The sequence below is a fragment of the Saccharomonospora sp. NB11 genome (assembly GCF_015910535.1).
Lineage (GTDB): Bacteria > Actinomycetota > Actinomycetes > Mycobacteriales > Pseudonocardiaceae > Saccharomonospora.
Window position 1 is genome coordinate 115,343 of record NZ_JACBJG010000010.1, and the last position, 57,671, is coordinate 173,013.

Genomic DNA, 57,671 nt, shown 5'->3' on the forward strand with positions numbered 1-57,671 from the left:
GTCGACCCTGGAAATCTGGGGGCCGCTGCTGAACGGGGCGCGCCTCGTCGTCGCCCCGCCCGGCGAGCTGTCGCCGCGCGACCTCGCCGACCTCGTCCGCGACACGGGTGTCACCGTGCTGTGGTTGACCGCGGGACTCTTCCACACCGTCGTCGAGGCGGGAGCCGAGTCGCTGCGCGGCCTGCGCTGCCTGCTCGCCGGTGGCGACGTGCTCTCGGCCGCACACGTCGACCGAGCACTGTCCGCGCTGCCGGACACCCGACTCGTCAACGGCTACGGTCCCACCGAGAACACCACGTTCACGGCCTGCCACGTGATCACCGAACCCGTGGGCGACACGTCGGTGCCGATCGGGCTGCCCGTCAACGGCACGACCGTCCACCTACTGGACGACGACCTGCGACCGGTCCCGGACGGGGAGATCGGAGAGCTCTACGCCGGCGGCCTCGGGGTGGCCACCAGCTACCGCAACGATCCCGCGCTGACCGCGCGACGGTTCCTGCCCGACCCGTTCTCCGCCACGCCCGGTGCCCGGCTCTACCGCACGGGCGACCTCGCTCGCCGCCGTCCCGACGGGGTGTTGGAGTTCCATGGCCGGATCGACGACCAGGTGAAAATCCGCGGTTTCCGCGTCGAGATCGGGGAGATCGAGGCCGCGCTGCGTCGCCACCCCGACGTGCAGGACGTCGCCGTGGTGGTCCAGCAACCGAACGGTGAGCGCGTCCTGGCCGCCTTCTACGTCAGCGAGCTGACCATGACGAGCGCCGAACTACGCGAACACCTGACGTCGATCGTGCCGCGTTACATGGTGCCGTCGGTGTTCTGCCACGTCGACGCCCTGCCGCTGAACCACAACGGGAAGGTCGATCGCGAGCGGCTGTCGCACACGAGCCTTCCGGAACGCCCCGAACTGAGTACCGACTACCGTGCCCCGGCCACGGAGGACGAGAGGTGGCTCGCGCAACTGTGGGCCGACCTGATGCAGGTGAGTGAGGTCGGAGTCGACGACGACTTCTTCGAACTCGGTGGCCACTCGTTGATGGCGACCCGCATCACCGTCGAGATCGCCGAACACTACGGCAGGACCATCCCCGCTGTCGCCTTCTACGAGAACCCGACCATCGCCGAACTCGCGCGGCTGCTCGCCGAAGGGGGCGACGACGTATGAGGATCACGGTTCCCGACCCGGAGGCCACGGTCGATCTCGGCACGATCGACCTGTTCGACCCCACGCTGTACGCCGAGGGTGATCCACACACGGTGTGGACACACCTGCGACGGCGTGCCCCGGTGCACCGCACCACTCTGCCCGACGGCCGCTCGTTCTGGTCGGTCACCCGCTACGCCGACGTCAACGACGTCCTGCGCGACCACACCCGGTTCACCTCCAGCCGCGGCACGCTGCTGTCCATTCTCGGCAGCACCGACCCGGCCGGGGGCAAGATGATGGCGGCGAGCGACCCGCCGGTGCACACGGCACTGCGGGAGCCGATGACCAAGGTGCTCTCCCACCGCGCACTGCAACCGCACAACCCGAGGATCCGCCGGGTGGTGCACCGCATGCTCGCCCCGCTGCTCGACGGCGGCACGTGGAACATCGCCCACGCGGGAGCCCGGTTCCCCATGGCCTTCACCGGAACGCTGATGGGGCTGCCCGAGGAGGACTGGCCCCACCTCGCGCAGCTCACGACGATGGCCATCGCCCCGCAGGACGAGGACTACCGCCAGTCCGACGGTGACGGCACGCTGGCGGCCGCCCACCACGAACTGTTCGCGTACTTCTCCGGCCAGGTGAGACGCCGCAAGCGCACCCCGTCCGACGACCTGGTCGGATTCCTCGTCGAGATGGAGGCGGGCGGACGCAAGCTGCGCCACGACGAGATCGTCTACAACTGCTACAGCCTCCTGCTCGGAGCCAACGTCACCACCCCGCACGCCATCGCGGCGACCGTCCTCGCGCTCATCGAGCATCCGGCCGAGTGGGCGCGCTGGATCGCCGACCCCTCGTTGACTCCCGTGGCGCTGGAGGAGGGGTTGCGCTGGGCGTCTCCCGCCAACCACTTCATGCGTTACGCGACACGCGACATGACCCTGCACGACCGTCGCATCGAAGAAGGTGACGCGGTGGTGGCCTGGCTGGGATCGGCCAACCGGGACGAGGAGGTCTTCTCCGACCCGTTCCGGTTCGACGTCACCCGGCGTCCCAACCGCCACGTGGCATTCGGGTTCGGACCGCACTACTGCATCGGTGCGCCACTCGCGCGCATCGCCCTGCGAATGCTGTTCACCGAGATCGTCGCGGCCGTCGAGGAGTTCGACCTCGCCGGTCCGATCGAACACCTCACCTCGAACTTCGTCGCCGGCATCAAGAGCATGCCGATCACCGCTCGATTGCGTCCGGACGCCGCCAGGATCATCGACACCGCCGTGGCGGAGGAAGGGCCGGTGGCGGTGTGAGCCGGGACAAGATGTTCCTGCGCCCGGTGCGGGACGACTGCGCCAGTCGACTGTTCTTGTTCCCGTACTCGGGGTTGGGTGCCTCGATGTACAACCGCTGGCCACGCCACATCACCACGGCGACCGGCGACATCGAGATCGTTCTACTGCAACCGCCGGGTCGGGAGAACCGGGTGCGTGAACCGCACTACGGCACCTACGAGGCTCTGGCCGAGTCGGTGGTCACCAGTCTCGCTCCCTACCTCGACCGTCCGTTCGGGCTCTTCGGGCACTGTGGAGGTGCTCTGGCCGCGTTCGCCACGGCCCTGCACCTCGCGGAGACGGACCTGCCCGACGCGACCTGCCTCTTCGTCTCCTCCCAGGTGGCGCCGCACGACGGCCCGTACGGCCGGTTCCTGTCCATGACCGACGAGGAGCTGGGTGTGGAACTCGCCGACCTCACCCGCGCGATGGGCGGTGAGCCGCACCCCGACATCCTCGCGCTGAGCCTGCGCGTGCTCCGCGCCGACGTGACCGCCAACCAGCGCTACCGCCTCGACGAGCCGATCGTGCTGCCCAACGACGTGCGGACGATCGGTTGGCACGACGACCGGGAGATCCGCCCGGACCAGATGTCCGGATGGCAGTCCTACGCCGAGGAGGGCCGGTACCACCACACCGTCCTGCCTGGCACCCACCACGAGTTCCTCCGCGCACCGGAGGCGCTTCAACGAGAGTTCGCCCTCGGCCTGCACCCCCAGGAAAGGCAGAACAGATGAGAGCCGTGAACGAGGAAGTCCGAACCGGCCCGGTGTGCTCGTACACCGAATGGGACCCGTTGGAGGAGGTCGTCGTCGGGATCGTCGACGAGGCCTGCTTCCCGCCGTGGCACGTCGCCCTCCCCCCGGTGCTGCCGGAGAACATGCACGAGACGTTCCGCACCCAGGCGGGCAAGCCGTTCCCGAAGGAACGGATCGAGGCGGCCCGCCGGGAACTCGACGAGTTCGCCCACATCCTGGAGGCCGAAGGCGTCACCGTCCGCAGGCCCGAACCGATCCCCCAGGACACCACCTACAGCACGCTGCACTGGTCCAGCACCGGCATGTACGCCGCCATGCCACGTGACGCCCTGCTCGTGGTGGGTGACGAGATCATCGAGTGTCCCATGGCGTGGCGTTCGCGGTACTACGAGTCGCTGGCGTACCGGCCCCTGTTGAAGGAGTACTTCCGCGGCGGGGCGAAGTGGAGCGCAGGCCCGAAGCCCGAACTCACCGACGAGCAGTTCGACCAGGACTGGATCGACACCGGGCACGAGGACGGCTCAGCCCGCCTCGTGGTCACCGAGTTCGAACCGACTTTCGACGCCGCCGACTTCACCCGCTGCGGGCGCGACATCATCGCGCAGAAGAGCAACGTCACCAACCAGTTCGGCATCGACTGGCTGCAGCGGCACCTCGGTGACGACTACCGCATCCACGTGTTCGAGTTCCAGGACACTCACCCGATGCACATCGACGCCACGCTCGTGCCGATGGCCCCGGGCAAGCTGCTGATCAACCCGGAGCGCGTGCCGAAGGTGCCGTCGTTGTTCAAGGGCTGGGACGTCATGGAAGCCCCCAAGCCCGTGATCCCCGACTCGCACCCGCTCTACATGACGAGCAAGTGGATCAACATGAACATCCTCATGCTCGACGAGAACCGGGTCGTCGTCGAGCGCCAGGACGAGCCCATGATCCAGGCGATGAAGGACTTCGGCTTCACCCCGATCCTGTGCAACTTCCGGAACTTCAACAGCTTCGGCGGCTCCTTCCACTGCGCCACGCTCGACGTGCGACGCCGCGGGAGCCTGCAGTCCTACTTCTAGGAGGCATGATGCGGATCTGGAAGCACACACCCAAGGACGCTCTGCTGCTCGGTTTCAGCGTGGCCCAGCTCGCGCTGATGATCTGGTTCGCCACGCAGTGGGACGACCAGCCCGCCTGGGCGAGGGCCGGCGGTTTCGTGCTGACCACGCTCATGATCGCCTACAGCATCATCGTGGTGTCGCACCTGTTCACCCACGTCCCGTGGTTCACCTCGGCACGACTCAACGCGGCGGCGTCGCTGCTCAACTCGATCAACATCGGTCAGTCGGTGCAGGCATACCACCTCACCCACGTCCGCAACCACCACCGGTTCAACAACGACCCCATCGGCGAGGACGGTACGACCCGGGACCTCTCCTCCACCTACCGCGACGGGCACGACGGTGAGCACGCGCCGCTGCTGCGCTACATCTTCACCGGAGCCGTCGAGTCCTTGTTGGATAGAGCTCGCGAGCTGGTGCTGTGCTACCGCCTCTGGAAGGTGGGGCCGAAGGAGACGAAACTGCTGTCCCTGGCGCACAAACGGGAGCCCAAGCGCACCCGGGAACTGCGGCAGATCGCCGCCGACCGTGCCGCGCACGCCCTGTCGTTGGTCGGGTTCGCGCTCATCTCCTGGCAGTGGGCGCTCTTCGTGTACGTCCCGGCGTTCTTCGTCGCGCTCGTCCTCGTCAACGTGCAGAACTACTACCGCCACTACGGGGCCGATCCGAGCAACCGGGCAGCGGACTCCGTCAGCCACTACGGGAGGCTCTACAACCTGTTGGCCTTCAACGACGGCTACCACCAGGAACACCACCTGAGCCCGGCGACCCACTGGACGCAACTGCCGAGCGTGCGGGAACGTCGACGGGACTGGCTCGACGCGCAACCGAGGATCATCAGCCCAGTTCCGGCCATGCTCGGGTTCCTCCACCGCAACCGACCGCTGCTGCACCGCGGCACCGCGAGCCCGAAGTCGTGAACATGACCGTGACTTCCGACCTCGTACACCGACTGGTCGGCGAGCAGGCCCGACGACGTCCGGACACGCTCGCCGTCGTCGGGCCTCGGGACCGGCTGACCTACGCGGAACTGGACCGACGGTCCAACCGGCTGGCCCATCACCTGGTGGAGCAGGGAGTCGGTCCGGACACGCTCGTGGCGGTGTGTCTGCCGCGCTCGGTGGACTCGGTCGTCGCGCCGCTGGCCGTTCTCAAGGCCGGCGGCGCGTACGTCCCGCTCGATCCCGAGTACCCACCACAGCGCCTCGCCCACATGCTCACCGACGCGCGTCCGGCGGTGCTCGTCACGACGTCCGACCTCGCCGTCGTCACCAGCCAGGTCCGACACGTGGTGGATCTCCGGGTGACGGATCTCGCCGCACGACCGGCGGACCACGCCCCTCGGGTCGCCGTCGACAATTCCGACCTGGCCTACGTGATCTACACGTCCGGCTCCACGGGGAAGCCCAAGGGCGTGCAGGTGCCCCACGCCGGACTGACGAACCTCGTCGCGTGGCACGTCCGGCGCTACGCCCTCGGGCCAGGTGAGCGCACCGCACACGTGGCCGCGCTCGGGTTCGACGCCTCCGTGTGGGAGATCTGGCCGGCCCTGGCGTCGGGCGCGACCCTGCTCCTCCCCGACGACGCCGACCGCACGCATCCTCGACGATTGCGTGACTGGCTGGCGGAGGAGGGCGTCACCGTGACCTTCCTCCCCACCCCGCTGGCCGAGGAGGTCGTCGCCCTCCCACCGCGCCGAAGCGCGCTGCGGGCCCTGCTGACCGGAGGCGACGCCCTCACCACCTCACCACCGCCTGGCACGCCCTTCGACCTCGTCAACCACTACGGCCCCACCGAGGCCACCGTGGTCACCACCGCCGGTGTGGTCCGGCAGGGTGAGCCCGGCCCGCCTCCGATCGGCACCCCGATCACGGGCTTGCGAGTGCACGTGCTCGACGAAAACCTGACCCCGGTGCCGGACGGCAGTCCGGGAGAACTGTGCGTCGGCGGGGTGGGGGTCGCGCGCGGCTACCTCCATCGACCCGGCCTCACCGCCGAACGATTCGTCCCCGACCCGTACGGCCCGCCGGGAAGCCGCATGTACCGCACGGGCGACCTGGTGAGCCGACGGGACGACGGTGCGCTGGAGTTCCGGGGACGCGTCGACGACCAGGTCAAACTCCGGGGCTTCCGCATCGAACTGGGTGAGGTCGAGGCAGCCGTCGCCGGACATCCGGCCGTCGCACGCGCGGTCGCCGTCCTTCGGGAGGACCGCCCCGGTGATCGACGGCTCGTCGCCTACGTCGTCCCCGCCCGACCCGAGGCGGACGCCGAGTCGGGGAGTCGCGCCGATGCCGAGCCGACCCTGAAGGACCTCGACGGCTACCTGCGGGAGCGGCTGCCCACCTACATGGTGCCGTCGACGATCGTCGCGCTCGACGAGCTTCCCCTCACCCGGAACGGCAAGGTGGACCGCCGAGCCCTGCCCACCCCCGAGCCGCCTTCGTCGGCCGACGCCGTCGCACCCCGGGACGCGGTCGAGGAACTGATCGCCGACACCTGGTACGACGTGCTCGGTCTGCCCGACCGGCCGCGCCACGTGCACGACAACTTCTTCGCGCTGGGTGGCCACTCGCTGCTGGCCACCCAGCTCACCGCCCGGTTGCGCAACCTGTTCGACGTGCCGTTGCCGACACAGGTCACGCTGCGGGCGCCGACGATCGCCGCCCTGGCCGACGAGCTGCGCGCCCGCGAGCCGGTGCCCGGCCACCTCACCACGGTGGCCGAGAAGCACCGGCTGGTCGCGGGCCTGTCCGACGAGGAGGTCGAACGGATGCTCGCCGAGCTGGGCGGCTCGTCGTGACAATCAGCCGACGACGACGTTGACCAGTCGTCCCGGCACCACCACGACACGCTTCACCGAGCGGTCGCCCACCGCGGCCTTGATCTCGTCCAGGCCCAGCACCGTCTCGCGGACGACCTCCTCCGAGGCGTCCTGCGGGACGGTGACGCGGGCCTTCACCTTGCCGTTGATCTGGCAGGCCAGCTCCACGGTCTCCGTCCGCAGCAACTCCTCGTCCGGCTCCGGCCACGGCTGCTTCCAGACGTGCTCACCGGTGAGCCGGTGGTAGCACTCGCTCGCCGTGTGGGGCGCGAACGGCAACAGCAGGGACGCGGCCGTGCTCAGCGCGAACGCCGCCGTCTCACGGTCGATGCCGTCCTGCAGGGCCTTGCTGACGTCGTTGGTCAGCTCCATCAGGGCCGCGATCGCCGTGTTGAAGGCGAACTTGCCCGACATGTCGTCGGTGACCTTCTGGATCGCCCACGCGACCTTGCGGCGCAGGGCCAGGTCGCGGTCCGCGTCCGTGGCGGCCCCGATGACCGGGCCCTCGGCGTTGGCGACCTGCACGGTGAAGCGGAACAGCCGGCGCAGGAACCGGTACACGCCCTCGACACCGGTGTCCGACCAGTCCGCGCCCTGGTCCGGCGGCCCCATGAAGAGCACGTAGCAGCGTGCGGCGTCCGCACCGTACGCGTCGATGATCTCCCGAGGGGACACCGTGTTCCCCTTGGACTTCGACATCTTCGCGCCGTCACGCGTGATCATGCCCTGGGTGAAGAGCGCGGCGAACGGTTCCTGCACCGGAAGGTGACCGAGGTCGGCCAGTGCCTTCACGAGGAACCGCGAGTAGAGCAGGTGCAGGATCGCGTGCTCGACCCCACCGATGTACTGATTGATCGGCATCCACCGCTCGACCGCCTGCGCGCCCCACGCGGCCTCGGTGTTCTTCGGGTCGCAGTAACGCAGGTAGTACCAGGACGAGTCGACGAACGTGTCCATCGTGTCGGTCTCGCGCCGCGCGGGGCCGGAGCACTTCGGACACGTGGTGGCGACCCACTCCTCGGCGGTGGCCAGCGGCGAGGAGCCCTTCGGCGCGTACTCCCGCACGTCGGGCAGCTCCACCGGCAGCGACTCCTCCGGCACGGGCACCACACCGCAGTCGTCGCAGTAGACGATGGGAATCGGGCAACCCCAGTAACGCTGCCGGGACAGCAGCCAGTCCCGCAGCTTGTAGGTCACCGTGGAAGCGCCGTGACCATTCTCCTCCAACCAGGAGATCATCGTCCGCTTCGCCTCGTCGACCCCGAGTCCGTCGAGGAAGCCGGAGTTGATGGCGGGCCCGTCTCCCGTGTACGCCTCGCCGTCGAAGCCGTCCTCCGGCTGCACGGTACGGATCACGGGCAGACCGAACTCCGCGGCGAAGTCCCAGTCCCGCTGGTCCTGCCCGGGCACGGCCATGATCGCGCCGGTGCCGTACCCCATCAGCACGTAGTCGGCGACGAACACGGGGATCTTGGCGCCGTTGACCGGATTCGTCGCGTACGCGCCGGTGAAGACGCCGGTCTTCTCCTTGCTCTCCTGCCGGTCCAGCTCCGTCTTCAACGACGCGGCGGCCCGGTAGGCGGCGACGGCCTCGGCGGGGGTCGCCGCACCGTTCGTCCAGCGACTGTCGACGTCCGAGGGCCAGCTCTCCGCGACCAGCGCGTCGATCAGCGGGTGTTCGGGTGCGAGCACGAGGTAGGTGGCGCCGAAGAGCGTGTCCGGGCGGGTCGTGAAGACCTCGATCGGCTCCGCGTCGGTGGCGAACCGGACGGTGGCCCCTTCGGACCGGCCGATCCAGTTGCGCTGCATCAGCTTCACGTGCGCGGGCCAGTCCAGCCCGTCGAGGTCGTCGAGCAGGCGGTCGGCGTAGTTGGTGATGCCGAAGAACCACTGTTCGAGCTGCCGCTGCTCCACCAGGGAGCCGCAGCGCTCGCACTGTCCACCGACGACCTGCTCGTTGGCCAGCACCGTGGCGTCCTGCGGACACCAGTTGACAGCGGCCTCACGGCGGTAGGCGAGCCCCGCGCGGTAGAGCTGCAGGAAAATCCACTGTGTCCAGCGGTAGTACTCCGGTTCGTGGGTGGCGATCTCCCGCGTCCAGTCGATCGAGATACCCCACCGCTTGAACTGCTCCCGGAACGACGCGATGGACTCGTCGGTGGACAGTCGCGGGTGCTTGCCCGTGCGGATGGCGTGGTTCTCGGCGGGCAGCCCGAAGGCGTCGTACCCCATCGGGTGCAGCACGTAGTAGCCGCGACGACGGAGGAAGTGGGCGACCGCGTCGCCCACGGCGTAGTTCTTCAGGTGCCCGACGTGCGGTTCGCCGCTGGTGTACGGCAACATCTCCAGCAGGTACGCGGTCTTCTCGGCGGGGGCGGTGTTGGACACCTCCCACGACCGTTCCTCGCGCCAGACCTTCTGCCATCGTTCGTCGATGGCATGCGGGTCGAAGTCGTCCCCGTCGCTCACCATGCTCGCCCACCTCGTCGATTCGTGCGGTCGATTCGTGTGTCTCCTGCCCCGGAAATGAAAAAACCCCTCGCGCGCGAGGGGTCGCCGTGCTGAGAACGTCCTCTCAGCACGGCCCGATAAGGAGCAGGAAGCCAGTGCTCACGCACTCAGTGTAGCGTCCCGCGACGACACCGTTCTCCCTGGGCACCCCGGGCACGCGAGGGCAGACGACCGTCCCGACGATCCGGCCGTTCCCATTCCGCGCCGCTTTCCGAGAGTCGACGCCCATTCTCGGGCGACGCGGTGTGGAAACGGACTTCGGGACGCTCACCGCCGACATTCCCGACGCGTCGGCGACGTCGTGCGAAACGGCGCCGAAATGGGCTCGCCGGTGAAACCGTCGCGTCAACCCCAGGCGAACCGGGTGCGGTCGCGCGCGGTCCACAGAGCACGGGTGGCCGCGAGCACCACCGCCAGCGCGCCCACCGCCGAGGCCACGATCACCAGGGTGGCCGAGGTGGCCACCGCGATCCACGCCAACGCCCACGCCACCGCGGCGGCGTAACCCGCGGCGGGCCGCACCCGCGTCACGGTCAGCACCGCCAGGCAGGTGGTTCCGAGCACCGCGAACACGCCGAGGGCGACGGCCAGTCCCCACGGCGGCGTGAACCCGAGTGCCACACCGGTGCTGGCGGCCCCCGCCACCGTCGCGACCGTGACCCAGCCCGTGTAGACACCGACCGGCGTGTGGAGCAGCAGTCGATCCGCCCAGCCGGTCGCCGGGTGCTCCCTCAACCGCAGCAACGCGAGATAGAGCACGACGAGCAGTGCCACGATGACGACCTCGGCGACGACGACCCAGCGTTGCGTGAAGACCAGCACCCACGACGCGTTCAGCACTCCCGCGGCGGCCACCCACCACCCGACCTGTCGGTGCACCTCCCGATGTCGCTGCCCGGACAGCGCGGCCCGCACGGCCAACGCGAGCACCAACACGTAGATAAGAGTCCAGATCGAGAACGCGGCCCCGCCGGGCTGCACGAGCGTGGGGTACGAGTTCGCCACCGTCCCCACCGCCTCGCCGAGGGCGCCGCTGCCGCCCAGCGCACCGGCGACCGTCTGCAGCACGACCGCCACGGACAACGCCACCGTGCGCGCCACGTCGCTCCCGGCCGTCCGGTCGCGCAGGCCACGGTCCCGATCACCGGCCCCCGCCGACCAGGGTGACGTTCCGGCCCGACTCCGCTCCACCATGGCCCCTCCCTCGCCTCGGCTCACTAGGGTTCCCGCACCCGGGTGAGCCGAAACGGATCTTGAGACCAGGTCGAGCATCGACGCCCCGAGAGACGGACGAGCCGCGGCAGCGGGGATTCCCCGTGCCGCGGCTCGGGCGTCGAGGTCCGCGCCTAGGCGTCGTAGTCCACGGTGAGCGCGTCCGAGCACGGCACCGACTGACACGTCAGCACGAAGCCGTCCGCCACCTCGGACTCCTCCAACGCGAAGTTGCGGCGCATGTCCGCCTTCCCGTCGGTGATCTTCGCGCGGCACGTCCCGCACACCCCGCCCTTGCAGGCGAAGGGCAGGTCGGGCCGCACCCGCTGGGCACCGTCCAGCAGGGTGACGTCGCGTGGCAGGGCCACCGTGGTCGACCGCCCGTCGAGCACGACGGTGACGTCGCTGGTCAGCCCGGCCACGGGCGCGTCCTCGTGACGCACCGCCTCGGGCGGGGTGTCCTCGACGAAGAACAACTCCTGGTGGACTCGCTCGGCCGGGACACCGGCGTCGAGCAGGTGCTGCCGCACGGCGGTCACCAGCTCGAACGGTCCGCACAACCACCAGTGGTCGGTGCGGTCGAGTTCGCCCAGCAGCGGTCGCAGCGCGGCGAGCTTGTCGGGGCCGAGCCGCCCGGTGAACACCTCCGCCTCGCGCGGCTCCCGCGAGAGCACGTGCACGAGTTCGAGCCGGTCGAGGTAGCGGTCCTTGAGGTCGGCCAGCTCGTCGGCGAACATCACCGTGTCCGTGCGGCGGTTGCCGTACAGCAGTGTGACCGTCGACGCGGGGTCACGGAGCACCGTCGCCGCGATCGACAGCATCGGCGTGATCCCCGACCCGGCGGCGATCAGGACGTGGTGACCGGGGGCGGTGAGGTCGGGGCTGAAGGTGCCGGTCGGCGTGCCGACCTCGATCGTGTCGCCGGGCTCGACTTCCCGCACCAGCCAGGTGGAGAACACCCCGTCGGGCACCTCGCGCACCCCGATGCGCGGCGCCTCCCCCTCCGGAGCGCAGATCGAGTACGAGCGCCGCTCGTCGCGGCCGTCGATCACGCGCCGCAGCGTCAACGACTGCCCCGCCCGGAAGGCGAACTCGTCGGCGAGTTCGGCAGGCACGTCGAAGGTGATGGCCACCGCGTCGTCGCACAGTCTCGTGACGTCGGCGACGGTCAGCGTGTGGAACTCCCCGCGCAGCCGGGACTTCCTGGTTTCGGTCGACGTCAACTCAGATCTCCTTGACGTGCTCGAACGGTTCGTGGCAGGCGCGGCACCGGCGCAGCGCCTTGCACGCCGTGGCGCTGAAACGCGACACCTCCTCGGTGTCGATCGAGCCGCAACGAGGACACCGTACGCGCGACACGGGAGGCGCGAGAGTCAGTGGAATCGGACCCGACCGTCGGGGAGCCGCCCCCGGCGGGGCGATCCCGGCCTCGGCCAGTTTGCGGCGGCCCTCCTCGGTGATCCAGTCCGACGACCACGCCGGGTGCAGCACGGTGCGCACCTCGACGTCGGCGAAGCCCGCCTCGGTCAACGCGTGCACGAGGTCGTCGCGCATGGTGTCCATGGCGGGGCACCCGGTGTAGGTGGGGGTGATCGACACGACCACCCGGTCACCGTCCTGGCGCACCTCCCGCAGCACGCCGAGGTCGGCCAACGTGAGCATCGGCAGTTCCGGGTCCGTCACCGTCTCCGCCACGTCGCGGGCGGTGCGTGTCGCGGTCACCATGTCGCGTCCGGGTGGGCTCGGGCGACGCTCTGCAGCTCCGCCAGCAGGTAACCGAGTGCCTCGGTGTGCACGCCGTGCCGCCCGGCTCGCCCGGAGACTCCGGGCAGCCCGGCGATCTCGGGCACGTCGAGCGTCGCCGCGTGCAGCACCTGCGCCAGGACGTCGTCGAACTCCGACCGCAGCGGTGCCGGGTCGACCCCGACGCCGACCTCGGCGAGGTCGCGCTCCACGTCGTGGGCGGTGAACAGCTCGTCGACGTAGGGCCAGACGGTGGCGAGCCCTTCCCGCATCCGCTCGTGGGAGTACTCGGTGCCGTCGCCGAGTCGCACGGCCCACTGCGCCGCGTAGTCGCGGTGGTAGGTCAGTTCCTTGACCGCCTTCGCCGCCACCGCGGCCAGCACCGGGTCGCGCGACGTGCACAGGCGCTGGAACACCGCGAGCCGCCACGTGGCGAACACGAGCAGCCGGGCGATCAACTCACCGAAGTCGCCGCGCGGCAGTTCGGCCAACCGCACGTTGCGGAACTCGTGTTCGGAGCGGAAGTACGCGAGCTCGTCCTCGCTGCGTCCGCGTCCCGTCGCGACCTCCTCCGCCGCACCGGCCCTGGTGAGCAACAGCCGAGCCTGCCCCAGCAGGTCCAGGGCGATGTTGGCGATCGCGACCTCGTCCTCCAGCTCCGGCGCGTTGGTGCACCACTCCTGCAACCGGTGCGACAGCACGAGCGCGTCGTCGCCGAGCATCAGGCAGTAGTCGGCGAGCTTTCCGGCGTCCACGTCGGACGGAACGCTGGTGTCCACACCAGACAATGGATCGGTGAATCCGGTGCCGAAGGCCCACCGCGCGTCGCCGGACTCCGTGATGGCCTCGTAGGCGTTGTCGAAGGACATGTGCTCACCCCCTCACATGTGGGGAACGTCGTCGGGGATGTCGTAGAACGTCGGGTGCCGGTACACCTTGTCGGCCGACGGCGCGAAGAACGGGTCCTTCTCGTCGGGGCTGGAGGCGGTGATGTCGGCGGCCTTGACCACCCAGATGCTCACGCCCTCGTTGCGCCGGGTGTAGAGGTCGCGGGCGTTGTGCAGGGCCATCTCCGGGTCGGCCGCACGCAGCGAACCGACGTGCACGTGGTTCAGGCCCCGCTTGCCACGCACGAACACCTCGTACAGGTCCCACTCGCCGGTCATGCCGCCACCGTCCTCTCCGCCTGCTTCGCCGCGTGCGCGGCGGCGGCCTCACGCACCCATGCACCGTTCTCGTGAGCGGCCTTGCGCCGGGCCACCCGTTGCGCGTTGCACGGGCCGTTGCCCGAGACGACGCGCTTGAACTCCGCCCAGTCGATTTCGCCGAAGTCGTAGTGCCCGCGCTCGGCGTTCCACCGAAGGTCCGGGTCGGGCAGCGTGACGCCCAACGCCTCGGCCTGCGGCACGGTCATGTCGACGAACTTCTGCCGCAGCTCGTCGTTGGTGTGCCGCTTGATCTTCCACGCCATCGACCGCTCCGTGTGCGACGACTCGGCGTCGGGCGGGCCGAACATCATGAGCGACGGCCACCACCAGCGGTTGGTGGCGTCCTGCACCATGTCCCGCTGCGCCTGGGTGCCCTTCATCATCGTCATCAGCAGTTCGTAGCCCTGCCGCTGATGGAAGGACTCCTCCTTGCAGATACGGATCATGGCGCGGGCGTACGGGCCGTAGCTGCTGCGACACAGCGGCACCTGGTTGCAGATCGCCGCACCGTCCACGAGCCACCCGATCACCCCGACGTCGGCGAAGGTCAGCGTCGGGTAGTTGAAGATCGAGGAGTACTTCTGCCGCCCGGAGATCAGCTTCTCCGTCAGCTCCGAGCGATCCGCGCCCAGCGTCTCGGCCGCCGAGTACAAGTACAGCCCGTGCCCGGCCTCGTCCTGCACCTTCGCGAGCAGGATCGCCTTGCGCCGCAACGACGGCGCGCGCGTGATCCAGTTGCCCTCGGGCTGCATGCCGATGATCTCGGAATGCGCGTGCTGGGCGATCATGCGGACGAGCGTGGCGCGGTAGGCGTCGGGAACCCAGTCCCTCGGCTCGATGCGCTGGTCCTTCTCCAGGGTGCGTTCGAAGTGCGTCTCCAGGTTCACTGCGCCGTCTCCTTCGCGACCAACGTGAGGACGTCGTACTTGGCCACCGACTCGCCCGCCGCGTTGGTGACGTCGGCGTCCCACCGCACCTCGCCGTAGTCGGCGTTCTCGCGCGGCGTGATCTGCTTGCACGTCAGGGTCACGGTGAGCTCGTCGCCCGGCTTGACCGGCGTGAGGAAGCGCAGGTTCTCCAGGCCGTAGTTCGCGAGCACCGGGCCCGGCTCCGGCGAGACGAACAGCCCCGCGGCGAACGACACCACGAGATAGCCGTGTGCGACGATGCCGCCGAACAGCGGGTTGGCCTCCGCCGCCTTCGGGTCGGTGTGGGCGTAGAAGGTGTCGCCGGTGAACTCGGCGAAGTGGGCGACGTCGGCGTCGGTCACGGTGCGAGGACCGGCCACCACCGAGTCGCCGATGCGCAGTTCGGCCAACGACTTGCGGAACGGGTGCACGCCCTCGGAGCGGGGCGCGCCCGGCACCCAGCTGTTGCCCACGGCCGTGAGCACCTTCGGGCTCGCCTGCACGGCCGTGCGCTGCAGGTGGTGCAACACGGCGCGAATGCCGCCCAACTCCTCGCCACCACCCGCGCGTCCGGGACCGCCGTGCACCAGCATCGGCAGCGGGGAACCGTGCCCGGTCGACTCCTTCGCGTCGTCGGCGTCGAGCACCAGCATGCGACCGTGCCACGGCGCGGCACCGAGCACGACGTCGCGCCCGAAGTCGGCGTCCCCGGTGACCACGGAGCCGACGAGGCTGCCCTGGCCGCGGGCCGCCAACTCCACGACCTGCTCGGTGGACGTGTACGGCAGCAGAGTCGACACCGGCCCGAACGCCTCCACCTCGTGCGGCTCGGCGCGCTCGGGGTCGTCGGCCCGCAACAGCACCGGTGACAGGAACGCCCCGCGCTCGGCGTCGGCGTCGACCACGTCGACGTGGTCGGGGTCGCCGAACACGACGCGCCCGGCGTCGCTCAAAGCCTTCAGCGAGCGGCGGACCTCCTCGCGCTGCTCCAGGCTCGCGAGCGCGCCCATGCGGACGTCCTCGTTCGCCGGGTTGCCGACCGTGACGCGGCCGAGGCGTTCGCACGCCGCCTCCTGCACGGCGTCGATCAGCTCGGCGGGAACGAAGGCACGCCGGATGGCGGTGCACTTCTGACCCGCCTTCACCGTCATCTCCGTGACGAGTTGCTTGACGAAGAGGTCGAACTCGGCCGTGCCCGGAGTGGCGTCGGGCCCGAGGATCGAGCAGTTGAGTGAGTCGGCCTCGGCGTTGAACCGCACGGCGTTGCGCACCACGGCCGGGCGCGCCCGCAGTTTGCGGGCCGTGGCGGCGGAGCCGGTGAACGACACCAGATCCTGTTCGGTGACGTGGTCCAGCAGGTCACCCGCGCTGCCACACACAAGCTGCAGCGAACCCTCCGGGAGCAGCCCCGAGGAGAGCATCAGCTCGACGAGTTTCTCGGTGAGGTAGGCCGTCTGGCTGGCGGGCTTGACGAGACTCGGCACCCCGGCGAGGAACGCGGGCGCGAACTTCTCCAACGGCCCCCACACCGGGAAGTTGAAGGCGTTGATCTGCACCGACACCCCGCGCAGCGGCGTGCCGATGTGGCGGCCCACGAACGTTCCGCCCTTGCTCAGCGGTTCCACCGCACCGTCGAGGTACACGGTGTCGTTCGGCAGTTCCCGCCTGCCCTTGCTGGAATAGGAGAACAGCACGCCGATACCGCCGTCGACGTCGACCATCGTGTCGGACCGGGTGGCGCCGGTGCGGGTCGACAGCGCGTACAGCTCGTCTCGGTGCTCACGGAGGTGGGACGCCAACGCCTTCAGCAGCGCGGCGCGCTGGTGGAAGGTCAGCTCGCGCAACGCCGGGCCACCCACGCGGCGGCCGTACTCCAACGCGGCGCGCATGTCGATGCCCGTCGAGGAGATGCGCGCGATCTCCTCGCCCGTCGCCGCGTCGTGCAGCGGGGTGCCCTCGTCGGTCGCGGTCCGCCACTCACCACCGACGTAGCTGCGCAACAGCCGCGTCGACATCGGTGGCGTCGCGTGCCTGCTCATCGAGCCTCCTCGAATAACCTACCGAACGTTCAGGAAGTGATGGTAGCGCCCGGCGCTCGTCCGGGAAAGGTGCCGCGACGCCCGGTCAGCTCCAGTCGTAGAAACCCCGCCCGCTCTTGCGGCCGAGTTCCCCCGCGGCGACCTTGTCGCGCAGCAGGCGCGGCGGGGCGAACCGGTCGCCCAGAGTCGCGTGCAGGTACTCGGCGATCGCGAGCCGCACGTCGAGACCGACGAGGTCGGTCGACCGCAGCGGCCCCATCGGATGGCGGTACCCGAGCTCCATGGCGTTGTCGATCGCCTCGGCGTCGGCCACCCCTTCCTCCAACATCCGGATGGCCTCCAAGCCCAGCAGCACCCCCAGCCGGCTCGTCGCGAAGCCCGGCGAGTCACGCACGACGACGTCGGTCTTGCCGAGCGCGCGGACCCAGCCTCGACCGGTCTCCACCACCGACTCCCGCGTCGTCGGCGCGGTCACGACCTCCACGAGGCTCGACGCGGGCACCGGGTTGAAGAAGTGCAACCCGAGGAAGCGGGCGGGGTCTCGCAAGGCCGCGCCGAGTTCCGCGATGGACAACGAGCTGGTGTTGCTGGCCAGGATCGTGCCCTCCGAGACCACCGACTCCGCGCGGGTCAGCACGTCGACCTTCAGCTCCGCTCGCTCCGGAACGGCCTCGACCACCAGGTCCACTCCCGACGGCAACGCACCGAGGTCGCCCACCACGTTCACCCGCTCCAGCACCGCGGCCGGCGTCTCGTCGAGCTTGCCGCGCTCGGCCGCCTTGGCGAGCCCGGCAGCGATGCGATCCCGGGCGGCAGAGACCGCGGCCTCGTCGCTCTCCACCACGCACACGGCCGTACCCCGGGCCGCGAAGACCTGCGCGATTCCGGCTCCCATCCGGCCGCCGCCGATCACTCCGATCGCCCCGGGCAGCACCGTCGCCGTCTCTGCGTCCACCGCGTCCTCCGACTCTTGACACTCGTTCACCCGCTGGTTTTACTGAGGCCACCTATTTACCGTCCATTCGGTCAGTTAGCAAGGCGGTGGGCCTGTCGTGGCAGAGGAGAACCCCGAGATCGCGGAGGCGACGCGAGCCATGCTCGACTCCGACGTCGCCTCGGCCTCGCTGGGGATCGAGGTCGGTCACGCCCGGGACGGACGCGCGATCGCGCGCATGCGGATCACGGAGCGGATGGTCAACGGGCACGGCATCGCCCACGGCGGCTACGTCTTCCTCCTCGCCGACACCGCGTTCGCCTGTGCATGCAACAGCCACGGGCCGGTGACGGTCGCGGCGGGAGCCGACATCACCTTCGTCGCCAGCGCGCGACTCGGTGACGAACTGGTCGCCACCGCCGAGGAACGCACGTGCTACGGCCGTAACGGCATCTACGACGTCACCGTTCATCGACACGGCGCCGACGGGCGTGAGGTGATCGCCGAGTTCCGGGGACGCAGCCGCACGATCGGCTCGATCTGACGACACGGAGGAAATCCGCATGACCACGACGCACAACGACGTGCCTCAGGTCCGCCGACTGGGCCGCGCACCGGCGACGGAGGACCTCTCCCCCGTCGAGCGGGCGAGCATCGACGAACTTCGTGCCCTCCAGCTCGAACGTCTTCAGTGGACACTGCGGCACGCCTACCTCAACGTGCCCTTCTATCGCAGGAAGTTCGACGAGGCCGGAGTACACCCCGACGACTGTCGCGAACTCGGCGACCTCGCGAAGTTCCCCTTCACCACCAAGCAGGAGCTGCGCGAGAACTACCCGTACGGCATGTTCGCCGTGCCCAAAGACCGTATCCGCCGCATCCACGCCTCCAGCGGCACCACCGGGACCCCGACCGTCGTCGGCTACACCGAGGACGACCTCGACGCCTGGGCCGATGTGGTGGCGCGGTCGATCCGCGCGGCGGGCGGCCGTCCCGGTGACACGGTCCACGTCGCCTACGGCTACGGCCTGTTCACCGGCGGCCTGGGCGCCCACTACGGCGCCGAGAAGCTCGGCTGCACCGTCGTCCCGGCCTCCGGGGGCATGACCGCCCGCCAGGTGCAACTGATCACCGACCTCCGGCCCGAGATCATCATGGTCACGCCGTCGTACATGCTCACGCTGCTCGACGAGTTCGAACGGCAGGGCATCGACCCACGGAGCACCTCGCTACGCGTCGGCATCTTCGGCGCCGAACCGTGGACCGAGCAGATGCGACACGAGATCGAGGACCGGCTCGACCTGCACGCCGTCGACATCTACGGGCTGTCCGAGGTGATGGGGCCGGGCGTCGCGCAAGAATGTGTCGAGACCAAGGACGGTCTGCACGTCTGGGAGGACCACTTCTACCCGGAGGTCGTCGACCCGCTCGACGACGTCGTGCTGCCCGACGGCGACACCGGCGAGCTCGTGTTCACCTCGCTCACGAAGCAAGCCATGCCCGTGATCCGGTACCGCACCCGCGACCTCACCGCGTTGCGCCCCGGCACCGCGCGCCCGGCGTTCCGCCGCATGGACAAGGTCACCGGACGCAGTGACGACATGATCATCCTGAGGGGCGTCAACGTCTTCCCCACCCAGATCGAGGAGATCGTGCTGGCGACCGAGGGGCTCGCCCCGCACTTCCAGCTCCACCTGAGCCGCAAGGATCGGATGGACCACCTGACCGTCGTGGTGGAGGCCGACGCCGACACACCCACCGAGCGGCGCGGCGCAGCGGCGGCCGAGATCGCCACACGCGTGAAGGACGGGGTGGGTGTCAGCGTCGGAGTCGAGATCGTCGACCCCGAGACGCTCGAACGGTCGGTGGGCAAGCTCAAGCGCGTCGTCGACCAACGGCCGCCCGCCTGACCAGGCCAGGGATAATGGCGCCATGACCGACACACCGCCGAAGCGGCCCGCCCGCCGGGGCAGGCCGGGTTACGACCTCGAATCCCTCCTCGCGGTGGCGGTCGAGCTGTTCAACGAACGCGGCTACGACGGCACGAGCATGGAGGACCTCTCCCGCAAGCTCGGCATCACGAAGTCCGCGATCTACCACCACGTGCGGAGCAAGGACGAGTTGCTCCGGCTCGCCGTCAACCGTGGCCTGGACGGGCTGTTCGCCGAGGTCGACCGCCTCGACGAGATCGAGGGCAGGGCGATCGACAAGCTCGAACACCTGGTGCGGGCGAGTGTGGTCGTGCTCGTCGACCAGCTCCCGTTCGTGACGCTCCTGCTGCGGGTGCGCGGCAACAGCCAGGTGGAGCGCGACGCGCTCGCCCGCCGCCGCGAGTTCGACCAGATCGTCACCGACCTGGTCAGCAAGGCCGCCGCCGACGGCGACCTTCGCCCCGACGTCGATCCGGCCACCTCGGCCCGACTGCTGTTCGGCATGGTGAACTCGCTCGTCGAGTGGTACCGACCTCGGGGAGGCGTCGACGCGTCGGCGCTGGCCGACATCGTCGCCGCCGTGGCCTTCGACGGCCTGCGCGTGCGCGCGACCGACTGACCCGCCCCGACGCGCCCGACATCGTGACCCAGTCGCGGTGTCGGGCGCGTCGCGTCGTGGCCTGGACCTCTCGCCTCGCTGTGAGCACCGCCTCCCCATCGGTGGCCGATCCCGTTCACCGACCGTCCTATTCGACGACAGCACGATTCCCTACTCCCGTCGGTTCCGCGACCGGCCCCCGGCACTCATGATCGAAGCGCCCGGGAACCGGCCGAAAGGAGTACGCCCGTGCGTCGTCTCGCCGCGGCGGTCGCCGGTGCGACCGTTCTCGTCACCGCACTGCTGTCCGCCCCTGCCGCCTCCGCCTACCCTCCCTCCCCGCCCGGTGAATCCACCGCGCGCGCAAACCTGGCGAAGCTCACCGTGGCGCCCGACGGCTCCATGGACGGCTACGACCGCGACAAGTTCCCGCACTGGAAGTTGCAGGACGGCAACTGCGACACCCGCGAGACCGTCCTCAAGCGCGACGGCACGAACGTCGTCGTCGACAATGCCTGCCAGCCGACGTCCGGAAGCTGGTACAGCGTGTACGACGGGGTGTGGCTCGACAGCTCCTCCGACGTGCACATCGACCACGTCGTCCCCCTCGCCGAGGCGTGGCGCACCGGTGCCTCGTCGTGGACCCAGAGCAAGCGGGAAGCGTTCGCCAACGACCTCAGCTCGCAGCAGCTCATCGCCGTGTCCGGCTCCAGCAACACGTCCAAGGGCGACAAGGCGCCGGAGTCCTGGAAGCCCTCGAACACCGGCTACTGGTGCATGTACGCGCGGTCGTGGATCAACGTGAAGTACACCTACGACCTCACGGTGACCTCCGACGAGGTGAGCGCGCTGGAGAGCATGCTCGACCGGTGCTGAGCCGATCTGGTCAGCACACCCCACCGAACGGTGGATCGTTCCTAGAATGCCGGTGACGTGCCGCAACCGGCACGCCCGGCTTCTGGGGGAGAGAACGTGGAGTTCCACAAGTCGAAGCTCTTGACCTGGGTGTCGCTGGCCATGGTCGTGGTCGGCGCCGTCGGCTCGGTGCTCTTCGTGGGCTGGCTGCTGGGTGAGGGCGGACGGCGCACGAGCATCATGCTCATCGTCTGCCCGTTCATCCTGCTCATCGGCCTGCTCGGCGTGGTGACCACGATGGTGCCGCTGAAGCTGCGCATCGACGAGTACGGCATCCGGGTCCGCAACCGCCGCGAACGGGTCGACCTGCCGGGCCGGGTGCCGTGGCAGGCGTTCGAGGCCATCACCCTCGGGCACAAACCCGACGAGTTGGACAAGGACCCGTACGTCATCGCGTGGCCGAAGGGACCGATCCCCGGACTCCCGCAGGACAAAGCCATCCGCCGCGGCCACGCGGTGGGCTACGCCCTCGTCAGCGTCGGTGACCTCACCGAGTCCGCCGCCCAGGTCGCCGCGGGCTTCCGCCGCTACGCAGGCCCGCTGTTCCGCGACGAGCGCATGGCCCACAACCAGAATGAGGAGTGACGCCCACCGACGACGTTCGCGAGGAGTCCACATGAATCTCCGGGACGCGTTGCCCGTCCACCACGACGGCGTCGTTCTCCGACCGCTCGCCGACGCCGACGCCGAGGCGTACGCGGAGGGCACCCGCGATGCCGACGTCCGACGCTACGCCCACCTTCCCCTGTCCCACTACACCCCGGACATCGTGCGCGAACTCGTCCGCTCCGACGTCCGGCGAGGACTGGACGAAGGGACGCTGGCGGTGCTGAGCATCGTGGCGGACACCGACGACACCTTCCTGGGCAGCCTCGTCCTCTTCGACATCACCGCCGAGCAGGCGGAGGTGGGCTTCTGGCTCACCCCGCACGCGCGAGGACGCGGAGTCGCCCGGCGTGCCCTCATCGCGTCGGTCGACCTGGCCCGCTCCCTCGGATTGTCCGCCGTGACGGCGCGCACCGATCCCGCCAACACGGCGTCCGAGCGCGCACTGATCGCCGTGGGCTTCTCGACGGACGGCTCACCGCGACCGACCACGACTCCGTCGGGCACGACGACGGTTACCCAGCACTACCGGTACTCGCTTCCGGGACACGACGGCACCCAACGCGCTCACTAGACCAACGCGTGCGTCCGGGCGGCGAGTTGGCGGATGCCGGGTAGCGACGCCTGGCGCGGGTGGCGCAGCAGGTCACCGACCAGGCGCCGGACGGTGGCGCGGGTCCGCACCTCGCACGGCGCCGCGCGTTCGGCCGCCAGCAAGGTCTGGAACGCACGGTCGGGCTTGTCCCACTGGGCGTAGCACAGGGCGACGTCGACGAGGAACCGCGCCCGGCGCTCGGTGTCGGGGAAGCTGACCAAATCCGCGCTCTGCGAGTGGTGCAGCGCGGTGCCCGCGTCACCCAGGACGTAGTGCGCGGACACCCGGTGGCTGAGCACGTTCGCCGCGAGGGCCGCCTGCTGCATCGGGTGCGCCGACAGGCGACCGGCCGCGGCGTCGGCCTCGGCCAGCAGTTCGGTGGCTCGTTCGTGGTCACCGCCCCGCGCCGCCGCGTATCCCGCCGAACACAACAACACGCCGTGCAACGCGAGGTGGCGCGGGTCGGGGTCGCGGCCAGCCAGGTCGAGTTGGTCGGCGGCGCTGAGCGTGAGGTTCTGGGCGCGGTCGTGGTGGCCCGCTCGCCGACACACCGAGCCCAGCAACCGGGTCGCCTCCGCCCTCACCAGGACGTCCTCCGACCCGGACGCCATGCGCAAGCCCCGATCCGCACAGACCCACTCCAGGCCACTGGCTTCGAGTTTCAGCAACGCGCGCGTGGCGAGGTTGTACGCGTTCGCCGCGAGCCGCGCGGTCCGCGCGCTGCCGTCCTGCGCGTGGGCGGCCTCGGCGGCCGTCAGCAGATCCGGCAGCCGGGTACCGAGTTCGACGTAGCGACAGTCGTGGAAGTCCTCCCGCGCGCGCCGCAGCGCCGACTCCAACGTCGACAGCGACGCCGGCTCGGTGTTCGTGGTGGTGGGCCCCAACAACACCGCTTCCAGCCGGCTGGTCAGAAACGCGGCCGGATCGATCTGCAGGTCGGGTCTCTGCGCGGCCAACGCGCCCGGCGCCGCCATCGCGGTGCCCGCCAAGCCGGCTGCAAGCAGGAATGCGCGTCGTCGCACCTGACCGTCCCCTTCCTGGCCGGAATTCGTGCACACCCTCGAAATGCGTGTTTCGACCCGAGTCGCGGCAGGGCGCTCCTGAGCGGACGCGGTGAGTCCGAACGCTTCGGCGGGCAGGCCGAGAACGGTGGCGAACCGGCGAAGCACGGCGACGTCGCGCAATCCACGGCGACCATTCTCGAACCGGGAGATCGTGGATGCGGAACAGCCGAACTTCTGCCCGAGTCGCCCCTGTGACCAGCCCAGTTGCTCGCGAGCGCGACGCAGCACAGTGGCGTAGTCACCGCGATTCGCGGCATCCCACAGAGCTGGCGTCCACCGGTTCGGCACTGCGCACCCCCGACACTTCCTGCACAATCGGTGGGGCCAGCGTAGTGACTTCGTCACGCAGAGAAGTCGGTTTGCCAAAATGGCACAACCTGTGCCGCACTGGCACAGCGGCTTCCCCGTGACTGCGGTCTGGTCCTAGCGTCGTGAGAGTCCGGTCGACGGACTTCGCCTCCGCTCTCGTCGATCCGGTTGGCTGGCAGGAGTAACCACGCACCGACCGCCTCTGCCCGGCATCGGAACTTCTGCCAGCCCATCCCCAGCTATCCCGGACGGCGCGCTACGTCGACACCACGTTTCGTCGACACCGCGCCGCCGGACACGCCCGCCTCGCGACCCGCCCTCCACGCGGTCGCCCGGGCCCGAGGTTGCGGAAGGTCGCGCCACGTGACCGACACGCGGAACGTGCGCTCACGTTCCCCCTTCGACACGACCTCCCACAAGATCATTACTGTTTACAGTCGTTACTGCGTCTCGTCAACAGTTGTTGCTCGCGACCAGCACGTCCCACCCGCAGAACCTCGGAGACTTCGATGAGCACGACCCCCACGAGCTTCGCCGAGAAGCTGGCGTTCCTCATCGACACCATGCACCCGGCCGACCGCGGCCCCTACGACGACGAAGAGCTGGCCCAGGTGCTGGGGGTGTCACGGCAGTACGTGTGGCAGTTGCGCACCGGAAGACGCGCCGAGCCCCGCCACAGCGTGGCGATGAAGATCGTGCGGTTCTTCGGTGTGCCGGAGGACTACTTCGTCGACGACGACGTCAGCGTGGCCGTCATGCGGCAGATCCAGGACCTGCTCGATCACCGCGACGATCTCGATTCAGGCCCACCTCGGCAGTCCGGTATGGACAAACGCGAGGAAGTCGAGGTACGCCGACTGGCGTTGCGCATCATCGGACTGTCCACTGACGACCGCGAACTCGTGTCGAACATGGTGGAGAAGCTGCGCGCCTACGACGCCCGTCCCCGCGATCGCCGGAGCCGACGGAAGCCGACACCACCGCCGGTGGCGGAGAACGGTGATACGGGAGAATGATCGCCCGACGCTCGGGCGTCGGAACCCGGTGCGTGCGCCTGCTTCCGCCCGTCGCCGGGGGATTCGGTCGGCGACGTCGGGAGGGCGGCACGGTGACACACTCCGACACACGACGCCGTTGTGAGGAGCTGGTGGAGACGGTGCTCTCCCGGACCGGCATTCCGCAGCCCTGGAATCTGAACGACTGGCTGGACCGCCTCGAACGCGTGCGAGGCCGTGACATCGACCTGTGCGCGGTGCCGTGGTCGCCGGGCGAACCGACCGGTGCGTGGCAACGCCACGCCGACTACGACCTCATCGCCTACCCCGACAACACCGCCGGGTTCCACCAGGACCACATCATCCTGCACGAGGTCGGGCACATGCTGTTCGAGCACTCCGGCCGCTGCGTGCTCTCCGACGAGGAAGCCCGCAGGATCGCTCCGGACCTGCGACCCGACGCGTTCACGCACCTGTTCGGTCGCACCAGCACCGCCGTGGAGGAGGACGAGGCGGAAGGCTTCGCACACCTCGTGCACGCCAGGGTCGCCGCCGCCCGCGCGGTGCCCCCGCCGCGACGCCATCGCACCCCGCCCAACCGGTCCAGCCAGACCATGGTCGCGCGGTTGACGACCACGTTCGACCGGCTGTGAGAACCGAGGTGAGAGGCACATGACGGGGACCGTCGTGAACGTGGTCACCGGGGTCTCCGCAATGGCAGGTGGGGCGCTCCGGCTCGTGCTGGCGCGCCGACACCTGACCCCGGCGACGTTGTACGCGTGTCTGGCCGTGATCGCGACGGGGGCGTCGGCAGCGCTGTCCGCCCCTGCCGTGCTCGCCGCCGCAGCCCCCATGGAACCGGCGCCGAACATGACCCGGCTGGTGGCCAACGCCGCCGCCATGGTCGGCGCATTCTGCGTGCACGCCATGCTGATCCATCTCGTGGCCCCCGACTCCGACCACGCGGCCACGGGCGTCCGGCGACAGTCGGTGATCCTGCTGCTGACGCTCACCGCCATAGCCACGTTGTTCCTGTCCGCCGGCACCACCTACCGACCGGATTTCCTGGCCACGTTCGCACGACTGCCCGGGATCGTCGGCTACCTGCTGTTGTTAAGCGGCTACATCGCCTGGAGCCTCGCCCGGCTTGTGGTCCTCGTCGGCCGGTACGTGGAACTGACCGACCGACGCTGGCTCCAGCGCGGCTTGCGCACCATGCAGGTCGGGGCGGCCTTCGGAGTCGCCTGGGGTGTGCACAAGGTCGTCGCCGCCACGTCCGTGTTCCTCGTCGGCGCGTCCTATCCCGGATCGGAGCTGCTGGCCGTGGTGCTGCCGGTCACCGCGGTGCTGCTGGTGGTGGTCGGCCTGCTGCTGCCCTCGTGCGCGCCCCCGATCGCGCAAGGCGCCTCGGCACTGCGACGGCGGCGGCAGTACCGGACGTTGCACGGGCTCTGGCTCACGCTGTCGCCGGTGATTCGCCACCTGAGACCCACACCTCGCCCCGGCTCGACGCCGCAGGAACGCCTGAGTGTCCGGGTGGTGGACATCCTCGACGCGTTGCTGGTGCTGTCGCCTTACCGTGACCGCCCCGCCCCCACGACGCGGACTCCCGACGATGCCCGGCGGGAGGCCCACGCGATCGCGATGGCGCTCGCCCGCTGGTCGGCCGGAAAGCCCCCGGTCGACGCCGCGTCCGCGGAGGGTGCCGTCACGCCGTCGCCGCCGACCATGGATGATCTCGACGGTGAGGCCGCGTGGCTGTGTCGGGTCGCGAAGGCACTGCGACGACTGCCCGTGTCGACGAGTCAGGCCACACCGACCACCGCACGAGACGAGAGGGAGCCGTGAGCACGACGGACACCGCACAGGCGGTCGAGTCACGCACCGCCCGCGTCCTAAGCGAGGTGTTCGCCCCCTGGGTGATCGTCATCGCCCTGTCCGGAGCCGTGGCGTGGCGAGCCACGGAGGCGCTGGTGCCCACCGTCGCCTGGGGGCTGTTGATCGCGACGACCAGCAGCGTCCTGCCGATGGGTGTCATCGTCTGGGGCGCCCGACGAGGGCGGTGGGACGGGCACCACGTCCGCGACCGCGAGGGGCGGTTGGTGCCCTTCCTCGCGCTGCTCGTGTTGAGCGGCGCCTGTCTCGGGCTGCTTCTCTGGTGGGAGGCACCGCGGATGCTCGTGGCGTTGGACGTCGCCATGATCGCGGTGTTGCTGGTGAGCGGTGCGATCACGGTGTGGTGGAAGGTGTCCATGCACGCGGCGGTCGCCGCCGGGGCCGTCGTCATCCTCGCCGTCGCCTACACGGCCTGGCTGCTGCCGCTGCTGCTCGTGGTCGGCGCGGTGTGCTGGTCGCGTGTGCGGCTGGGCGACCACACCACCGCCCAGGTGGTCGCCGGCACGGTGTTGGGCGTGGTCGTCGGCGGCGGGGTGTTCGCTCTCGCCCTCTGAGCGCGCGTTGCCTTCGCCACAGTCGGTAACCGATTGCTCTACAGTTCGTTGAGCTGCCCGACTGCACGGCGTGTGGAAGGAACCCCATGAGCGCATCTGTGGCCCCGCTGATCGAGCAGGTCGTCGACACCGAGCGATACCCGCTGTTCCAGCCGGACAGCGACGCGTGGCTCGCGGCGGTGGAGAAGGTGCGGGCCGACTTGACCCACGACGGTTGCAGTGTGCTGACCGATTTCGTCCGCCCCGAACACCACGACACCCTGCGGGCCGAGGGCGCCGACATGGCTCCGCGCGCGCACTACGACGTCGAGCTCGTGAACGCCTACAACATTCCGTGCGACCGCGCGGAGGCCGAGCTTCCCGAGGACCACCCCGCCCGGCTCACACTGCGGCGACGCAACGCGTTCGTGGCGCGCGACCACATCCCGTCGGACGCGATCATCCACCGGCTCTACACCGACCCGCACGTGCAACGGTTCCTCGCCGCCTGCTTCGGGTTGGAGGAGATCCACGAGCTCGCCGACCCGCTCGCGGCGCTGGTGCTGAACGTCGTCCGCCCCGGCATGGATCACCCGTGGCACTTCGACACCAACGAGTTCGCCGTCTCCCTGCTCACCCAGGCCCCCGAGTCCGGCGGTGACTTCGAGTACTGCCCCGGTATCCGCTCGGAGCAGGAGGAGAACTTCGCCGACGTCCGCGCGGTGTTGACCGGCGAACAGCGGCAGTCGGTGCGACGGTTGACCCTGCGCACCGGCGATCTGCAACTGTTCCGGGGCCGTTTCGCCCTGCACCGGGTCACCCCCGTGGAGGGCACGACCGAGCGGCACACCGCGATCTTCGCCTACAGCGCACGGCCCGGAGTGGTGGGCAGCGTGGCCCGCACCCGCCAGCTCTTCGGCCGCGTCACCGAGGCTCACCTCGCCGCCGAGGGCAAGGCCGTCCGAGGCGACCAGTTGCTCGACTGACCCGACCCACGACAGAACCGAACGACCGACTTCGAGGACCACCGTGACTTCCACCGAATCGACACCCACGTTCGCCCACGAGGACAGCCTTCCCCGGGTTCCCCTGCCCACGCTGGAGGAGTCCTGCACCCGGTTCCTGGAGTGGTGCGCGCCGCTGTTGACCGACGACCAGCGTGCCGTCACCGAGAAGGCGGTGGCCGAGTTCCTGCGCGCGGGCGGCCCCGCGCACACCCTGCACGCCGCGCTGCGCGAGTACGACTCCACCGAGGGCGTGCGGAGCTGGCTCGACCGCTTCTGGCCCTCCCGCTACCTCGGTCGGCGTGACCGCATCGCGCTGAACGCGAACTTCTTCTTCCTGTTCCAGCCGTCCGAACTCGGTCAGCGCGCTCGCGCCGCCCGAATCATCGCATCCACTGTGGACTACAAGTTGCGGCTGGACGCCGAGGCGATCCCGCCGGTGATGCAGCGGGGCAGGCCGCTGTCCATGGACCAGGTGAAGTACCTGTTCTCCACCACGCGGATCCCCGGCACGACGCAGGACACCGTCCGCGCCCCGTACAGCGACGCCGAACCCGGTCCGTCCACCGCTCGCCACATCGTGGTGCTCAGCCGCGGTCACCTCTACCGGTTGGACGTCGTCGACCCCGACGGGCGACCGGTGTCGGTGGCCAACCTCGAACAGGGACTCGCCGACGTGCTCGCCGCGACCGAGACGCGTGCCGAGTTCCCCGTGGGTCACCTCACCACGAAGGCGCGCGCCGAGTGGGCCGAGAGTCGGGCCGCCCTGCTGCGGCTGCCGGGCAACGCCGAGGCACTCGACACGGTGGAGACCGCCCTGTTCTGCGTCGCGCTCGACGACCACACCCCGTCCGACACCAAGGACGCGTGCGACCACCTGCTGCACGGCGACAGCGGCACCCGGTGGTTCGACAAGTCGGTGTCGTTCGTCGTCTTCGCCGACGGCACCGCGGGCATCAACATCGAGCACTGTGGACTCGACGGCACCACCGTGTTGTCGTTCGTCGACACCGTGCTGACCACGGAGGTCGACGAGCGCGAGAGCACGGGAACCCCCGCGCTGGCACCGATCGAGTTCACCCTCGACGACGCGTTGCGGAAGGACGTCTCCTCGGCGGCGACCGCGTTCGCCGACTACGCGGCGGCCACCGCGTCGCGCCTCGTGTCGTTCGACGACATCGGCTCGACCCGCATCAAGCAGCTCAACATCTCCCCCGACGCGTTCATGCAGCTGGCCTACCAGCTCGCGCACAAGCGCGCGAAGGGCTTCCTCGGCGCCACCTACGAGTCGATCGCCACCCGCCAGTACCAGGCCGGGCGGACCGAGGCCATGCGCGTGGTCACGCCCGAGATCGTGCGCTTCGTCGACGTGATGGAGAACCCGGACGCCGACGTCGACGACCGGGTCGCCGCCGTGCGCGCGGCGGCGGAGAAGCACGTCGCCAGGGCCAAGGAGTGCCAGGCGGGCAAGGCTCCGGAACAGCATCTGTGGGAACTCCAGCTCGTCGCGGCCCGACAGCCGGAGCTGGGTGTCGACCCCGACCTCCCGCTGTACTCCACGCCGGGCTGGACGGTGATGCGCGACGACTACCTGAGCACCAGCTCGGCCCCGTCGGAGAACATCCAGTACTTCGGCTTCGGCTCCACGAGCAGCCACTGCATCGGCGTCGCCTACGTGCTGCTGCCCGACCGCGTCAACATCTACCTGAGCACCCCGGAGGGCGTCGCCGCCGAGATGGCGACGTTCGCCGAACAGCTCACCACGGCGGTCTACGAGCTGGAGGACCTGCTCGACCCACAGCTCTAGAGCCCAGGCACAGAGAAGCGGGGCGGGGTCGGCATCACGCCACCCCGCCCCGCTTCTCGTCTCCCCCGGTCAGTCGGCGTGCTTCCACGCCGCCGACAACGCGACCTTGCCTCGGGTCTGCAGCAGCGCACCCGAGTACAGCCGCGCGCCGAGCATCACGACGAGCGCCGCCGTGACCGCGAGCACGCCGAGCGACGCCAGCGCCTCCCACACGGCCGCCTCCCCGGCGAACATCCGCAGCGGCATCGCCACGGCGGCGGAGAACGGCACGAACGACAGCACCGTCATGACGGTCTCGTTGTCGGAGAAGAACATGACCGCGAAGTACGGTCCCATCACCAGCATCATGGCCAGGCCCATGGTGGCTCCGAGGTCCTCCTGCCTGCTCACGAGCGACCCCGTCACCGCCCACAGCGCGGACAGCAGCAGGAAGCCGAGGATCATGAACGGCACGAACCAGCCCAGGGCCGGGAGCACGACGGTCAACAGGTCGCTGTGTCCGCCCGCCTGCAACGCGAGCGGGGCCGCGACGGCGATCACCACGACCTGACCGAGCGTCAGCAGTGTGTGGCCGACGATCTTGCCCGCGAGCAGGGCCCGAACCGGGACCGTGGACACCAAGATTTCGACGACCCGGGTCTGCTTCTCCGTCACCGTGCTCTGGGCGATGGCCACCCCGCCCATCCCGAACATGAGGAACAGGACGGAGAGCACCAGCACCACGGCGCCCCGTTCCCCGCTCGACACGTCCGCCGTCTCCAACAAGTCCACCGGAGGCACCGTGCCCAGACCCGCGACGATCTCGGCGGGCGGGTCCGACAACGCCACGACCCTCACACCGGTCAGCGACTCGCCGGTCGAGTCGGGCACCACGGCGGCGTCGACCTCCTCCGAGCGGACCAGTTCCTCCGCCGCGGCGACGTCCTCGACCTCGACGACGTCGACGTCGAGCGGTTCGAGTGCGGCGTGCACGTCACTGGTGCCCACGACGGCCACACTGGACTGCCCGCCCCCGAACACCGACGGCAGCACCGACAGCGCGAACAGCGCCACGACGGTGACCCCGAGACCGATCCAGAAGCTCTTCAGTTGCAGGAAGGACTTCACCTCGCGTTCCGCGACGAGCCGGGTCGCCGCGACGAACGACGTCCCGCCCGCCGCGCTCCCCGGCGAGGGGTGCCCGGTCGTGGTGCTCATCAGATGGCCTCCTTGAAGATCTCTTCCAGCGAGGGCAGAACCGGCGTGAAGCTGCGCACGTCCCCCTTGGCCAGCGCCGCGCGCAACACGTCCTGGTCACTGGTTCCGTCGGCGAGCTCGAACACCGCGCGCGGACCGTCGAGGTCCACCACCCGCACCCCGGCGAGGTCGCGCAGCCATCCGGCGTCGGAGTCGACCACGAGTTCGTAGCGCTCCGAGGCGTAGCGGCGGCGCAGCTCCTCCCGGTCGCCGCTGGCGGCGATCGCCCCACCCGAGATGATCACCAGGTCGTCGCAGAGTTGTTCCACGATGGCGAGCTGGTGGCTGGAGAACAGCACCGGGACCCCACGCTTCGCCCGCTCCCGCAGCACACCCAGCACGACGCCGACGGCGATCGGGTCGAGTCCGGAGAACGGCTCGTCGAGGATCAGCAGTACCGGGTCGTGCACGAGCGCCGCCGCCACCTGGACGCGCTGCTGGTTGCCCAGCGACAGGTCCTCCAGCTTGTCGTTCGCGCGCGCCTCCAGGTCGAGCTGGGCGAGCAGTTCCTCGGTGTTGCGCCGCGCGGTGGCGCGATCGAGGCCGTGGAGCTGACCGAGCCACGCCACCTGCTCCGCGATCTTCATCTTCGGGTACAGGCCGCGTTCCTCCGGCATGTAGCCGAAGCGCTGTCGCAGCGCCGGAGTGACCGGTTCGCCGTTCCACGTCACCGAGCCACCGTGCGCGGCCAGGACTCCGAGGATGATGCGCATCGTGGTGGTCTTGCCCGCGCCGTTGGCTCCGAGGAAGCCCGTCATGCGGCCTGGACGCACCTCGAACGAGACGTCGTCGAGCACCTGATGCTCGCCGAAGCGGCGACTGATGCTGGTCACTGTCAACATGCCGATCAGTGAAACAAAAGGAGCGGGCGACGTCGTCAGGCCGCGGAACGATCATGCGTGTCCTCCGTGAGGAGGACGCCCGTCACCCGCCGCCGGGCGTGACGATGCCGTGCTCGTAGGCGTAGACGACCGCGTGGGTCCGGTCGCGCAGCCCGAGTTTCGACAGCACCCGCGACACGTGGGTCTTGACGGTGGTCTCCCCGAGGACCAGAGCCTCGGCGATCTCGGCGTTGCTCGCGCCCGTCGCCAGCAGGGACAGCACCTCGAACTCCCGATCGGTGAGTTCCGGAGGACGACGAGGCGCAACGGGCGCGGTGGACGCGGAGAACCGTGCGATCACCCGGCGCGTGACCTCCGGCGACAACAGCGCGTCACCGCGCGCGACGACCCGCACCGAGTCGATCAGGTGTTCCGGGGAGGCATTCTTCAGCAGAAAACCGCTCGCCCCCGCCTGCAACGCCTCGAACAGGTAGTCCTCGCGGTCGAACGTGGTGAGGATGATGACCTTCGTCGGATGCCGGGAACCGGAGGGACCGAGCAGCCGCCGCGTGGCCTCCAACCCGTCGACCCGCGGCATCTGCACGTCCATCAGCACGACGTCGGCCCGCGACCGCGTGGCCAGCTCCACCGCCTCCGCGCCGTCGCTCGCCTCGCCGACCACCTCGATGCCGTCGGCCGACGAGAGGATGACCCGGAACCCGGCCCGCACGAGCGCCTGGTCGTCCGCAAGGAGGACCCGCAGCGGTCGGCTCGCGTCGTGGGCCTCCCTGATGCCGTCGGTCATCGGTCGACGCTCCTTCCCACGCGACGTCAGTGCCCTCCGCCGCCTTCCGCCGCCCGCCGCCGGGTCGGTTCGGGGAAGGTGGCTCGCACACGGTACCCGCCGCTTCGTCTCGGCCCGACCTCCAGCTCACCGCCGTGCACGGCCACTCGTTCCCGCATGCCCACGAGACCGAGCCCGCTGCCCTGCGCGCGCCCGGGACCCGACGGGCCTCGTCCGTCGTCGGTGACCTCCACCTCCACACCCGTGTCGAGATACCGGAGCCGCACGTCCACCGACCGCGCCAGGGCGTGCTTGACGACGTTGGTCAGGGCCTCCTGCGTGACGCGGTAGATCGACAACGCGACACCCTCCGACACCGGGTACGGCTCCCCGTAGACGGCGAACGCCACGTCCAGCGTCTCGCTGCGCGTGCGCTCCACCAGGTCCGGCAGGTCGGTCAGGTCGGGCGAGGACTCGTGGGAGGCCGGTTCCTCCGGCGCGTCACCGGGCTCGGCGCGCAGCACCCCGAGCAGTCCGCGCAGTTCCTCGATCGCCGTCCGCGCGGTCTCCTCCACGGTGTCCAACGCGGTGCGCGCGAGCTCGCGGTCGGAGTCCAGCACCCGCCGGGCGGCACCGGCCTGGATGCCCATCACCGACACGTGATGCGCCACCACGTCGTGCAACTCGCGTGCGATGCGGAGCCGCTCGGCCACGATGGCGCCGCGGGTGTTCTCCTCCTGCGAGCGGCGCAACTGCTCCGCCCGGTGCGCCAGCTCCGCCTGCCGCCGCGCCGACAACCACGCGATCTCGCCGAAGAAGTAGGCGGACAGGAAGAACACGACGTTGAAGGCGAGGTTGTACAGCACCGTCGCGAGGACCGGGTTGAGCGGGCCGTTCGCGCCGGGGAAGTCGGGCGCGGGGCGTACCAGCAGTGCGACCAGGCCGACACCGAGCCATGCGAACATGGCCACGATCACGCCGACCCGGGTCCAGCGGGCCACCGTTCTGTTGCGGGCCCACGCACCGACGCTGTAGATCGCGATGAACAGGGCGACCGAGGGCACGAAGTTGTCCCCGACCTGCCGAGCCTGCACGACGATGAACAGCACGCCCACCGCCACGAGCGTGGCGATTGGATATCGCCGCCGCACCACCAGCGGAACGGTGACGGCCGCGCACAACAACAACTGTTCGAGCAACGACGGCGCGGTCCCGAACGCCAACATGCCCATGCTGTTGACCAGCACCACCGACAACACGGCACCGGCGATCACCGCCAGGGCCACCAGCACGTCGTGGCGTTGCTGTCGCCGGGTGGGCAGCGGGCGACGCCAGCGCTGCCAGTCGGGTTCGTCGGGGGCCGGGCTCGTCACGCGCGCCAACGTAGCAAGGGCCGTCTCGCGGGCGACGTCGCGCCCGAACGCCCGGTCAGGACGGTCGCGCGAAGGCCACCTCGGTGTAGTCGCCCCGCTCCCGCACGACCCGATGCCCGTACGCGGTGGGGCGGACGACCTCCAGGACGAGACAGAACTGCCCGTCGAGTCCGTGCCGCGACGTCAACGCGCGGTAGTGGTCCGCGAGATACCGGGCGGCCGCGCGGTTGGTGACCGCCGTCTGCCCGCACACGAGGAACGTCGGTCTCCCTCGCCGACCGGTGTCGACTTTGGCGAGCAACACGAACTCCGAGACACCCGGCTCCCTCGGGAACTCCTCGTCGCCGACCCGGAGCGTCAGTTTCTCGCCGACGTCCTCGTACCGCTCCATCGCAGCGCCGGGCACGAAGGTGGCCAGGTGCGCGCCCATGCGGGCGTTGCCGTCCGGCCCCCCGATGCAGAACTCGGTCGCGGTGTCGAACTCGGTGTCGAACGCGACGCCCTGGCCCTGCACCTTCAACGCCACGTCGGCACCGCACTCCCTGGCCAGGGTCGCGACCTCCACGATCGCCGCGACGTCGAGGCGATGCACGCTGTGCGTGGTCGGCGCGGACGCGTGCCTCGGCGCGACGATGACGCACTCGGCCCGGTCCGACAGCCCGAAGAACCGTCGACGCCGTTCCTCCCGCCGCCGTCGACGAAGCCGTTGGAACACCCACACGGCGGTGCCCGCGATGACGCTGGCGAGCAGGTTGATGGTGAGGTCGTCGATGCTGGACACCACCGGCACCCTTCTCGATCTCGGTGGCGATCACCCTAGTGGATCACCGAAGGACCTCACGCGCGCAACAGGCCGCCGAGCACCGCGACCAACAGTCCGGCGACCAGGCACCAGATCGCCGGAGTCACGTTGGCGTACTTGCGGCGGGCCACCACGCTGACGGCCCAGGTCTGCTCCGCCAGTGCGCGCGACAGCCGTTCCTCGTCCGCCAACAGCATTCGGTACTCCGCCACGTACTTCTCCTGGTCCGGGAACCGCCGCGCCACCGTGTCGAAGTGCAACAACTCGCCGTCCGAGCCCGCCGAGACACCCGGCGACAGCCGCGGGACGAACACCCGCAACGCCAGCACGATCGACACACACACGAACCCCAGCGACGTCAACAACAAGGCCACGTGCCACGGCGAGCGCGACCAGGCGTCGTGCGCGGGCAACGACGTGAGCACCACTCCGGCGAGCACACCGCACGCGGTCAACACGACACCTGCCTTCGTGTCGGCGACCTTGACCCAGTCGTTCGCGATCGTCAGTGTCTTCCAGCCGTCCTCGGAGTCGATCACGATGCGGAAGTCTTCCGCTCCACACCGCCGCTCGCCAACCGTCAGCCACCGAACCGGGCGCAGATTGCTCTGAACGAGCGTTATCGACGCGAAGTGCTCGCGCGAACACCCACTGTCCCGGTACGCCACAGTGTGTGCCTCGCCATCCCCAGCCTCTCCGCGGTTTCGCTGCGCTGCTCGGACCCGAGCGATGGAACGCCCTTCTCGACGCCGGGAGGCTACGCACCTTCCGGCGCGGAGCGATCCTCCTGCGGCAGGGAGACCCGGGCGGCTTCCTCCTCGCGGTGCACGGCGGCCGGGTCGCGGTCGTCGGCGGCGACGAGGACGGCGGCGAAGTGCTGCTCGCACTGAGAGGGACCGGGGACCTCGTCGGCGAGGTGGCGGTCGGCGGCGGCAACCGTAGCGCCACCGTGCGGGCGGTCGACCCCTGCACCGTCCACGTCATCGCCGCCACCGCGTTCCGCTCATTTCTGATTCGGCACGACGCCCACGGCGTCTTCACCGAGTACCTGGCGGCCAAGCTCTCCGAGACCGTTCCCTACTCGGTGCGGCAGACCCACCGGTCGCCACGCGCCCGCCTCTGCCGCCTGTTGTGGGACCTGTTGCAGCTCGACGAGGACGACGACCGCCGCATACCGCTGTCGCAGGAGATGCTCGCCCGCGCACTCGGTATGGCCCGCAGCACGGTCGCCGAACACGTCGCCGCGCTCCGCCGCGAGGGCGTGCTGTCCACGGCACCACGACTGACGGTCCTCGATCCCGAGCGTCTCGCGCGGCACGCGGAGGTCGAATCAGTCGTGTGACCCGGGACACAGTCGAACCGTCCGGCGGCGGACAGTGCACGCCGTCGATGTCCGCCACTCTCTGTCCCGTTCTCCCGTCGACCTTCGCGAAAGGACACTCGATGAACCGCAGTCACCACACCGAACCCGCGGACCTGCCCCCGTACCGGGCCCTGCTGGTCGTGGACATGCGTGGCTTCGGCAGCGTCCCGGGCCGCGACCACTCGACGCTGACCCACGCCATCCCGACGTTGCTGCACAACGCGTTCGCCCAGTGCCACCTGGGCTGGGTGTGGGAGCAGAAGCTGTTCGCCACGACGACCGGCGACGGCTACTGCCTCTGCGTGCCCAGCGGCTACACGCCATTCCTTCTGAACCCGCTGCTGCCCACGCTGCAGGAGGTCCTGAAGTTCCAGAACTCGTTGGCCGCGCACCCGATCCGGATGCGGGTGAGCGTCAACGTCGGCCCGTTGGAGGCCGCCGACGAGGACACCATCAGCCAGGGCAGCGGCGCGGCTCGCGTGGAGACCCACCGTCTGCTCGACTCCGATCCCGTCCGTCAGACGCTCGACGGCGCGGGGGACGCCACCTGTGTCGCGGCGATCGTGTCGGAGCGCGTCTTCGACGACGTCGTGGTGCCCGGCTACGCGGGCGAGGACCCCAGCCTCTACCGAGCCGTGGACGTCAGCACGAAGGAGTACCGGCGCGTGGCGTACCTGCGCGTGCCCGAGCCGTCCGGCGAGCTGCTCACGCGCGGCTTCCTCCCTCAGGACGGGACCGAGGAGAACACCGACACCGACGACCGGCAGGCTGCGACCACTCCGGGCCCGACAGCCAGCCACGTCGCCGGCCCGGTCGCGCAGTCGCACAGCCGAGTCACCACGGGAACGGACGTCTCCGGCAACGGCAACATCACCGGTGACGTCTCAGGCAATGTCACCGGCAACGTCTCGGGAAACGGCAACACGGTCACCACGGTGAAGGGCGACCAGCACAACGGACCGCGTTACACCGGCGACGGCCAGATCCACATCGGCGGCGGCAACACGGGCTCCATTCGCCAGAGCTGGGGGCGGCGTCGGCGATGACGACCAGCCACACCGGGGACGGTCAAATCCACATCGACGGCAACAACTCCGGTCTGATCCTCCAGCTCCTGGGCGAGCTGCCGCAGGATCTGCGCCGCTTGCTCCACACCTCGTCCGACGAACGACCGAACGCCACCGCGCTTCTGTCCGATGTAGACAAGGTATTCGTCCGTCCGCGCAATTTCGAGACCCTGCGCGGCAACTTGGCGGCCGAGGGCGTTCTCTTGCTCACCGGCGCGCCCGGCAGCGGTCGACGTACCACCGCGTTGAAGCTGTTGTCGCAGCCCGGCGATCCGGACCACACCTGCTGGGAACTCGACACCGATCGCGCCAAGGACGACGACGTCACACTCGACCTGCCGGACGACGTCGAGGGTGACGGGCTCCTGCTCGACCTGACCCCGCACGGGCCTCGTGACTGCGAACGGTGGCTCGCCGCCGTCCAGCGAGTCCGCGCGGACCTGCGAGAACGGCGCTGCCCACTGGTGGTTCTCGTGCCCTCCGCGTTCGCGAAACAGTCGGGCACGTGGTGGTCCGCACTCGTCAAGCGACTCGAACCACCCGCACCCCGCGCCGTGCTGGCTGCCCACCTTCGCGCCGTCGGCATCACGGTCGGGCAGCCCGAACTGGACAGCGTCCTTCGCCCGGTCGCCGATCGGGGCCTCGGCACACTCGCTCACCTGGCGACACTGATCGCCGACGAGCGCGAGGCCCAGCCGGAGGCAGGCTTGGGTGCGTGGGCGGCGAGAGCGCACACCGTCCTCGACGACCGCCCCGCGACGTTGACGCCGTGGCTCGGCAAGCACCCGGACACCTCCGCTCGCGCGTTGCTGCTGTCCGCGGCCATGCTGGAGGGCTGCTCGGCGGAGGCGGTGTGGACAGCGAGCGAGACGCTGCTCAGCCAACTCCAGTTCGCTCCTCCGCAAGCGCCGGTGTTGGAACGGCGAGGCGTCAGTGAGCAACTCGGCGACCTGGGGTTCGACGTCGAACGCGACGGCACGGTTCGGTTCCGCCGGGACCAGAGCTTCCACCATCGGCACGTCCGCGCGCACTTCTTCGCCGACCATCCCGATCTTCGGGAACCGCTGACCCGATGGGTCGGTCGACTCGGCCAGGACCGCACGCTGACGATCGCCGACCGGACCGTCCTCGCGCTGCGGTTCACCGAGCAGTGCCTCGACATCGACCGGCCCGAGTTGGTGACCGACGTGATCACCGAGTGGCTCGGGGGGAACGACTTCCCCACGCTGGTCGGGTGTGCACACGGCATGTTGCGCAGCGGCCTGTTGCACGACCGGCACGGCGGCCATTTCCGGCGGCAGATCAGGGAGTGGGCCAGCCAGCCTCCCCCCAACGTGTCGTCGACGTTCCTCACGATGCTCGGCGACGTGTGCGAGGACGTCATCGCACCCCGGTATCCCAGCCAGGCCATCGTGCGGTTGCACCACCTCGCCCGGCATTGGCGGCAGGACGTGTCCGGGCACGCCGAGACGATCCTCCGTCGCTCCGCACAGGACCGCCGCTTCCTGCGTCGACTGGTCCAGCGGTTCGACGAGGTGTTCGAGAAGCGAGTGCGCGAGACCGACGTCGTGCTGTTCGGCCGACTGCTCGAACCCGAGCTGTTCGACGTGGGCGAGCGCCGGGGACACCTGCTCACGGAGCGCACTGTGCAGGAACAGTTCACGCGGAGCTGGACCACCGTGCTGGAGCAGCCGAGACCGTGGTGGCAGAACGGTGTCGTCGCGTGGCTGAACGGCGCGCTCGACCTGCACCGCCGACGGCCGATCGTGCACGTCCTCGCCGCCGCGTGCGCCGGTGACATCACGCTGTCCAGCCAGCTCGAACAGGCTGCGACCCACTGGTGCGACACGATCGCCGACGACGACGCCCCCGACGCCGCCCGGGTGCTCGACCTCTTGCGGGCACGACTCGACTCCGCTCTCGGGCTGCACTTCCTCACGGCACAGAAAGGATTCCCGTCATGAACGCTCCCACCGGCCGGCTCGCCGTCGGCGTCGGTGCGGCGGTGTCCGTCCTCGTCGTCCTTCTCGGTCTGGTTCTGGACTGGGCGACGTGGGTGTGGTTGCCGCTCGCCGCCGTCCTCGGCCCCGTGGTGACCATCGTGCTGCGCTCGATGCTCGTCGAGCAGGCCGCGAGCGCACCGCCGCCGGCCACACCGGCGCCGCCGTCAGGCCCGCCGCCCGCGCCGGCCCCGCAACAGACCCGCGTCACCGAGCTGCCGGTCCCGACGAGTGTCGAGGACTACCAGTTCCGGTTCTCCGCCGTGGTGTCGTGGATGCGCGACCCCGCTGTGCCACCGATGAACATCGATCTGGGAACACTGGCCACGCGCACGATCCTGGAACGGGCCGTCGAGCGGGCGCGTCAGTACAGCCCGGAGAACCACGCCCTCGCCACGGTCGACCTCAACGCCCACCTCGGCGCGCGAGTGGCGATCGCGAACGGCCACTACGTCTGGGCGTCCGAGGTGACGCTGCAACTCTCGGAGTCCGACGCCCGGCGTCTCACCGAGATCGCCAAGCTCCGCAAGGACAAGGAGTTGTGGGAACTGCGGCGCTCCCACGAGCTGCTCGCCCGTGACTACGTCGGGCGTGAGGTGCTCAGCGATCCCGGTACGGCGGTGAAGTGGTGGTTCGGTCGTCACCTCGACGAGCCCGACGCACCGGAGAAGGCGGTCGGCGCGATCGCCGACCTCTGCAGGTTGACCTCTGCGGCTCACGCCGACGAGCCCCCCGAGTGGACCAACGGCGAGCAGGGGACGCCGACTCCCGTCCCGCCCACCGTGGCTGTCCCACCGCCCGTGCCCGTGTCGAGCCTCGACCCGCGCGACCAGTTCGACGTGGCCGTCGAGCGCCTCGCCGAGGACCTGGACCCGGCCGTGCGCGCCACACTGCGGCGACGGCTCGACGACGTCCTGCGGACCTACGGCAAGACGGGGACCGACGCCACGCCCGACACCGCGAGCGAGGCGATGGTGCCGGAGTCCCGCCCGGCCGACCCGAGCGTCGGCAACGGACTCGGCACACCGACCGACCACAACGGACACCACGAGGTGGTGGCCGACGCCCTGACCCCGCCCTCGGACGGGACGGCACGCCCCGCCGGGCAACTCCCGTTGCCGTCGTCGGAGGAACCGCCGTCACGCCAGGAATGACCCCGGCGTCGTGAGGACCGCTCGCGAAACCCGTGGCGGTCCTCACGGTGAACGTTCCGCACTGGTCCTGACCTGCGCCTCCAGCAGCGGTTACGCACGGTAGTTACAACGAACGTCGGTGTTCCAGAGAGTGAAGACATGCCACCGTCCACTCGACCCAGTTCGATGCTGCGCACAGAAGCGAGGTCGGGGACATGCGAAAGATCACCAGGCGCTTGTTCACAAGCGCACTCGCCGTTCTCGTCGTCGGCGTGGGCGTGCCCGCCGCCTCGGCGGACACACAGGCCGACGACTACTACGCCGGAACCGAAGGACTCACGGGCGAAGCTCTGAAGAGCGCTCTGCACGACATCATCAGTGACGCCAAGCAGCTGTCCTACAACGAGATCTGGGACGGCATCAAGGACGCCGACGAGGACCCGGCGAACCCGAACAACGTCATCCTCCTCTACAGCGGTGAGTCCCGCTCGAAGAGCTCCAACGGCGGCAACACCGGCCAGTGGAACCGCGAGCACGTCTGGGCGAAGTCCCACGGCGACTTCGGCACCTCCGGTCCCGGCGCCGATCTGCACCACCTGCGTCCCACCGACGTGCAGGTGAACAGCATCCGCGGCAACAAGGACTTCGACAACGGCGGCAGCCCCGTCTCCGGCGCGCCGGACAACTACACCGACAGCGACTCGTTCGAGCCGCGTGACGAGGTCAAGGGCGACGTCGCCCGCATGATCTTCTACATGGCCGTGCGCTACGAGGGCGACGACGGCTACCCCGACCTGGAGGTGAACAACCAGGTCAACAACGGCTCCGCGCCGTACCACGGCAAGCTGTCCGTGCTGCTGGAGTGGCACCAGTCCGACCCGGTGGACAGCTTCGAGCGCACCCGCAACAAGGTCATCTACAGCAACTGGCAGCACAACCGCAACCCGTTCATCGACCACCCGGAGTGGGTCGCCGAGATCTTCGGCTGAGCCTTTCCCCGGCGTGTCCGCGGCCTACGCACGGGTGTTCGCGTCGCAGGGCGCCAACACCCGTGCGGGAGGTGCGGACACGATGTCGCATCAGCGACGCAGCAGTGTCCGGGCGTGTTTCGGTCTCGGCGGCGCACCGGGCAGCAGCGCGATTCGGCGTCGGGCCGCCAGATCCTCCGCCCAGCCGAACGCGAGCACGGCCACCACGGTCAGGACCACGCCCAGCGCCAGATGTTCCGGCACCGAGTACTCGCTCGCCCATACCAGCACCGGGGCGGCGAGGAAGATCGCCACGTTGTGCCAGAGGTAGATGGTGACAGCGCGGGAGTTCACCACGGTGACGAACCGCCCCAACGCCGGAAGCCGGTCCAGCACCCGCAACGACGGGGACACGCGCAGCGCGACCAGCACGAACCCGGCACTCACCAACGCCTGCGCGAGCGGAATCTCGTTCAGGTCATAGGAGCCCCAGGCCGGATGGGTCGCCGCCCACCACAGCCCCGCCCCCATCGACACCACGGCGAGCGTGACCAGCACGGCGCGACGCATCCGGGCGAGCATGCCGTCGCGATGCGCGAAACCGAGGATCCAGCAGGCGCCGAACGTGCAGAAGTCGAGCACGCCCTGTCCCACGTCGCCCGCCTCGGCCAACGGTGACCCCAGCAGCGCGTCCGTCGTCACCACGGTGAGGGGCGCGAGGATCGTCAGCAGGGGCCGACGCCGGAACAGCCGCAGCAGCAGCGGGGTCAGCAGCACGAACCACAGGTACGCGCGGATGTACCAGAGGACGATGGCGGCGTCCCGGCCCAGGTCCCAGTCGCTGTGGGGCGGATCGAGGATCGGGAAGATCCACAGCACGAGTTCCGGCCAGTGCAGCGAGTCGCTCGCCCAGCTCTCCTCCGTCGCCGCGCTCCACCCGAACGCCAGCATCAGCGGCACCATGACCACCGCCAGGACCCACAACGGCGGCAGCAGCCGCACGATCCGGCTCGCGACGACGTCCACCGGCGGTTTCCGGTCGATCGAGCGGGCCATGAGCGAACCGCCGACGGCGAACATGACGCCCATCGCGGGGAACACCATGCTCAGCCACGGCCATCCGACCGTGTGGTACAGCATGACCCGTGCCAGCGCGGCGGCACGCAGGACGTCGAGCCACCGTTCCCGCACCGGACGCGGGGGCGGCGTGGGCCTGGCGATGGCGGCGGAATCGGCGGGACGTCGCGGCGCGGGCACCACGGCCACCTCGGGTTTCGGCACGGAGGTCCCCGCACGCCGCATGTGCTGCCACCTCACCCGCACGCCGGAGAACGCCGCGGCGAGCGACTGCAGGAGAACCACGTACATGAGCTGCCGGTACACGAGTTGCTGCGCGGGGAGCAGCCACAGCACGGTGCGGCGCTCGCCGTCCAGACCGAACGCGTACGCACCCACGGCCGCCTGGACCGCGGGCATGCCGCCCCATAGCAGGATCGTGGTCCACGGGTCGAGGAACAGCAGCCCGTACAGGAGGAAGACGTCCAGCAACGGCGCCACCGCGGGGAGCAGGATCTGGAACGTCACGACGTGGAGCAGCCCGAACCGGCCGACGCGTCCCGCCGCCCCGCGCTGGACCACGGCACGCCGGTGCTTCCACAGTGCCTGCATGGTGCCGAAGGTCCAGCGGTAGCGCTGTTGCCACAGTTGCCGGACGGTGGTCGGGGCCTCCGTCCACGTCACCGCCTTCTCCTGGAACACCGTTCGCCAGCCGGCTCTGCCGAGAGCGATCGTCAGGTCGGTGTCCTCCGCCAGCGTCTGCGCGCTCAGACCGCCCACCTGCAACAGCGCCGATCGCCGGAAGGCGCCACCCGCCCCGGGAACCGTGGGCATCGATCGCAGCACGTCGTGCACGCGACGGTCCACATTGAACCCGATGACGTACTCGATGTGTTGCAGCCTGGCCAGCAGCGTCTCGCGATTGGCGATCTTGACGTTGGCCGAGACCGCACCGACCTCCGGGTCGGCAAACGGTTGGACGAGTTCGTGGATGGTAGTCGGCTCGAACACGGTGTCGCCGTCGACCATGACGACGAGTTCGTGCGACGCCGCCGCGATGCCCGCGTTGAGGGCAGCCGCCTTGCCGCCGTTGGGCCGTCGCAACACCCGCACCTGCGGCAGCCCGAGTGCCTCCACGATGTCGGCGGTACCGTCGGTGGAGCCGTCGTCGACGACGATCACCTCGACGCGGTGGTTGCTCGCCACCGCCGACCGCACCGTCGCCTCGATCCCGGCGGCCTCGTTGTACGCGGGCACGATGACCGACACCGGATCGGTCACGGGCGGCCCCCAGGGTGGACGCGGTCTCCGCCGTCGAACGGCGTGCACGCGGGCGACGAAGACCAGCAGCACCAGCCGGGCGAGAGTCAGCCCGCACACCAGGAGCAACGCCCACTTGAGCACGTCCACGATTGCGACGGCTCCGTTCACCAGGAACAGCAGCCCGTGCCCCGTGACCTGGTCCACGGGCGGAGCCGGATTCGCCCGTTCCGCGCCGAGCACCTCGGTGATCGTGGTGAAGCGGTAGCCCTGTTCCTTCAGCCGCGGGATCAGCACGTCGAGCGCGGCGACGGTCTGCGACCGGTCACCGCCCGCGTCGTGGAGCAGCACCACTCCGCTCTGGCCGTCCGGAGGCGTCGCGTTGCGCACGATGGCGTCCACGCCGGGCCGCTGCCAATCCTGGCTGTCGATGTCGCTGAACACGCTGACGTAGCCGTGTTCCCCCGCCTGCCGCAGCACCTCGTACGCCAGATTGTCGACGGCCTCCACCGTGGACGAGTACGGCGGGCGGAACAACGTCGTGGTGACCCCTGCCGCTCCGGCCAGCACCAGTTGGGTCTGGTCCAGCTCGCGTTCCACCCGCCACGGGGTGACGTGTGCGAGTTCGGGATGGGTGAACGTGTGCACCCCGAGCTCGGACCCCGACTCGTGGATCTGGCGCACGAGTTCGGGATACCGGGCCGCCATCGACCCGACCACGAAGAACGTGGCGGGCACGTCGTGCCGTTCGAGGACCTCCAGCACTCGCGGTGTCCACACCGGATCGGGACCGTCGTCGAAGGTCAGGGCGACCGTGCGGGGCGGCATGACCGTCGACTGCGCGGAATCACCGTCGACGTGGACGAGCGGGCCGCCCTCGAGGATCTCCGGTGGTACCTCGGACTGGCTGACGAGATCCCGTTCCGGGTGCGCGTCGTTGCCGACCTCCGCCATCGTCCACCCGGCGACCAGCAACACGAACACGAACAGCAACCCGACGACGCAGGCCACGATCCAGGACCCGCGTACACGCACCCGCATCGGAACTCCTTACGACTCGATCGTGTGCGACAGAGCCGTCCAGCTCTCGTCGACGATGGCGAACCACTCGTCCACCGAGAAGTCGACCAGCGAGGTGGGTTCGTCGTCGGCGCTCTCGGGCTCCGACTCGTCGACGACGTCCTCCGGTCGAGCGGCCTCGTCGATGCCACCGGGCTCGTCGGCCTCGTCGGTGTCGCTCGGCTCGGCGGGTTCGGACACCTCGTCGGACTCGGTCGGTTCGGTGACCTCGGCCGACTCGGACGTCTCGGCGACCTGGCCGGAGTCGGTCTCGGCAGGCTCGGTCGCCGCCGTGTCGTCCGACTCGGTCGGCTCCGCCTCGGGTGCGGTGTTCACCTGCTCATCGCCGTCGGAGTACGTGTCGTCGTCCTCGTACTGGTGGTGGTGATCGGCGTCGGACGTCTCGCTCGTCGCCTCGACGTCCGAAGGAGGTTCGTCGTCGACCAGCTCGTCGTCGGCGTCCTCACCCACGCGACCCAGACCCGTCGGGACTGCCTCGGTCTCCGCCGTCTCGCGGAACAGTTCGAAAGCCGGCTCCTCGGCTGTGTCGGTGGTGGTGTCGAGCGTCGCCGGTGATGCGGTGTCCCGCGACCGCGTCACGTCGAACGGCTCGTCTTCCGCCGACCGCGAGCCCTTCTCGACCGAGCCGCCGCCGTGGAGGTACGCCACGGGCGCCGACGGGGGCAACGCGGGCGTGACGGCCAGCGTGTCACCGAGCAGACCCGGTGAGGCGTCACGGACGGGCAGGGCGATCGTCGAGGGAGCGTTCGAAGGCCCCTCCGTGAAGATCAGTCCGCAGGCGGCCAGTGCCATCACTCCGCTGCTCGCCGTCACGCCCGCTGTGAGGCGCAGCCACATCCGTCGACGTCCACGCGGGTCGAGGAAGATGGGATCGTCGGGGCCGGTCGAGTGATGTCCGACCGGGATGGACTCGGTCACGATTCGTCTCCTCCTGCTTGGTGGTGGTGTGATCGCGGGTCCTGCACCAGCGACCGGGTGAAGGCGTAGGAGTGTTGCGCCAGCCCGCTGCATCGGGCCGAGGGAGTGGTCCGTCCGGGACAGGAGCCGTTGTCCCGGGCCAGCGACCAGAACCCGAGGAAGCCCAACGACCGGCTCGCCGCCAGCTCCCTCAGTGCTCGCGCGTCGGCGAGGGTGGTGACGGAGCCGGTGTCGTTGCGCCCGGCCATGTAGGTGAGACCCAGCCGGGCGTAGGCGTCGGCGAGCGCCCGCGAGCCGTTCCACGACGGCACGCACCGATCGCCGTCGGAGAGCAGGAACGACAGGACGAACCGAGTGATGCCCGTGGACGTCGCGACCGTCGTCAGATCCGGGAGGTCGGTTCCGACGTAGACGTACGGGGCGGTGACGAGCTTCCGCGCGGGCTCGGGGGCGCACGAGCCGACCAACAGGACCGAGAGCAGGACCCAGGTGGTACCGATGAGGCTCGGGGTCCGGGTCCCGTGATCGACGGCCGAGAAGGCAGGAGGGGTGGAGCCGAGCGGTGTTCGGCCGACCACGGACACCACGCCTTTCCTCCCTGACGGCCGCGCTGACCACGCCGGCCGGTGTCGCGTACCACCCGCAGGCGTCGGTCACGACCCGCGCCGCGATCACGGCGATCAGAGAGTCCGGAGTGGACGTCGACGATGTTTCGGAGCGAGCGCGGTGAATGCCGACACCTGCGCGAACACAGTTAATTACGGTCGGCTCAGAAGGAAAGTGAACGCCCTGTCCGAGCGAAGCACCCGATTGCTATGTCTATTGTGGACTCAGCGAGCAGGCGTTTCCCGGTTTCGGACAAGCCGAAACCACCCTGCCCGGTGGACAGGGTGGCCCCGGTCGCGGATCGAGTGATCCGCCTCGATTGGTCAGCGCGCGGAGTCGCTCCGCGATTCCGAAGTCCCCAACAGGGCTCCGAGAGCGATCATGCCGATCCCCAAGCCGAGATGGAGCCAGTCGTCCGCCCGGTTGAGGGGGACGAAGTTGGCAGCGGAGTCGCTGCCGACCACCAGCCCGTAGATCCACAGAGCCAGGTAGATCACCCCGCCGCCGATGAGGAACGCGCGGGCGGCACCGGCCGTGCGCATGGCCGCGAGGCCGACGATCCCGAACAGCAGGTGCACGATGTTGTGCAGGATGGACACCTGGAACACGCCGAACAACATCGCCTGCGATTCGTGACCGGCGAACTGCATGGTGCTGTAGTCGGTCGTCACCCCCGGAATGAAACCCAGGATGCCGACCAGCAGGAACACCGCACCGACCACACCAGCAGCCGTCTGCAGCGCCGGACGAGGCCGCGCGCCTGCCGCGGCGCGCCACGGGTGTGCGGACGAGTAACTCATCGTTCCTCCCTCCTCGGGTACTGGTGAATTCCCCCTTACGTGGGTTTCACACCTGATTGGCCGCACCATTCAGAGCACGGAACACGATCGGAGTCACCCATCCGGGTCCGCACACCCGTCCAGGCATCACCCACACGGGCCATCTCACGGCTTGAGCAGCACCTTCGTGTAGCCCTCCTCGCGCCGGTCGAAGCGCGCGTAGGCGTCGGCGGCCTCGGACAGCGGCCGGCGCTGCGACACGACGAAACTCGGCTCCGCGCGGCCCTCGATGATGAGATCCCGTAGCTGCCGGTTGTAGGCCTTGACGTTCGCCTGGCCGGACCCCATCCGTAGGCCCTTCTCGAAGAACCGGCCGATGTTGATGAGCAACCTCCCGTTGCGTGCGTCGTCGGTCGGCCCTCCCGGGTCCTTCGGAAGGTAGAGCCCCACGACTCCCAGCGACCCCGTCGGCCGCACGGTGTCGATCAGGTCGTTGAGCACGACCGCGGGCTGTTCCTCTCCCTCGGGCACCGTGGCCTGGTAGCCGACCGCGTCGATCCCGCGGTCCACGCCGCCGTCGGTCTGGTCGACGATCTGTTCCGGAGCGCTGCCCTTGGTGAAGTCGATCGGGATGGCGCCGATCTCCTCGGCCACGCGCAGCCGGTTGGCGACCCGGTCGACGACGAACACCTTCGCCGCACCTCGCAGGATCGCGGAGTACGCCGCCATGAGCCCGACCGGCCCGGCACCGTACACGGCGACGGTGTCACCAGGCGACACCCCGGCGAGCTGGGTCGCGTGGTAGCCGGTGGGGAAGATGTCGGCCAACAGGGCGAAGTCGTCCTCGTGCTCCTCGCCGCGGGGAAGCTGCAGACAGTTGAAGTCGGCGAAGGGAACCCGCAGGTACTCGGCCTGACCTCCCAGGTACGGGCCCATGCCCACGTAGCCGTACGCGCCTCCGGCGAACCCCGGGTTCACGGTGAGGCAGAAGCCGGTCTTGCCGTCGAGGCAGTTCCGGCAGAACCCGCACGCGATGTTGAACGGCAGGACCACGCGGTCGCCCTTCTTGACGGACGCGACGCCCGAGCCGACCTCCTCGACCACACCCATGTTCTCGTGTCCGAACACGATGCCCGGCTCGGCCATGGTGCGCCCCTCGTACATGTGCAGGTCGGAGCCGCAGATCGCCGTCGAGGTGACCCGAATCACGACGTCGGTCGGCTGCTCGATCCTGGGGTCCTCCACCTCTTCGACCTGGACTTCGTTCGGTCCCCGGTACACCACAGCCTTCATGTCGTCCCTCCCTTGTCGAAAGCCGTCGATGTTCGGCTACCCCCGTGACAAGCACCCATTCAGGCGACGCGCGGGGAATGCGATGAGCCGCTCGCCCACGTCAGGGCGACCCGACGACTTGATCGCTTTCTTTTCCGAAGCGATCACTTGTTGTTCGAAAGTGACGCCGGTTACAGTGGCACTCGCCAGCTCGACGAGGAGGGGCGACATGAGCCGGGTCCGGGTTCTCGTGGGCACACGCAAGGGTGCATTCGTCCTGACCGCCGACGGACGCCGCGATCAATGGCAGGTAGACGGCCCGTACTTCGCGGGTTGGGAGACGTACCACGTCACCGGGTCACCCGCAGCTCCCGACCGGATCTACGCCTCGGCCTCGCTCGGCTGGTTCGGCCAGCAGGTGCACCGGTCCGACGACGGTGGACGGACCTGGGAACCGGTGGGCAACGAGTTCTCCTACGTCGGCGAACCGGGCACCCACCAGTGGTACGACGGCAGTCAACGACCGTGGGAGTTCACGCGCGTGTGGCACGTCGAGCCGTCCGCCACGGACCCCGACCGCGTCTACGCGGGAGTCGAGGACGCCGCCCTGTTCCGCAGCGACGACGGCGGACGCACTTGGCAGGAGCTGCCCGGCCTGCGCACCCACGAGTCGGGGCCGTCCTGGCAACCCGGCGCGGGCGGCATGTGCCTGCACACGATCCTGCTCGACCCCCGCGACGAACAGCGGATGCGGGTGGCCATCTCGGCGGCGGGCGTGTTCGCCAGCGACGACGGCGGCACCACCTGGACCCCCGCCAACAAGGGACTCGTCAGCGACGGCATCCCGGACCCCGACGCCGACGTGGGCCACTGCGTGCACAACCTGGCTCGCCACCCCGACCGCCCCGACACGCTGTTCATGCAGAAGCACTGGCACGTGATGCGCTCGGACGACGACGGCGCCAGTTGGTACAAGATCTCCGGCGACCTGCCCACCGACTTCGGTTTCCCCATCGACGTGCACGCCCACGAGCCGGACACCGTGTACGTCGTGCCCATCACGAGCGACTCCCTGCACGTCCCGCCCGACGGCCGACTCCGCGTCTATCGCAGCCGCAGCGGCGGACACGAGTGGGAGCCGCTGACCGACGGCCTGCCGCAGGAACACTGCTACGTCGACGTGCTTCGCGACGCCATGGCCGTCGACTCCCTCGACGAGTGCGGCGTCTACGTCGGTACCACCGGAGGTCAGGTGTACGTCTCCCCCGACGCCGGCGACCACTGGAGCCCGATCGTGCGCGACCTGCCGCCGGTGCTGTCCGTGGAGGTGCAGACGCTGCCATGATCCGCGTGACGCTCCCGCCGCACCTGCGCACCCTCGCCCAGGTCCAGGGCGAGGTGCGACTCGACGTGCCCGGTCCGGTCACGCTGGGAGCCGTCCTCGACTGCTTGGAGCAGACCTACCCGGTGCTGCGCGGCACCATCCGTGAGCACGGCACCCGGAAGCGGCGCGCGTTCGTGCGGTTCTTCGCCTGCGAGGAGGACCTGTCACACGCCGCGCCCGAGACCCCGCTGCCCGAGGCCGTCGTCGGCGGGGTCGAACCGCTGCTCGTCGTCGGTGCGATGGCAGGCGGCTGAGGTCACCCCTCAGTCGACGAAGACGGGCAGCTTCTCCACGCCGTAGACGATCGAGGTCTTGCGGAACTCCAGCTCCTCGACGGGCACCGCCAGCCGCAGCGACGGGAATCGCCGCACCAGCGCGGGGTAGGCGGCCCGCAGCTCCATCCGGGCCAGCTCCGCTCCGACACACCGGTGCACGCCGTAGCCGAAGGCCAGGTGCGACGTCGGGGACCGGGTCCCGTCGAAGATCTCCAGGCTCGTGCCCAACGCCTCGTCACGGTTGGCGCCGCTCAGCGACACCACGACCATGTCTCCCTGGCCGATGGTCTTGCCGCCGATCTCGATCTCCTCGCGCGCGAAGCGCGGGAAGGCCACCTGCACGACCGTGAGGTACCGCAGCAGCTCCTCGACGAAGCCGTGCACGACCTCGTCGTCGTCGTGAACGCGCTTGAACGTGTCCTTGTCCTGCAGCAACACCAACGCGCCCAGCGACAGCATGCTCGCGGTGGTCTCGAAGCCACCCGTCAGCACACCGTCGGCCAGCCCGGCGAGTTCCCGGTCCTCGACCTCGTCGCCGTGCTCCCTGATGATCATGCCCAGCAGCCCGTCGCCGGGGTTCTCCCGCTCCTTGCGGACGACCCCCAACAGGTACTCCAACGACTCGGAGATCGCGCCGAGCGACGCCCCCGCCCCACCGAAGAGGTCGAACCGCTGCACGGCGAGGTGCTGGAACTCCTCCCGGTCCTCGTACGGCACGCCCAGGAGTTCACAGATCACCAGCGACGGGATCGGGAGTGCGAACTCCTCGACCAGGTCGACCGGTCCCTCGGCCGCCGCCATGGCGTCGAGCCGCTCGTTCACGATCCGCTCGATGCCGGGCTTGAGCCGCGCCAACCGACGCATGGTGAACTCGGGCGTCAGCAACCGACGCAGCCGGGTGTGCACGGGCGGGTCCGCGAACCCGAGACCGCCCGGGTTGTCGTCCTCCGCCGCGCTCGTCTTCCCGACGAGGTTGGTGAAGTCGTTGCTAAAGGTCTTGGCGTCGCCGAGCACGGCCTTCGCCTCGTCGTGCCCGGTCACCAACCACAGGTTGAGACCGAACGGAACGGGCAGCTTGCTGACCGGCTCCTCGGCACGCTTCTGCGCCAGCTCGGGCACAGGGTCCAGACCGTTACGCCGCAACGGCATCAGCACGCCGTCCGGCAACAAGCTGATCTTCGAGAGATCAAGCCCCTTCTTCTGCACACGCGCGAAATAACGACGCGTGAACCACGACACGACTCGCGACCGGAGATTCCCCACGGAGCGACACATTATCAACCGACCGGCGGTTGACGGCGCCATACAGGCGAAAAGTCTTCGCCTCCGCAGGCGCCGTCACCGCTGGTCGTCCGCACCACCGCACGGAACCGGCGGGTGTCAGGCCGCGCCGGGCACGTGCACCTGGATGTCGGCCAGCAACTTCGGCACGAGCTCGTCCAGCTCCATCCGGCGCTCGACGTTCACGAACTGCGCCGGTGTGGTCTTCGTCGCCACCCGCGGCGGCGCCAGCAGGCTGCAACAGTCCTCGTCCGGCAGCTTGGAGATCTCGGCCGTGCCGATCCGCCTGGCCTCGGCGATGATCTCCTCCTTGTCGAACGCCACGAGCGGACGCAGCAACGGCAGCTCCGCCGCCTGCTCCACCGTCGCCATGTTCGCCAACGTCTGGCTCGCAACCTGTCCCAGGCTGTCGCCTGTCACCAGGGCCTGCGCCCCGAGGTCCCGCGCGAGCGCCGCCGCCGTCCGCACCATCAGCCTGCGCTGTGCGACGATCTGCAGGTTGCCCGCCCCGGCCGTGGCCAGCGCACGTTGCGCGTTGCCGATCGGGATCACGTACAGCCGGGAGTCACCCTGGAACCGGTCGAGCTGCCGCACGAGCGCGTACGCCTTGTAGGTCGACGACGGACCCGTGAGCGGAGCGCCCGTGAAGTGCACGAAGTCGCACCGCAAGCCGCGCCGCATCGCGCGGTATGCCGCCACCGGCGAGTCGAACCCACCCGAGAGCATCACGAGCGCCCGACCACTCGCCCCGACCGGCAGACCGCCCTGCCCTCGCAGCTTGTCGAGGGCGACGAACACCTCACGCTGGTCGACCTCGACGGTGATCTCCACCTCGGGATTGCTGAGGTCGACGGGCCAGCCCCGCGCCTCGACGACCTTGCTGCCCAGATGGGCGGCGAGCTGCTCCGACTTCATCGGGAACGTCTTGTCCCGACGGTGGGCACGCACCGCGAACCGACGCTTGGCCGTCTCCTCCTCAGGGCTGCCGAAGCGTTCGGTGAGCGCCTGCAACACCGTCTCGACGGTGTCGTCGACGGTGCGAGCCGTGCGCAGCGCGGGCCGCACGACGCTCACACCGATGACCTTCTGCGCACACTCGACCAGCTCTTCCACCGGTGCCCCGGACAGCACGACCACGCCCGGTCGCTGAGAGATCCGGACCGGAGCCGACGCGCCCGCCACCGCGTGCCGAAGGGACTCGCGGAGGTACTCCTCGAACTTGCCCCGGTTCCGCCCCTTGAGCATGAGTTCGCCGTACTTCAACAGCACGCACGGCCGAGCCATCCGCACACCTCCTCGTCCCCGCTCGAAAAATCACCGTGACGATACCGGCCGCTACCTCGCCGGTGTCGTCACGGTCGGTCCCACGACCCGCCGGACGGGCAGCTCCGCCCGCGCAGCCCGGGAGTGCGGGGCCGCCGCGTGCGCCCCGGCGCGCAGCACCGCCGCGGGACCGTGCTCCGCCGCCACGGACCGCGGCACCTCCGACACGGTTTCCGCCGACGGCGACTCGCCGGGAACACGGCTCGTCGGCAGGAGCGCGACCCGCGGAGCCGTGCGATCGGCAGCGACCTCGTCGGGCAGCGGCTCGACGAGCGGCAGCGCGCCCGCCAGCGCCTCCCGGGCCGTCCGCAACTCCGCCGCGGCCTTGCGCCGCGCCTGCTCCAACGCCTCGGCCCGCGCGGTCGCCTCCGCGACGATGCGCTCCGCCCGCGCGGTGGCCTCGCTCACCACCCGCTCGGCCTCGGCCTTCGCCCGTGCCTCGCGTTGCGCGAGCGCCCGGTTCATCTCCTCGCGACGCGCGGCCAGGTTCTTCGCGAAGTCCTGTTCGAGTTCCTGCCTGCGCCGCAGGGCACGCTCGTCGGCCTCCCGACGCTCGCGGTCGGCCTTCTCCGCCTCCGCCGCCGCGTCGGCCTTGAGCTGCCGGACCAGTTCGCGGTGCTGCGCCTCCAGCTCGACCCGACGTGCCTGGAGTTCCTCTTCCCGCTTGTCGAGCTCCGCCCTTCGGCGTTCCGCCTCGGCGTTGGCGTCGTTCAGGATGTCGCTCGCCTCGCGCTGGGCGAGATCGACCATGTGCCACAACCGCTCGGAAAGCCCGTCGGTCTCCACGGGTGTACGACACACGCGGTCCAGCCGCTGTCGCAGTTTCTCGTTCTCGGCACGCAACGCTGCGAGTTCTCTCGACTGTGAGCGAACGTAATCCGCCGCGGCTTCCCGGTCCGCATCGGCCGCGCGAAGAGCCTCCAGCAGACCGCGCACATAATTTCTGACTTCGTCCCGGTCATATCCGCGCCACGTCACACGGAATTCACCTGGCTGTTGCGACCGACCGCCAAGGTCTCGTCCACTCGTCATACCCACCTCGCCCAGCATCAGTGCGAATGGCCCAACCCTAGACGCGTTGCTCCTTCAAGAGTAGTAAGGGTTTCGAGCGAGGTGCCCGCGGGCTCAACCGCCGACGAGAATTACAGTGAACACAATGGACGCTGCCGCCGAGGCCGCCGTCCGGACGTGGTTCCAGCGCGTCCACTCCCCCACGTAACGCGCCCATACCTGCGCCGCTTCCGAGCCATCCGAAGCATTGTCGAGTGCCCAATTTCTGGGAAGGTGGGCGATTCTGGTGATTCCCACCGTCCCGACATGGAGAGCCGCCCCGGCGATGGACAGCGCCAGGATTCTTTGTTTCCGAGCAACGAGAGCATCGCGGGTACCGGCGCGAGCAACGCCGTGCCGACCAACAACGACAGGAAGGGCGGACACACCCCGCCCGCCAACGTCTCACCGACCGCCCGAATCCCTCAGACGCCCGTGACGGCGGCGTGGGTCCGCGGCGCCCGCAGGCCCAGTCGATCCACCAGCTCCCGGGTCGCCTTCGACCGGTTGAACGTGTAGAAGTGCAGCTCGGGCACGCCCTCGGCGAGCAACTGCTCGCAGAGTTCCGTGATGACGTCCAGCCCTTCGGCTCGGAACGCCTTCGGATCGTCGCTGAGCGGTTCGAGCCGATCGACCAACCACCTCGGCGGCGTCGCCCCCGACAGCTCGATGGTCTTGCGCCAGGTCCGAGGGGTCGTCAACGGCATGATGCCGGGCAGCATGAGCGCGTCGCTCCCGGCGGCGGCGACCCGGTCGCGCAACCGGAGGAAGTCGTCGGCCTCGAAGAACAACTGCGCGATGGCGAAGTCCGCTCCCGCGTCGAGCTTGCGCACCAGGTAGTGGGTGTCGGTCTCCAGATCCGTCGAACGCGGATGCCCGTAGGGGAACGCCGACACCCCGACGCAGAAGTCACCGAGCTCGCGCACCAGCCGCACGAGCTCCTCCGCGTAGGTCAACCCCTGGGGATGCGGCACCCACTCTCCCATCGGGTCGCCCGGGGGATCGCCACGCAGGGCGAGGACGTTGCGCACGCCCACTGCGGCGAAGTGGCCGATCACGTGACGCAACTCGGCCACGGAGTGATCGACGGCCGTGAGGTGCGCCATCGGCACGAGAGTGGTGTCGGTGGCGACCCTGGCGATGTTGCGGATGGTGCCCTCGCGGCTGGTTCCCCCCGCGCCGTACGTGATCGACACGTAGGCGGGGTCGAGTGGCTCCAGCTCGCGGATCGACCGCCACAGAACCGCTTCGTCCGCCTCGTCGCGGGGTGGGAAGAACTCCACCGAGAACGTCGGGCGCCGTCCGGTCGTCAGTCGGTCGACTACCGTCCGCACGATCATCTCCCTTCGGGGCGCCGGGACCACCGGCGGTGCGAGTGCGCCGGTGGTCCCGGGTACAGCACCGTCAGTAGCGGTAGTGGTCGGGCTTGTACGGCCCGTCCACGTCGACACCGATGTAGTCGGCCTGCTCCTTGGTCAGCTTGGTGAGCTTGACGCCCAGAGCGTCCAGGTGCAGGCGGGCGACCTTCTCGTCGAGCTTCTTCGGCAGGACGTAGACCTGCTTGTCGTACTCGCCGGGCTTCGTGAACAGCTCGATCTGCGCCATCACCTGGTTGGTGAAGCTGTTCGACATGACGAAGCTCGGGTGTCCGGTCGCGTTGCCGAGGTTCAGCAGCCTGCCCTTGCTGAGCAGGATGATCGAGTGTCCGTCCGGGAAGACGTACTCGTCGACCTGCGGCTTGATCTCGACGCTCTTGATGCCGGGGATCTTCTCCAGGCCCGCGACGTCGATCTCGTTGTCGAAGTGACCGATGTTGCCGACGATCGCCTGGTGCTTCATCCGCGACATGTGCTCGGCCGTGATGATGTTGAAGTTGCCGGTGGTGGTCACGAAGATGTCGGCGGTCTCGACGACGTCCTCCAGCAGCGACACCTGGTAGCCGTCCATCGCGGCCTGCAACGCGCAGATCGGGTCGATCTCGGTGACGATCACGCGCGCGCCCTGGCCGCGCAGCGACTCGGCGCAGCCCTTGCCCACGTCGCCGTACCCGCACACCACGGCGACCTTGCCGCCGATGAGCGTGTCGGTGGCGCGGTTGATGCCGTCGATCAGCGAGTGCCGGCAGCCGTACTTGTTGTCGAACTTCGACTTGGTCACCGAGTCGTTGACGTTGATCGCGGGGAACAGCAGGTCACCGCCCCGCGCGAACTCGTACAGGCGGTGCACGCCGGTGGTGGTCTCCTCGGTGACACCCCGGATGTTCTTCGCGATCCGGGTGAACCGGCCGGAGTCCTCGGCGAGGCTGCGACGCAGGGTCTCCAGCACGACGCGGTACTCGTGGCTGTCGTCCTCCGAGGGCTCGGGCACCGCACCGGCCGCCTCGAACTCGACCCCCTTGTGGACGAGCAGGGTGGCGTCCCCACCGTCGTCGAGGATCATGTTGGGGCCGTCCTCACCGAAGCGGAACAACTGGTCGGTGCACCACCAGTAGTCCTCCAGCGTCTCGCCCTTCCAGGCGAACACCGGCACGCCCTGCGGAGCGTCCGGCGTGCCGTTCTTGCCCACCACCACGGCGGCCGCGGCCTCGTCCTGCGTGGAGAAGATGTTGCACGACACCCAGCGCACCTCGGCGCCCAGCTCCACGAGCGTCTCGATGAGAACCGCCGTCTGCACGGTCATGTGCAGCGAACCGGCGATCTTCGCGCCCTTCAGCGGCTTCTGGTCCGCGTACTCCTTGCGAGTCGCCATCAGGCCGGGCATCTCGTGCTCCGCCAACCGGATCTGGTGCCTGCCCGCCTCGGCCAACGACAGATCGGCGACGGCGAACTCGAGGCCGTTCACCTTCTGCAACTTCGCGCTCATGTTGTCCTTTCTTCGTGTGGGAGTGAGCCCACGTGTCAGGTGTTGAAGTACTTGGCCTCGGGGTGGTGGGCCACGATCGCGTCCGTCGACTGCTCCGGGTGGAGCTGGAACTCCTCGGACAGGGTGACGCCGATGCGCTCGGCGTCCAACAACTCCACGATCTTCGCGCGGTCCTCGAGGTCGGGACAAGCACCGTAGCCGAACGAGAACCGCGCCCCTCGGTAGCCGAGCTTGAAGAACTGCTCGACGTCCTCGGGGTCCTCGGCGGCCACCGGGGTTCCCGACGCGAAGCGCAGTTCCTGCCGGATCCGGCGGTGCCAGTACTCGGCCAACGCCTCGGTGAGCTGCACGCCCAGACCGTGGATCTCCAGGTAGTCCCGGTAGGCGTTGCGGGCGAACAGCTCGTTCGCGTAGTCCGCGATCGGCTGTCCCATGGTGACGAGCTGCACGGGCAGCACGTCCACCTGACCGGTCTGGTCGACCTTCCGCCGCGAACGGAAGAAGTCGGCGAGACACAGCCTGCGGTCCCGACGCTGGCGCGGGAAGGTGAACCGCAGCCGTTCGAGCGCGTCGGGTTCGTCCTTCTCCAGCACCACGAGGTCGTTGCCGTCGGAGTAGCAGGGGAAGTAGCCGTACACGAGTGCAGCGTGCGCGAGGATGCCGCGCGTGGAGAGTTCGTCGATCCAGGCGCGCAGCCGGGGTCGTCCCTCGGACTCCACGAGTTCCTCGTACGACGGGCCCTCGCCCTTGCGGGCGCCCCGCAGCCCCCACTGTCCGAAGAACGTCGCGCGTTCGTCCAACAGCGCCAGGTAGTCGGCCACGGCGACGCCCTTGACGACCTTCGAACCCCAGAACGGCGGCGTCGGCACGGGCACGTCGGGGTCGACGTCGGAGCGCGTGGTGTCGGTGAGGCTGGGTTCCGGTCCCTGCTCGGCCCGCCGCCTCTCGGCGATACGCAAGGAGCGCTCGCGCCGGGCCTTGCGCTCGGCCCGCTTCGCCCGCTC

53 protein-coding genes and 1 pseudogene (2 of these 54 running past the window's edge) are annotated in these 57,671 nt (G+C 69.5%); 25 read left to right on the forward strand and 29 right to left on the reverse strand.

The features are described 5' to 3' along the window. The 6 genes in view from JAV51_RS16010 to JAV51_RS16035 are tightly spaced (at most 8 nt apart) and all read left to right on the forward strand, a layout consistent with a single transcriptional unit that may run on beyond the window. Positions 1-1,168: the 3' portion of a non-ribosomal peptide synthetase gene (locus JAV51_RS16010; RefSeq protein ID WP_197321538.1), read on the forward strand. 548 nt of this gene lie to the left of the window's left edge; the window shows 1,168 of its 1,716 coding nt (coding positions 549-1,716); its start codon lies beyond the left edge, outside the window; it ends in the stop codon at positions 1,166-1,168. Further along, entirely contained in the window at positions 1,165-2,457 is a 1,293-nt protein-coding gene (locus JAV51_RS16015) for a cytochrome P450 (RefSeq protein ID WP_197321539.1), read from the forward strand. Before JAV51_RS16010 ends, JAV51_RS16015 begins: the two co-directional genes overlap by 4 nt. Beyond that, positions 2,454-3,215 (forward strand): thioesterase domain-containing protein, encoded by a 762-nt coding sequence (locus JAV51_RS16020; RefSeq protein WP_307845904.1) that lies wholly within the window; start codon positions 2,454-2,456, stop codon positions 3,213-3,215. The genes JAV51_RS16015 and JAV51_RS16020 overlap by 4 nt, the downstream gene beginning before the upstream one ends. After that, positions 3,212-4,300: an amidinotransferase gene (locus JAV51_RS16025; RefSeq protein WP_197321540.1), complete on the forward strand. Its 1,089-nt coding sequence runs from the start codon at positions 3,212-3,214 to the stop codon at positions 4,298-4,300. The genes JAV51_RS16020 and JAV51_RS16025 overlap by 4 nt, the downstream gene beginning before the upstream one ends. Positions 4,301-4,308: 8 nt before the next feature. Further along, positions 4,309-5,262: a fatty acid desaturase gene (locus JAV51_RS16030; RefSeq protein WP_197321541.1), complete on the forward strand. Its 954-nt coding sequence runs from the start codon at positions 4,309-4,311 to the stop codon at positions 5,260-5,262. A 2-nt stretch (positions 5,263-5,264) separates the two neighbouring features. Continuing rightward, positions 5,265-7,145 (forward strand): amino acid adenylation domain-containing protein, encoded by a 1,881-nt coding sequence (locus JAV51_RS16035; protein ID WP_197321542.1) that lies wholly within the window; start codon positions 5,265-5,267, stop codon positions 7,143-7,145. Positions 7,146-7,148: 3 nt separating this feature from the next. Here JAV51_RS16035 and leuS read toward each other — a convergent pair whose 3' ends face one another. The 9 genes from leuS to JAV51_RS16080 form a co-directional block, all read right to left on the reverse strand. Continuing rightward, entirely contained in the window at positions 7,149-9,638 is a 2,490-nt protein-coding gene (gene leuS, locus JAV51_RS16040) for a leucine--tRNA ligase (RefSeq protein WP_197321543.1), read from the reverse strand. Positions 9,639-10,022: 384 nt separating this feature from the next. After that, positions 10,023-10,871 carry a tryptophan-rich sensory protein gene (locus JAV51_RS16045; RefSeq protein ID WP_231642405.1) on the reverse strand — a complete coding sequence of 283 codons (849 nt, stop codon included), beginning with the start codon at positions 10,869-10,871 and terminating at the stop codon, positions 10,023-10,025. Positions 10,872-11,023: 152 nt separating this feature from the next. Beyond that, entirely contained in the window at positions 11,024-12,112 is a 1,089-nt protein-coding gene (paaE, locus tag JAV51_RS16050) for a 1,2-phenylacetyl-CoA epoxidase subunit PaaE (RefSeq protein WP_197321544.1), read from the reverse strand. A gap of 1 nt (position 12,113) precedes the next feature. Further along, positions 12,114-12,614: a 1,2-phenylacetyl-CoA epoxidase subunit PaaD gene (gene paaD, locus JAV51_RS16055; RefSeq protein ID WP_197321545.1), complete on the reverse strand. Its 501-nt coding sequence runs from the start codon at positions 12,612-12,614 to the stop codon at positions 12,114-12,116. Further along, entirely contained in the window at positions 12,608-13,501 is an 894-nt protein-coding gene (gene paaC / locus JAV51_RS16060; protein ID WP_197321546.1) for a 1,2-phenylacetyl-CoA epoxidase subunit PaaC, read from the reverse strand. The genes paaD and paaC overlap by 7 nt, the downstream gene beginning before the upstream one ends. Positions 13,502-13,513: 12 nt before the next feature. Next, the gene (gene paaB, locus JAV51_RS16065) at positions 13,514-13,798 is read right to left on the reverse strand and encodes a 1,2-phenylacetyl-CoA epoxidase subunit PaaB (RefSeq protein WP_197321547.1); all 285 of its coding nucleotides are present in this window, start codon (positions 13,796-13,798) and stop codon (positions 13,514-13,516) included. Continuing rightward, on the reverse strand, positions 13,795-14,727 hold the full coding sequence (gene paaA / locus JAV51_RS16070) for a 1,2-phenylacetyl-CoA epoxidase subunit PaaA (RefSeq protein ID WP_197321548.1): 933 nt from the start codon (positions 14,725-14,727) through the stop codon (positions 13,795-13,797). The genes paaB and paaA overlap by 4 nt, the downstream gene beginning before the upstream one ends. After that, positions 14,724-16,787, reverse strand: coding sequence for a phenylacetic acid degradation bifunctional protein PaaZ (gene paaZ / locus JAV51_RS16075; RefSeq protein WP_197321549.1), 2,064 nt, complete (start codon positions 16,785-16,787; stop codon positions 14,724-14,726). Before paaZ ends, paaA begins: the two co-directional genes overlap by 4 nt. Positions 16,788-16,872: 85 nt before the next feature. Beyond that, positions 16,873-17,742 carry a 3-hydroxyacyl-CoA dehydrogenase family protein gene (locus JAV51_RS16080; protein WP_197321550.1) on the reverse strand — a complete coding sequence of 290 codons (870 nt, stop codon included), beginning with the start codon at positions 17,740-17,742 and terminating at the stop codon, positions 16,873-16,875. A gap of 139 nt (positions 17,743-17,881) precedes the next feature. On the opposite strand from JAV51_RS16080, the gene paaI reads away from it, so the two are divergent. The 6 genes from paaI to JAV51_RS16110 all read left to right on the forward strand — a co-directional run bounded on the left by paaI (position 17,882) and on the right by JAV51_RS16110 (position 22,345). Continuing rightward, positions 17,882-18,265: a hydroxyphenylacetyl-CoA thioesterase PaaI gene (paaI, locus tag JAV51_RS16085; protein WP_197321596.1), complete on the forward strand. Its 384-nt coding sequence runs from the start codon at positions 17,882-17,884 to the stop codon at positions 18,263-18,265. A gap of 19 nt (positions 18,266-18,284) precedes the next feature. After that, positions 18,285-19,631, forward strand: a complete 1,347-nt coding sequence (paaK, locus tag JAV51_RS16090) for a phenylacetate--CoA ligase PaaK (protein WP_197321551.1) — start codon at positions 18,285-18,287, stop codon at positions 19,629-19,631. Positions 19,632-19,653: 22 nt separating this feature from the next. Beyond that, on the forward strand, positions 19,654-20,271 hold the full coding sequence (locus JAV51_RS16095; RefSeq protein WP_197321552.1) for a TetR/AcrR family transcriptional regulator: 618 nt from the start codon (positions 19,654-19,656) through the stop codon (positions 20,269-20,271). A gap of 228 nt (positions 20,272-20,499) precedes the next feature. Beyond that, complete coding sequence (locus JAV51_RS16100; protein WP_197321553.1) at positions 20,500-21,126, forward strand: HNH endonuclease family protein; 627 nt, start codon at positions 20,500-20,502, stop codon at positions 21,124-21,126. A gap of 96 nt (positions 21,127-21,222) precedes the next feature. Further along, positions 21,223-21,750, forward strand: coding sequence for a hypothetical protein (locus JAV51_RS16105; RefSeq protein ID WP_197321554.1), 528 nt, complete (start codon positions 21,223-21,225; stop codon positions 21,748-21,750). A 31-nt stretch (positions 21,751-21,781) separates the two neighbouring features. Further along, positions 21,782-22,345, forward strand: coding sequence for a GNAT family N-acetyltransferase (locus tag JAV51_RS16110; RefSeq protein ID WP_197321555.1), 564 nt, complete (start codon positions 21,782-21,784; stop codon positions 22,343-22,345). On the opposite strand, the gene JAV51_RS16115 is transcribed toward JAV51_RS16110, so the two are convergent. Together JAV51_RS16115 and JAV51_RS20495 are read right to left on the reverse strand one after the other, a co-directional pair. Further along, entirely contained in the window at positions 22,342-23,388 is a 1,047-nt protein-coding gene (locus JAV51_RS16115) for an XRE family transcriptional regulator (RefSeq protein WP_307845907.1), read from the reverse strand. The genes JAV51_RS16110 and JAV51_RS16115 overlap by 4 nt on opposite strands. A 117-nt stretch (positions 23,389-23,505) precedes the next feature. Further along, positions 23,506-23,775 (reverse strand): annotated as a pseudogene (locus JAV51_RS20495) (multiprotein-bridging factor 1 family protein); the annotation flags it as partial. A gap of 473 nt (positions 23,776-24,248) precedes the next feature. Between JAV51_RS20495 and JAV51_RS16120 the strand changes: the two are divergent. The 6 genes from JAV51_RS16120 to JAV51_RS16145 all read left to right on the forward strand — a co-directional run bounded on the left by JAV51_RS16120 (position 24,249) and on the right by JAV51_RS16145 (position 29,974). Further along, positions 24,249-24,755 carry a helix-turn-helix transcriptional regulator gene (locus JAV51_RS16120; protein WP_197321557.1) on the forward strand — a complete coding sequence of 169 codons (507 nt, stop codon included), beginning with the start codon at positions 24,249-24,251 and terminating at the stop codon, positions 24,753-24,755. A 92-nt stretch (positions 24,756-24,847) separates the two neighbouring features. Next, a complete protein-coding gene (locus tag JAV51_RS16125) occupies positions 24,848-25,387 on the forward strand; it encodes a hypothetical protein (RefSeq protein ID WP_307845905.1) in 540 nt (179 codons plus the stop codon). A gap of 19 nt (positions 25,388-25,406) precedes the next feature. Beyond that, entirely contained in the window at positions 25,407-26,582 is a 1,176-nt protein-coding gene (locus JAV51_RS16130) for an MAB_1171c family putative transporter (protein ID WP_197321558.1), read from the forward strand. Continuing rightward, a complete protein-coding gene (locus JAV51_RS16135) occupies positions 26,579-27,184 on the forward strand; it encodes a hypothetical protein (protein ID WP_197321559.1) in 606 nt (201 codons plus the stop codon). The genes JAV51_RS16130 and JAV51_RS16135 overlap by 4 nt, the downstream gene beginning before the upstream one ends. Positions 27,185-27,270: 86 nt before the next feature. Beyond that, positions 27,271-28,149, forward strand: a complete 879-nt coding sequence (locus JAV51_RS16140) for an arpA protein (RefSeq protein ID WP_197321560.1) — start codon at positions 27,271-27,273, stop codon at positions 28,147-28,149. Positions 28,150-28,192: 43 nt separating this feature from the next. After that, a complete protein-coding gene (locus JAV51_RS16145) occupies positions 28,193-29,974 on the forward strand; it encodes a choline/carnitine O-acyltransferase (RefSeq protein ID WP_197321561.1) in 1,782 nt (593 codons plus the stop codon). A 69-nt stretch (positions 29,975-30,043) separates the two neighbouring features. On the opposite strand, the gene JAV51_RS16150 is transcribed toward JAV51_RS16145, so the two are convergent. The 6 genes from JAV51_RS16150 to JAV51_RS16175 all read right to left on the reverse strand — a co-directional run bounded on the left by JAV51_RS16150 (position 30,044) and on the right by JAV51_RS16175 (position 35,529). After that, entirely contained in the window at positions 30,044-31,171 is a 1,128-nt protein-coding gene (locus tag JAV51_RS16150) for an ABC transporter permease (RefSeq protein WP_197321562.1), read from the reverse strand. Continuing rightward, a complete protein-coding gene (locus JAV51_RS16155) occupies positions 31,171-32,052 on the reverse strand; it encodes an ABC transporter ATP-binding protein (protein ID WP_197321563.1) in 882 nt (293 codons plus the stop codon). The genes JAV51_RS16150 and JAV51_RS16155 overlap by 1 nt, the downstream gene beginning before the upstream one ends. Positions 32,053-32,134: 82 nt before the next feature. Further along, positions 32,135-32,836: a response regulator transcription factor gene (locus tag JAV51_RS16160; protein WP_197321564.1), complete on the reverse strand. Its 702-nt coding sequence runs from the start codon at positions 32,834-32,836 to the stop codon at positions 32,135-32,137. A gap of 26 nt (positions 32,837-32,862) precedes the next feature. Then, positions 32,863-34,188, reverse strand: a complete 1,326-nt coding sequence (locus JAV51_RS16165) for a sensor histidine kinase (protein ID WP_374059054.1) — start codon at positions 34,186-34,188, stop codon at positions 32,863-32,865. Between the two features lie 55 nt (positions 34,189-34,243). Then, positions 34,244-34,972: a hypothetical protein gene (locus tag JAV51_RS16170; protein WP_197321566.1), complete on the reverse strand. Its 729-nt coding sequence runs from the start codon at positions 34,970-34,972 to the stop codon at positions 34,244-34,246. Positions 34,973-35,025: 53 nt separating this feature from the next. Beyond that, complete coding sequence (locus tag JAV51_RS16175) at positions 35,026-35,529, reverse strand: Pycsar system effector family protein (RefSeq protein WP_197321567.1); 504 nt, start codon at positions 35,527-35,529, stop codon at positions 35,026-35,028. A gap of 134 nt (positions 35,530-35,663) precedes the next feature. Here JAV51_RS16175 and JAV51_RS16180 point away from each other — a divergent pair, with 134 nt between their 5' ends. The 5 genes from JAV51_RS16180 (at position 35,664) to JAV51_RS16200 (ending at position 41,542) form a co-directional block, all read left to right on the forward strand. Further along, positions 35,664-36,332: a Crp/Fnr family transcriptional regulator gene (locus tag JAV51_RS16180; protein WP_197321568.1), complete on the forward strand. Its 669-nt coding sequence runs from the start codon at positions 35,664-35,666 to the stop codon at positions 36,330-36,332. A 101-nt stretch (positions 36,333-36,433) separates the two neighbouring features. After that, positions 36,434-37,399 carry a hypothetical protein gene (locus tag JAV51_RS16185; RefSeq protein WP_197321569.1) on the forward strand — a complete coding sequence of 322 codons (966 nt, stop codon included), beginning with the start codon at positions 36,434-36,436 and terminating at the stop codon, positions 37,397-37,399. Next, complete coding sequence (locus JAV51_RS16190; protein WP_197321570.1) at positions 37,396-39,384, forward strand: hypothetical protein; 1,989 nt, start codon at positions 37,396-37,398, stop codon at positions 39,382-39,384. The genes JAV51_RS16185 and JAV51_RS16190 overlap by 4 nt, the downstream gene beginning before the upstream one ends. After that, positions 39,381-40,574 carry a hypothetical protein gene (locus JAV51_RS16195; RefSeq protein WP_197321571.1) on the forward strand — a complete coding sequence of 398 codons (1,194 nt, stop codon included), beginning with the start codon at positions 39,381-39,383 and terminating at the stop codon, positions 40,572-40,574. Before JAV51_RS16190 ends, JAV51_RS16195 begins: the two co-directional genes overlap by 4 nt. Positions 40,575-40,768: 194 nt before the next feature. Further along, entirely contained in the window at positions 40,769-41,542 is a 774-nt protein-coding gene (locus JAV51_RS16200) for an endonuclease I family protein (RefSeq protein ID WP_197321572.1), read from the forward strand. A gap of 90 nt (positions 41,543-41,632) precedes the next feature. Here JAV51_RS16200 and JAV51_RS16205 read toward each other — a convergent pair whose 3' ends face one another. The 5 genes from JAV51_RS16205 to JAV51_RS16225 all read right to left on the reverse strand — a co-directional run bounded on the left by JAV51_RS16205 (position 41,633) and on the right by JAV51_RS16225 (position 48,513). Beyond that, positions 41,633-44,878 (reverse strand): glycosyltransferase, encoded by a 3,246-nt coding sequence (locus JAV51_RS16205; RefSeq protein WP_231642408.1) that lies wholly within the window; start codon positions 44,876-44,878, stop codon positions 41,633-41,635. 9 nt (positions 44,879-44,887) lie between these two features. After that, positions 44,888-45,835 carry a hypothetical protein gene (locus tag JAV51_RS16210; RefSeq protein WP_197321573.1) on the reverse strand — a complete coding sequence of 316 codons (948 nt, stop codon included), beginning with the start codon at positions 45,833-45,835 and terminating at the stop codon, positions 44,888-44,890. Beyond that, complete coding sequence (locus JAV51_RS16215) at positions 45,832-46,422, reverse strand: hypothetical protein (RefSeq protein ID WP_197321574.1); 591 nt, start codon at positions 46,420-46,422, stop codon at positions 45,832-45,834. The genes JAV51_RS16210 and JAV51_RS16215 overlap by 4 nt, the downstream gene beginning before the upstream one ends. A gap of 342 nt (positions 46,423-46,764) precedes the next feature. Next, positions 46,765-47,241: a DUF4383 domain-containing protein gene (locus JAV51_RS16220; RefSeq protein ID WP_197321575.1), complete on the reverse strand. Its 477-nt coding sequence runs from the start codon at positions 47,239-47,241 to the stop codon at positions 46,765-46,767. Positions 47,242-47,385: 144 nt separating this feature from the next. Continuing rightward, entirely contained in the window at positions 47,386-48,513 is a 1,128-nt protein-coding gene (locus tag JAV51_RS16225) for a glutathione-independent formaldehyde dehydrogenase (protein ID WP_197321576.1), read from the reverse strand. Positions 48,514-48,721: 208 nt separating this feature from the next. Here JAV51_RS16225 and JAV51_RS16230 point away from each other — a divergent pair, with 208 nt between their 5' ends. Continuing rightward, entirely contained in the window at positions 48,722-49,837 is a 1,116-nt protein-coding gene (locus JAV51_RS16230) for a sialidase family protein (RefSeq protein ID WP_197321577.1), read from the forward strand. Then, a complete protein-coding gene (locus tag JAV51_RS16235) occupies positions 49,834-50,130 on the forward strand; it encodes a MoaD/ThiS family protein (RefSeq protein WP_197321578.1) in 297 nt (98 codons plus the stop codon). Before JAV51_RS16230 ends, JAV51_RS16235 begins: the two co-directional genes overlap by 4 nt. A gap of 9 nt (positions 50,131-50,139) precedes the next feature. On the opposite strand, the gene JAV51_RS16240 is transcribed toward JAV51_RS16235, so the two are convergent. The 7 genes from JAV51_RS16240 to metH all read right to left on the reverse strand — a co-directional run. Then, complete coding sequence (locus JAV51_RS16240; RefSeq protein ID WP_197321579.1) at positions 50,140-51,426, reverse strand: cytochrome P450; 1,287 nt, start codon at positions 51,424-51,426, stop codon at positions 50,140-50,142. 105 nt (positions 51,427-51,531) lie between these two features. Next, complete coding sequence (thiI, locus tag JAV51_RS16245) at positions 51,532-52,716, reverse strand: tRNA uracil 4-sulfurtransferase ThiI (RefSeq protein ID WP_197321580.1); 1,185 nt, start codon at positions 52,714-52,716, stop codon at positions 51,532-51,534. A gap of 51 nt (positions 52,717-52,767) precedes the next feature. Then, positions 52,768-53,541 (reverse strand): metallopeptidase, encoded by a 774-nt coding sequence (locus JAV51_RS16250; RefSeq protein ID WP_231642409.1) that lies wholly within the window; start codon positions 53,539-53,541, stop codon positions 52,768-52,770. A gap of 339 nt (positions 53,542-53,880) precedes the next feature. Beyond that, a complete protein-coding gene (locus tag JAV51_RS16255) occupies positions 53,881-54,192 on the reverse strand; it encodes an anthrone oxygenase family protein (RefSeq protein ID WP_307845906.1) in 312 nt (103 codons plus the stop codon). Positions 54,193-54,230: 38 nt separating this feature from the next. After that, a complete protein-coding gene (locus JAV51_RS16260; RefSeq protein ID WP_197321582.1) occupies positions 54,231-55,139 on the reverse strand; it encodes a methylenetetrahydrofolate reductase in 909 nt (302 codons plus the stop codon). 70 nt (positions 55,140-55,209) lie between these two features. Beyond that, positions 55,210-56,667 carry an adenosylhomocysteinase gene (ahcY, locus tag JAV51_RS16265; RefSeq protein WP_197321583.1) on the reverse strand — a complete coding sequence of 486 codons (1,458 nt, stop codon included), beginning with the start codon at positions 56,665-56,667 and terminating at the stop codon, positions 55,210-55,212. A gap of 35 nt (positions 56,668-56,702) precedes the next feature. Next, a protein-coding gene (metH, locus tag JAV51_RS16270) for a methionine synthase (protein WP_197321584.1) crosses the window boundary here: on the reverse strand, positions 56,703-57,671 show its end. It continues 2,580 nt past the right edge of the window; 969 of the gene's 3,549 nt are visible here — the last part of the coding sequence; the start codon falls outside the window, past its right edge; it ends in the stop codon at positions 56,703-56,705.

Bases quoted from the DNA above. Each gene is read 5' to 3' on its own strand.
- JAV51_RS16015 (WP_197321539.1), top strand. From the start codon at position 1,165: ATGAGGATCACGGTTCCCGACCCGGAGGCCACGGTCGATCTCGGCACG.
- JAV51_RS16025 (WP_197321540.1), top strand. From the start codon at position 3,212: ATGAGAGCCGTGAACGAGGAAGTCCGAACCGGCCCGGTGTGCTCGTAC.
- JAV51_RS16030 (WP_197321541.1), top strand. From the start codon at position 4,309: ATGCGGATCTGGAAGCACACACCCAAGGACGCTCTGCTGCTCGGTTTC.
- JAV51_RS16035 (WP_197321542.1), top strand. From the start codon at position 5,265: ATGACCGTGACTTCCGACCTCGTACACCGACTGGTCGGCGAGCAGGCC.
- leuS (WP_197321543.1), bottom strand. From the start codon at position 9,638: ATGGTGAGCGACGGGGACGACTTCGACCCGCATGCCATCGACGAACGA.
- JAV51_RS16045 (WP_231642405.1), bottom strand. From the start codon at position 10,871: ATGGTGGAGCGGAGTCGGGCCGGAACGTCACCCTGGTCGGCGGGGGCC.
- paaD (WP_197321545.1), bottom strand. From the start codon at position 12,614: ATGGTGACCGCGACACGCACCGCCCGCGACGTGGCGGAGACGGTGACG.
- paaC (WP_197321546.1), bottom strand. From the start codon at position 13,501: ATGTCCTTCGACAACGCCTACGAGGCCATCACGGAGTCCGGCGACGCG.
- paaB (WP_197321547.1), bottom strand. From the start codon at position 13,798: ATGACCGGCGAGTGGGACCTGTACGAGGTGTTCGTGCGTGGCAAGCGG.
- paaZ (WP_197321549.1), bottom strand. From the start codon at position 16,787: ATGAGCAGGCACGCGACGCCACCGATGTCGACGCGGCTGTTGCGCAGC.
- paaI (WP_197321596.1), top strand. From the start codon at position 17,882: ATGCTCGACTCCGACGTCGCCTCGGCCTCGCTGGGGATCGAGGTCGGT.
- paaK (WP_197321551.1), top strand. From the start codon at position 18,285: ATGACCACGACGCACAACGACGTGCCTCAGGTCCGCCGACTGGGCCGC.
- JAV51_RS16095 (WP_197321552.1), top strand. From the start codon at position 19,654: ATGACCGACACACCGCCGAAGCGGCCCGCCCGCCGGGGCAGGCCGGGT.
- JAV51_RS16110 (WP_197321555.1), top strand. From the start codon at position 21,782: ATGAATCTCCGGGACGCGTTGCCCGTCCACCACGACGGCGTCGTTCTC.
- JAV51_RS16120 (WP_197321557.1), top strand. From the start codon at position 24,249: ATGAGCACGACCCCCACGAGCTTCGCCGAGAAGCTGGCGTTCCTCATC.
- JAV51_RS16130 (WP_197321558.1), top strand. From the start codon at position 25,407: ATGACGGGGACCGTCGTGAACGTGGTCACCGGGGTCTCCGCAATGGCA.
- JAV51_RS16140 (WP_197321560.1), top strand. From the start codon at position 27,271: ATGAGCGCATCTGTGGCCCCGCTGATCGAGCAGGTCGTCGACACCGAG.
- JAV51_RS16150 (WP_197321562.1), bottom strand. From the start codon at position 31,171: ATGAGCACCACGACCGGGCACCCCTCGCCGGGGAGCGCGGCGGGCGGG.
- JAV51_RS16155 (WP_197321563.1), bottom strand. From the start codon at position 32,052: ATGTTGACAGTGACCAGCATCAGTCGCCGCTTCGGCGAGCATCAGGTG.
- JAV51_RS16160 (WP_197321564.1), bottom strand. From the start codon at position 32,836: ATGACCGACGGCATCAGGGAGGCCCACGACGCGAGCCGACCGCTGCGG.
- JAV51_RS16185 (WP_197321569.1), top strand. From the start codon at position 36,434: ATGAACCGCAGTCACCACACCGAACCCGCGGACCTGCCCCCGTACCGG.
- JAV51_RS16190 (WP_197321570.1), top strand. From the start codon at position 37,396: ATGACGACCAGCCACACCGGGGACGGTCAAATCCACATCGACGGCAAC.
- JAV51_RS16195 (WP_197321571.1), top strand. From the start codon at position 39,381: ATGAACGCTCCCACCGGCCGGCTCGCCGTCGGCGTCGGTGCGGCGGTG.
- JAV51_RS16200 (WP_197321572.1), top strand. From the start codon at position 40,769: ATGCGAAAGATCACCAGGCGCTTGTTCACAAGCGCACTCGCCGTTCTC.
- JAV51_RS16205 (WP_231642408.1), bottom strand. From the start codon at position 44,878: ATGCGGGTGCGTGTACGCGGGTCCTGGATCGTGGCCTGCGTCGTCGGG.
- JAV51_RS16220 (WP_197321575.1), bottom strand. From the start codon at position 47,241: ATGAGTTACTCGTCCGCACACCCGTGGCGCGCCGCGGCAGGCGCGCGG.
- JAV51_RS16225 (WP_197321576.1), bottom strand. From the start codon at position 48,513: ATGAAGGCTGTGGTGTACCGGGGACCGAACGAAGTCCAGGTCGAAGAG.
- JAV51_RS16230 (WP_197321577.1), top strand. From the start codon at position 48,722: ATGAGCCGGGTCCGGGTTCTCGTGGGCACACGCAAGGGTGCATTCGTC.
- JAV51_RS16235 (WP_197321578.1), top strand. From the start codon at position 49,834: ATGATCCGCGTGACGCTCCCGCCGCACCTGCGCACCCTCGCCCAGGTC.
- JAV51_RS16240 (WP_197321579.1), bottom strand. From the start codon at position 51,426: ATGTGTCGCTCCGTGGGGAATCTCCGGTCGCGAGTCGTGTCGTGGTTC.
- thiI (WP_197321580.1), bottom strand. From the start codon at position 52,716: ATGGCTCGGCCGTGCGTGCTGTTGAAGTACGGCGAACTCATGCTCAAG.
- ahcY (WP_197321583.1), bottom strand. From the start codon at position 56,667: ATGAGCGCGAAGTTGCAGAAGGTGAACGGCCTCGAGTTCGCCGTCGCC.